This window comes from Flavobacterium ammoniigenes, assembly GCF_020886055.1.
In the GTDB taxonomy this organism is placed as follows: Bacteria; Bacteroidota; Bacteroidia; order Flavobacteriales; family Flavobacteriaceae; genus Flavobacterium; species Flavobacterium ammoniigenes.
On sequence record NZ_AP025184.1, the window covers coordinates 519044 to 576714 of the forward strand.

54 protein-coding genes (2 of these 54 running past the window's edge) are annotated in these 57671 nt (G+C 37.0%); 25 read left to right on the plus strand and 29 right to left on the minus strand.

The window, feature by feature from the left end:
• The 6 genes from pgi to uvrC form a co-directional block, all read right to left on the minus strand.
• A protein-coding gene (pgi, locus tag LPC21_RS02275; RefSeq protein ID WP_229317889.1) for a glucose-6-phosphate isomerase crosses the window boundary here: on the minus strand, positions 1-80 show its 5' end (the start). Its footprint begins 1564 nt before the window's first position; 80 of the gene's 1644 nt are visible here — the first part of the coding sequence; its start codon is at positions 78-80; its stop codon lies off the left edge, out of view.
• Positions 81-187: 107 nt separating this feature from the next.
• A complete protein-coding gene (locus tag LPC21_RS02280) occupies positions 188-1417 on the minus strand; it encodes a M23 family metallopeptidase (RefSeq protein WP_229317890.1) in 1230 nt (409 codons plus the stop codon).
• A 12-nt stretch (positions 1418-1429) separates the two neighbouring features.
• The gene (locus LPC21_RS02285) at positions 1430-2362 is read right to left on the minus strand and encodes a tryptophan 2,3-dioxygenase family protein (RefSeq protein ID WP_229317891.1); all 933 of its coding nucleotides are present in this window, start codon (positions 2360-2362) and stop codon (positions 1430-1432) included.
• The gene (locus tag LPC21_RS02290) at positions 2362-3132 is read right to left on the minus strand and encodes a DUF3108 domain-containing protein (RefSeq protein ID WP_229317892.1); all 771 of its coding nucleotides are present in this window, start codon (positions 3130-3132) and stop codon (positions 2362-2364) included. Before LPC21_RS02290 ends, LPC21_RS02285 begins: the two co-directional genes overlap by 1 nt.
• Before the next feature lie 408 nt (positions 3133-3540).
• Complete coding sequence (locus tag LPC21_RS02295) at positions 3541-5868, minus strand: patatin-like phospholipase family protein (RefSeq protein WP_229317893.1); 2328 nt, start codon at positions 5866-5868, stop codon at positions 3541-3543.
• 5 nt (positions 5869-5873) lie between these two features.
• Positions 5874-7667: an excinuclease ABC subunit UvrC gene (gene uvrC, locus LPC21_RS02300; protein ID WP_229317894.1), complete on the minus strand. Its 1794-nt coding sequence runs from the start codon at positions 7665-7667 to the stop codon at positions 5874-5876.
• Between the two features lie 118 nt (positions 7668-7785).
• Here uvrC and LPC21_RS02305 point away from each other — a divergent pair, with 118 nt between their 5' ends.
• Both LPC21_RS02305 and LPC21_RS02310 read left to right on the plus strand, forming a co-directional pair.
• Positions 7786-8349, plus strand: a complete 564-nt coding sequence (locus LPC21_RS02305) for a 5-formyltetrahydrofolate cyclo-ligase (protein WP_229317895.1) — start codon at positions 7786-7788, stop codon at positions 8347-8349.
• Positions 8350-8411: 62 nt separating this feature from the next.
• Positions 8412-10403 (plus strand): transglycosylase domain-containing protein, encoded by a 1992-nt coding sequence (locus LPC21_RS02310; RefSeq protein ID WP_229317896.1) that lies wholly within the window; start codon positions 8412-8414, stop codon positions 10401-10403.
• Positions 10404-10486: 83 nt separating this feature from the next.
• Here the strand turns inward: LPC21_RS02310 and LPC21_RS02315 are convergent, their stop codons facing one another.
• The 3 genes from LPC21_RS02315 to LPC21_RS02325 all read right to left on the minus strand — a co-directional run bounded on the left by LPC21_RS02315 (position 10487) and on the right by LPC21_RS02325 (position 13457).
• Positions 10487-11524, minus strand: coding sequence for an NADP(H)-dependent aldo-keto reductase (locus tag LPC21_RS02315; protein WP_229317897.1), 1038 nt, complete (start codon positions 11522-11524; stop codon positions 10487-10489).
• Between the two features lie 138 nt (positions 11525-11662).
• A complete protein-coding gene (locus LPC21_RS02320) occupies positions 11663-12604 on the minus strand; it encodes an OmpA/MotB family protein (RefSeq protein WP_229317898.1) in 942 nt (313 codons plus the stop codon).
• A gap of 88 nt (positions 12605-12692) precedes the next feature.
• Positions 12693-13457, minus strand: a complete 765-nt coding sequence (locus tag LPC21_RS02325; RefSeq protein ID WP_229317899.1) for an exodeoxyribonuclease III — start codon at positions 13455-13457, stop codon at positions 12693-12695.
• 140 nt (positions 13458-13597) lie between these two features.
• Between LPC21_RS02325 and LPC21_RS02330 the strand changes: the two genes are divergently transcribed.
• Positions 13598-15400, plus strand: coding sequence for a GNAT family N-acyltransferase (locus tag LPC21_RS02330; protein ID WP_229317900.1), 1803 nt, complete (start codon positions 13598-13600; stop codon positions 15398-15400).
• A 34-nt stretch (positions 15401-15434) separates the two neighbouring features.
• Here the strand turns inward: LPC21_RS02330 and LPC21_RS02335 are convergent, their stop codons facing one another.
• Both LPC21_RS02335 and LPC21_RS02340 read right to left on the minus strand, forming a co-directional pair.
• The gene (locus LPC21_RS02335; RefSeq protein WP_229317901.1) at positions 15435-15722 is read right to left on the minus strand and encodes a TM2 domain-containing protein; all 288 of its coding nucleotides are present in this window, start codon (positions 15720-15722) and stop codon (positions 15435-15437) included.
• An 11-nt stretch (positions 15723-15733) separates the two neighbouring features.
• Entirely contained in the window at positions 15734-16681 is a 948-nt protein-coding gene (locus tag LPC21_RS02340) for a 2-hydroxyacid dehydrogenase (RefSeq protein ID WP_229317902.1), read from the minus strand.
• 90 nt (positions 16682-16771) lie between these two features.
• On the opposite strand from LPC21_RS02340, the gene nhaA reads away from it, so the two are divergent.
• The gene (gene nhaA / locus LPC21_RS02345) at positions 16772-17911 is read left to right on the plus strand and encodes a Na+/H+ antiporter NhaA (RefSeq protein WP_229317903.1); all 1140 of its coding nucleotides are present in this window, start codon (positions 16772-16774) and stop codon (positions 17909-17911) included.
• A gap of 45 nt (positions 17912-17956) precedes the next feature.
• Here the strand turns inward: nhaA and proC are convergent, their stop codons facing one another.
• From proC to serS, 5 genes are all read right to left on the minus strand, one after another.
• Positions 17957-18733 (minus strand): pyrroline-5-carboxylate reductase, encoded by a 777-nt coding sequence (proC, locus tag LPC21_RS02350; RefSeq protein WP_229317904.1) that lies wholly within the window; start codon positions 18731-18733, stop codon positions 17957-17959.
• Positions 18734-18774: 41 nt separating this feature from the next.
• Positions 18775-20127, minus strand: a complete 1353-nt coding sequence (gene mgtE / locus LPC21_RS02355; RefSeq protein ID WP_229317905.1) for a magnesium transporter — start codon at positions 20125-20127, stop codon at positions 18775-18777.
• A complete protein-coding gene (rsmA, locus tag LPC21_RS02360; RefSeq protein WP_229317906.1) occupies positions 20117-20896 on the minus strand; it encodes a 16S rRNA (adenine(1518)-N(6)/adenine(1519)-N(6))-dimethyltransferase RsmA in 780 nt (259 codons plus the stop codon). The genes mgtE and rsmA overlap by 11 nt, the downstream gene beginning before the upstream one ends.
• 41 nt (positions 20897-20937) lie before the next feature.
• Positions 20938-21252, minus strand: a complete 315-nt coding sequence (locus tag LPC21_RS02365) for a DUF4286 family protein (RefSeq protein ID WP_229317907.1) — start codon at positions 21250-21252, stop codon at positions 20938-20940.
• A gap of 165 nt (positions 21253-21417) precedes the next feature.
• Positions 21418-22689 carry a serine--tRNA ligase gene (serS, locus tag LPC21_RS02370; protein ID WP_229317908.1) on the minus strand — a complete coding sequence of 424 codons (1272 nt, stop codon included), beginning with the start codon at positions 22687-22689 and terminating at the stop codon, positions 21418-21420.
• A gap of 214 nt (positions 22690-22903) precedes the next feature.
• On the opposite strand from serS, the gene metG reads away from it, so the two are divergent.
• Genes metG through LPC21_RS02385 form a run of 3 tightly spaced genes read left to right on the plus strand, consistent with a single transcriptional unit; the run spans position 22904 to position 26326 of the window.
• Entirely contained in the window at positions 22904-24994 is a 2091-nt protein-coding gene (gene metG / locus LPC21_RS02375) for a methionine--tRNA ligase (protein WP_229317909.1), read from the plus strand.
• A gap of 6 nt (positions 24995-25000) precedes the next feature.
• On the plus strand, positions 25001-25690 hold the full coding sequence (locus tag LPC21_RS02380; protein WP_229317910.1) for an HAD family hydrolase: 690 nt from the start codon (positions 25001-25003) through the stop codon (positions 25688-25690).
• Between the two features lie 12 nt (positions 25691-25702).
• Positions 25703-26326: a chloramphenicol acetyltransferase gene (locus LPC21_RS02385; protein ID WP_229317911.1), complete on the plus strand. Its 624-nt coding sequence runs from the start codon at positions 25703-25705 to the stop codon at positions 26324-26326.
• A gap of 52 nt (positions 26327-26378) precedes the next feature.
• Here the strand turns inward: LPC21_RS02385 and LPC21_RS02390 are convergent, their stop codons facing one another.
• Positions 26379-26702 (minus strand): single-stranded DNA-binding protein, encoded by a 324-nt coding sequence (locus LPC21_RS02390; RefSeq protein WP_229317912.1) that lies wholly within the window; start codon positions 26700-26702, stop codon positions 26379-26381.
• Between the two features lie 226 nt (positions 26703-26928).
• Between LPC21_RS02390 and LPC21_RS02395 the strand changes: the two genes are divergently transcribed.
• From LPC21_RS02395 to LPC21_RS02415, 5 genes are read left to right on the plus strand one after another with little or no spacing between them, the layout of a single operon-like run.
• Positions 26929-27279, plus strand: coding sequence for a hypothetical protein (locus LPC21_RS02395; protein WP_229317913.1), 351 nt, complete (start codon positions 26929-26931; stop codon positions 27277-27279).
• A gap of 26 nt (positions 27280-27305) precedes the next feature.
• A complete protein-coding gene (locus LPC21_RS02400) occupies positions 27306-29714 on the plus strand; it encodes a M20/M25/M40 family metallo-hydrolase (RefSeq protein ID WP_229317914.1) in 2409 nt (802 codons plus the stop codon).
• 9 nt (positions 29715-29723) lie between these two features.
• On the plus strand, positions 29724-30527 hold the full coding sequence (locus LPC21_RS02405) for an SDR family oxidoreductase (RefSeq protein WP_229317915.1): 804 nt from the start codon (positions 29724-29726) through the stop codon (positions 30525-30527).
• A gap of 1 nt (position 30528) precedes the next feature.
• The gene (locus tag LPC21_RS02410) at positions 30529-31452 is read left to right on the plus strand and encodes a DMT family transporter (protein WP_229317916.1); all 924 of its coding nucleotides are present in this window, start codon (positions 30529-30531) and stop codon (positions 31450-31452) included.
• Positions 31453-31457: 5 nt separating this feature from the next.
• A complete protein-coding gene (locus LPC21_RS02415) occupies positions 31458-31919 on the plus strand; it encodes an AraC family transcriptional regulator (RefSeq protein ID WP_229317917.1) in 462 nt (153 codons plus the stop codon).
• A gap of 50 nt (positions 31920-31969) precedes the next feature.
• Here the strand turns inward: LPC21_RS02415 and LPC21_RS02420 are convergent, their stop codons facing one another.
• A complete protein-coding gene (locus tag LPC21_RS02420; protein WP_229317918.1) occupies positions 31970-34033 on the minus strand; it encodes a M13 family metallopeptidase in 2064 nt (687 codons plus the stop codon).
• 131 nt (positions 34034-34164) lie between these two features.
• On the opposite strand from LPC21_RS02420, the gene LPC21_RS02425 reads away from it, so the two are divergent.
• From LPC21_RS02425 to LPC21_RS02440, 4 genes are all read left to right on the plus strand, one after another.
• Positions 34165-34830, plus strand: a complete 666-nt coding sequence (locus LPC21_RS02425; RefSeq protein WP_229317919.1) for an SCO family protein — start codon at positions 34165-34167, stop codon at positions 34828-34830.
• 100 nt (positions 34831-34930) lie between these two features.
• Positions 34931-35167, plus strand: coding sequence for a FeoA family protein (locus LPC21_RS02430; RefSeq protein WP_229317920.1), 237 nt, complete (start codon positions 34931-34933; stop codon positions 35165-35167).
• Positions 35167-37269, plus strand: coding sequence for a ferrous iron transport protein B (gene feoB, locus LPC21_RS02435; RefSeq protein WP_229317921.1), 2103 nt, complete (start codon positions 35167-35169; stop codon positions 37267-37269). The genes LPC21_RS02430 and feoB overlap by 1 nt, the downstream gene beginning before the upstream one ends.
• Positions 37270-37275: 6 nt before the next feature.
• Positions 37276-37398 carry a FeoB-associated Cys-rich membrane protein gene (locus tag LPC21_RS02440; RefSeq protein ID WP_229317922.1) on the plus strand — a complete coding sequence of 41 codons (123 nt, stop codon included), beginning with the start codon at positions 37276-37278 and terminating at the stop codon, positions 37396-37398.
• On the opposite strand, the gene LPC21_RS02445 is transcribed toward LPC21_RS02440, so the two are convergent.
• Positions 37395-38213, minus strand: coding sequence for a ZIP family metal transporter (locus LPC21_RS02445; protein WP_229317923.1), 819 nt, complete (start codon positions 38211-38213; stop codon positions 37395-37397). The genes LPC21_RS02440 and LPC21_RS02445 overlap by 4 nt on opposite strands.
• A gap of 84 nt (positions 38214-38297) precedes the next feature.
• Here LPC21_RS02445 and LPC21_RS02450 point away from each other — a divergent pair, with 84 nt between their 5' ends.
• From LPC21_RS02450 to LPC21_RS02490, 9 genes are all read left to right on the plus strand, one after another.
• The gene (locus LPC21_RS02450) at positions 38298-39443 is read left to right on the plus strand and encodes a lycopene cyclase family protein (RefSeq protein ID WP_229317924.1); all 1146 of its coding nucleotides are present in this window, start codon (positions 38298-38300) and stop codon (positions 39441-39443) included.
• Positions 39444-39568: 125 nt separating this feature from the next.
• Positions 39569-39979: a BrxA/BrxB family bacilliredoxin gene (locus tag LPC21_RS02455; RefSeq protein WP_229317925.1), complete on the plus strand. Its 411-nt coding sequence runs from the start codon at positions 39569-39571 to the stop codon at positions 39977-39979.
• A gap of 147 nt (positions 39980-40126) precedes the next feature.
• Positions 40127-41488 (plus strand): oxygen-dependent tRNA uridine(34) hydroxylase TrhO, encoded by a 1362-nt coding sequence (gene trhO / locus LPC21_RS02460; protein WP_229317926.1) that lies wholly within the window; start codon positions 40127-40129, stop codon positions 41486-41488.
• 158 nt (positions 41489-41646) lie between these two features.
• Positions 41647-42945: a PSP1 domain-containing protein gene (locus LPC21_RS02465; RefSeq protein WP_229317927.1), complete on the plus strand. Its 1299-nt coding sequence runs from the start codon at positions 41647-41649 to the stop codon at positions 42943-42945.
• Positions 42929-43408, plus strand: a complete 480-nt coding sequence (locus tag LPC21_RS02470; RefSeq protein ID WP_229317928.1) for a gliding motility lipoprotein GldH — start codon at positions 42929-42931, stop codon at positions 43406-43408. Before LPC21_RS02465 ends, LPC21_RS02470 begins: the two co-directional genes overlap by 17 nt.
• Positions 43409-43415: 7 nt before the next feature.
• Positions 43416-45734 (plus strand): penicillin-binding protein 1A, encoded by a 2319-nt coding sequence (locus LPC21_RS02475; RefSeq protein ID WP_229317929.1) that lies wholly within the window; start codon positions 43416-43418, stop codon positions 45732-45734.
• 158 nt (positions 45735-45892) lie between these two features.
• Positions 45893-46591, plus strand: a complete 699-nt coding sequence (locus LPC21_RS02480) for a CoA transferase subunit A (RefSeq protein WP_229317930.1) — start codon at positions 45893-45895, stop codon at positions 46589-46591.
• A gap of 35 nt (positions 46592-46626) precedes the next feature.
• A complete protein-coding gene (locus tag LPC21_RS02485) occupies positions 46627-47286 on the plus strand; it encodes a CoA transferase subunit B (RefSeq protein WP_229317931.1) in 660 nt (219 codons plus the stop codon).
• 7 nt (positions 47287-47293) lie between these two features.
• Entirely contained in the window at positions 47294-48448 is a 1155-nt protein-coding gene (locus LPC21_RS02490; protein ID WP_229317932.1) for an esterase, read from the plus strand.
• Positions 48449-48496: 48 nt separating this feature from the next.
• On the opposite strand, the gene LPC21_RS02495 is transcribed toward LPC21_RS02490, so the two are convergent.
• The 10 genes from LPC21_RS02495 to hemE all read right to left on the minus strand — a co-directional run.
• The gene (locus LPC21_RS02495; protein WP_229317933.1) at positions 48497-50098 is read right to left on the minus strand and encodes a fumarate hydratase; all 1602 of its coding nucleotides are present in this window, start codon (positions 50096-50098) and stop codon (positions 48497-48499) included.
• 120 nt (positions 50099-50218) lie between these two features.
• Complete coding sequence (locus tag LPC21_RS02500; RefSeq protein ID WP_229317934.1) at positions 50219-51643, minus strand: nucleoside recognition domain-containing protein; 1425 nt, start codon at positions 51641-51643, stop codon at positions 50219-50221.
• A gap of 65 nt (positions 51644-51708) precedes the next feature.
• On the minus strand, positions 51709-52179 hold the full coding sequence (locus LPC21_RS02505) for a DinB family protein (RefSeq protein ID WP_229317935.1): 471 nt from the start codon (positions 52177-52179) through the stop codon (positions 51709-51711).
• A gap of 12 nt (positions 52180-52191) precedes the next feature.
• A complete protein-coding gene (locus LPC21_RS02510) occupies positions 52192-52905 on the minus strand; it encodes a 3'-5' exonuclease (RefSeq protein WP_229317936.1) in 714 nt (237 codons plus the stop codon).
• A 95-nt stretch (positions 52906-53000) separates the two neighbouring features.
• Positions 53001-53474, minus strand: a complete 474-nt coding sequence (locus LPC21_RS02515; RefSeq protein ID WP_229317937.1) for a methylated-DNA--[protein]-cysteine S-methyltransferase — start codon at positions 53472-53474, stop codon at positions 53001-53003.
• 141 nt (positions 53475-53615) lie between these two features.
• Positions 53616-54611 carry a porphobilinogen synthase gene (gene hemB / locus LPC21_RS02520; protein ID WP_229317938.1) on the minus strand — a complete coding sequence of 332 codons (996 nt, stop codon included), beginning with the start codon at positions 54609-54611 and terminating at the stop codon, positions 53616-53618.
• Positions 54612-54616: 5 nt separating this feature from the next.
• Complete coding sequence (locus LPC21_RS02525; RefSeq protein ID WP_229317939.1) at positions 54617-55261, minus strand: DUF1801 domain-containing protein; 645 nt, start codon at positions 55259-55261, stop codon at positions 54617-54619.
• 87 nt (positions 55262-55348) lie between these two features.
• On the minus strand, positions 55349-56251 hold the full coding sequence (gene hemF, locus LPC21_RS02530) for an oxygen-dependent coproporphyrinogen oxidase (RefSeq protein ID WP_229317940.1): 903 nt from the start codon (positions 56249-56251) through the stop codon (positions 55349-55351).
• Positions 56252-56311: 60 nt separating this feature from the next.
• The gene (locus LPC21_RS02535) at positions 56312-56737 is read right to left on the minus strand and encodes a GNAT family N-acetyltransferase (RefSeq protein WP_229317941.1); all 426 of its coding nucleotides are present in this window, start codon (positions 56735-56737) and stop codon (positions 56312-56314) included.
• A gap of 77 nt (positions 56738-56814) precedes the next feature.
• A protein-coding gene (gene hemE / locus LPC21_RS02540; RefSeq protein WP_229317942.1) for a uroporphyrinogen decarboxylase crosses the window boundary here: on the minus strand, positions 56815-57671 show its 3' portion. It continues 169 nt past the right edge of the window; only the last 857 of its 1026 coding nucleotides appear in the window; its start codon lies beyond the right edge, outside the window — the gene reads right to left on this strand; it ends in the stop codon at positions 56815-56817.

Genomic DNA, 57671 nt, shown 5'->3' on the forward strand with positions numbered 1-57671 from the left:
GTCGATGCAATTGCATTATAATGTTGTTGCAATTTTGCCCAAGCAGCAGTTTGGGTAGGGTTAATTGTTTGTAAAGCCATTGTATAATTGGTTGGTTTTATTTTTATTTTCGGGGCAAAAATACTGAAATTAGTTTGAATACAAGTTGTACTCAAATCCTATCACAATTTTAGATCAAAAAGTGTTTTTATAAATTAGCAACGCTATCCAACTCTCTTTTTAAAGGTTCAATTTGTTGTAAGAATCGTTGTTTCGAGCTTCCTGTCATTGATTCTCCTGTTGGAAGTTTTAAACGGAGCGCATCCACCTGAACCCCATTTTTCCAAAAACGATAGCATACATGTGGCCCTGTAGCTAATCCTGTACTTCCTACTCTGCCAATAATTTGACCTTGGTTGACATGTTGTCCTCGTCGCACCAAAATTTTAGACATATGTAAGTACTGAGTAGAATAGGTTCCGTTGTGTTTTACTTTTACAAAATTTCCGTTGCCGGCTGTAAATCCGGTTTGTTCTACTATTCCTGCAGCAGTAGTAGTGATAGGAGTCCCATAAGGCGCTGCATAATCTGTTCCTTTGTGCGCTTTCCAGATTCCTTGTACAGGATGCAGTCTATTCGAACTGTATCGCGAAGTGATTCGGCTAAATTTAATAGGTGTTTTTAAAAAGAAGTTCTTTAATGTTTTTCCTTCATCGTCATAATATTCTATTTTCCCAGATGAAGAAGTCGCATACGGGAAAGCATATACAATCTTGCCTTTGTATTCAAAAAATGCAGCCTCCAAACTATCTACACCATCATAAATAGAATCGTTGATGTATCTTTCGGTAAAAGTCAAAGCAAAACGATCGCCTTTTTTCAATTTAAAAAAGTCAATGGACCAAGCATATATCTTGGTGATTTTGCTTGCCAGTGATCCTTCTACCTTAGCACTTTCTAATGTTTCCGAAAGAGAACTCTTTAACACGCCACCGATGGTTCTTCGTTTAATTTTGATCGGTTTGGTTTTTTTATACGCCACTACTGCGGTATCTCTAAGATCAACTACATAATAATTTACCGCGTCTGGTTGGTAAATAAAAACTTGTAGTTTGTTTTTTTTATGTTTGGATCGAAGTAACACATATGGTTTGTTGAAACGAATTGTACGAACATCAAAAGTGTCTTTGACTTTTTCTATAATATCATACACTTCCTTTTCTCCAATATTCTGTTTTTGGATGATGCTGCCAAAAGTATCTCCGCTTTTTATAGTGTCATGCACTACATTAAAATCAGAATACACAAAGCCAAACTCACTTTTTTTAGGAGTCGATTTCATTTCTAGTTCGTCAATACTTTCTTGATTTTTAGAACAAGAAAGAAAAGCGAGCAAGACAACTACGATTATGAAAAAGGGCAACGTTCTTTTTAACATCCGTTAATTCAATTATTTATTTTCACCCCAATTGGCTAGTTCCTCAGCGCTCCAAAGTTCTGGAAAAAATATACGCCTTTGGTATTTCGGATGCATGTATTTTTTCCAATTGCTACCTCCAGTGGCTTCTCCATCTCCAATTCCGCTTTGATCAATGTACTTAATGGCAACATTCAAATGTTGCATTACCCAAGTGATGTTTATGGTATAATCCAAATGACGCATAGCATCAATTAATTCTTGATTCTTTTGGTCTTCAGCAGGAAGTTGTTTGAACTTTTGCCAAATATTGATGGAATTGTATTCTTCCATGTGAGTCAAGAAGACTTTCTTATATTTTCTTTCAAATTCTTCTAAAAGGAAGGATTTTTTTCCAGTAGTATAATCTTTTCCAGCGGCTTGCCAATACAAATGTTCAAAAGCAAATTCGTAGGAAGTAGTTCTATCTATAGAAGATCTAAAACGGTAATCGATAAGGTTGATTAAATCTGTTGTACAGAATTCTATCAAACGGTATTGTGCGCTTTGAAAACCACTTGCAGGAGTTAGCGTATTTCTAAATTTCATGTATTGATCCACTTCCATTCCGTTTTCCATGATTTCAAAGGAAGTGGTTAGCATTTCAAAATAACGACTAATTCGTTGCAATCGTTCTGTAAAAAAAAGAGTCGTTATTTTTTCAGCATGCGAAACTTGTTGCATTTCCCACAAAATCATTTTGAAAATCAATTCGTTCACTTGATGGTACATGATGAATACCATTTCGTCAGGAAGTGTGGTTCGTTGCGTTTGCAAACTCAACAAACTATCCGTTTGAATATAATCCCAATACGTTATAGGCTTTGACCAAAGTAATCCTTCTAATTGAGTATCGGTTTTTTGGTGAATTGCCTCAAACTTGGAATCAATTTGATTTAATATAGTGTCTCTTGTCGTATTCGTCATTATAACTTTACTTTGAATGTGTGTTGTAATCCTTTGTAAGCCTCTAAATCTGCTTTTATCGAGCCGACGGCAAGACTAGCTTGAATGCGAATTGGTATTTTATTTTCGTCATCTGAAATCCAAACAGTTACACTTTCTTGTTCTTTAAAAACCCTTCCCGATTGTACCAATGGTCTAAAAATCATAGTCGCAATAGTACCAAATTTAGTTTTAATAATTTCCCGACCTATAAACTTTAATTTAAACTTGGTCGTTTCATCATCAAAAAATAAATCAATAGCTACGGATTCTCCCGGTTTAATTTTATCAATGTTAGAAAAATTTCGTAAATAATAAAAGGCAGATAAAATATCTTGCGTGTTTTTTGGAATAGAAAAGGTCTTTTCGGTATTGTGTTTATAATCTTTGACCAAAATTTTGTTGGTCGACCACATAAAAAATCCTTCTTGGTTTTTTGTGTATCCTCCTTCGTTAATTTTTCTGAGAAATTGATTGGGAACAAAAGTATCTTTATCGATATAACTTTCGTATCGATCGTCTACTTTAAAAAATAATCGAGACAAGCCAGTAGTATACCCTTTGCCAATTAAATGAAAAAGCTTTTCTGAGTTAATAGTAGCTTCTTTTACTTCTAATGTGGCGTAACCAGCATTGACAAAACCGTAGTGGATTCTAAATTTAAACCATTCACCCACTCCAAAAGCAGTTTGTTGTTGAGCAAATACCGAAAGGGAAAATAACAGAATGACGAATAGATGAATTTTTTTCATTGTGCTTTTTAAAGGCTATTTCAAAACAATATCCTTAATTAAGCCCAAAGGTATTAAAACAAAAAAACCCAGTCAAATAATGACTGGGTTTTTGTGCTATTAACTAACCAAAAAAACTATAAATTATGAAATTTATATCAAAATTTGAAAGGAAACCACCCCTTTCATTTTTGTACTACAAATTTAAAGCATGTTTGATGAATTATTATTGTAAAAATTCACTTTAACAAAAGATTTGTCATTTATAAATTCGAAACCACTTATTTTTTTATTATGTAAAAAAATAAGTGGTTTTTTTAATGATTATTCTAATAAATAACTTTGTTTTTCTGGTGATAATTCTAAAAAATAAGTTAAAAACACCCTTTTTTTAACAAAAAAACAATTCCAAAAAGCGTCTTTTTATATTTAAAACCAAAATCCTACACCAAACCAAGTATAGCCTTTAGTAAGTTCTGGCGACCATGAATATTTTACTTCGATTGGGCCAATTCTGGTTTCCAAACCATAACCCAAAGCATAACCTGAATAGTTGGGTAATGAAATCCAATCTTTAGATTTGAACAGATTTTGCTCCAAGTTTGCAAAATTAGCAGAGAAATTCAGGTGGTTTTTATTTAAAAAAACAAAATCAATTGTCCCTGAAGCTTTGATAAAACTATTAGCTGCAATGCTCAAAAAATCATAGCCGAAAAACGGCTTAAAATTGTTGAGACTATTGTAACCATAGCCTCCAAGAACAAAATTAAAAAATGGGATGCCATCATTACCTATTGGCAATCCCACATCTCCCTGAAACTTAAAAGTAATTGCTTTCGACAACGAAAAAGCTTTAGAAAACTCGGCCTTTACTATTGAAAAAGGCTTGAAATCATTGTGATAATCAGAAGCAAATAAATACGATTGAAAATCAGAAGTGAAAGACCATCCTTTTTTTGGAAAGTATTTATTATCAAAAGAATCGTATTTAACATACCCAAAACCACTCCAATAACTGCTTTTATCTATAATCGGATTGGCAATTGTTTTTGACGAAATGTGCAAATATTTTAATTCCACTCCCGCACCAAATAAAAACCGTTGTGCAATCCCTTTTTGCACATAAGTTCGTGTAGAAAGATCTAAATAATCTACATTAATTTGATTGACTCCTGTGTCTAAAATCGATTTGGTAATTTCTTGTGTGATGTTTCTATTGAACTGACTCAATTGGGATTTAAATCCATAACTAAAATTAAATCCGTTGTCTACATAATAATCCAAATTGTATCTGAAATTGTCTCCCAAAATGATATCTAGCGAAGCCAAATCATTTTTAAACAAGGTGTTTTTATGGGTAATATTGACTAAAATCGCACTTTTAAATAATTCGTCATAATGCAATCCTAGTTTTAAATAGGTGTAAATAGGATTTTCTGATAACTGAAGTTCTAGAGCTTCTCCTCGTTCGTTATTTTTAAAGGAATAACTTATGGAATGAAAATTTTCAGTAGCAAGCAAGGTGTTAATTCCTGATTCCAAATGGCCATAGGTGATGGGAGTATTTGGTTTAAACCCTAATTTACCAAACACATAATCAGTAGTAAATTTACTCAATTTAGTGGTGTTGATTTGTGCCAATTTTAAGCTGTCCTTCAATACAGACAATTTGGGTTTCTTAAAATAGTTGTTGTCATCCGTAAGGATTTTAATTTTTTCATATGCTGCAAAAGCAGCTTCTTCTCCTCTTTGAATTATTTCTCTGCCTCTGTCAAAGGATAATACTCCAAAATTTTTAATATCGGGGGTAATATAAATATCGGTGCCTTTGATTTTATTTTTCATTTGTTCAATGGAATGCAAATTGGTAATTTGAACCAATATTTTTGTGGCATTTTTAAGTTGAGCTTTGTCCCACAACCCATCTTGTACATCGACTCCAATAATCAAATCGGCTCCTAAATTTTTCACTTCATCAACGGGAAAATTATTGGCTACTCCACCGTCAATAAGCAATTGTCCGTCAATTTCAATTGGGGTAAATAAAGTAGGAAAGGCAGCACTTGCCAGCATAGCCTGTGCCAAATTTCCTTTGTTTAGCACTACCTGTTGACCAGTCTCAATATTAGTTCCAATACATAAAAATGGGGTAGGCAATTGGTTAAAATCATTCACCTGGCGCACATGTCGTGTCAGTCGGCTCAACAAATTAAAATTATACAAGCCCTTGGAAAGTGCTTGAGGTATTCCCACTTTGAAATTACTAAATGGAAGTGTTATTGCATAGGTTTCGTCATTTCGTTTTTCGTAAAAACTTTTCGCGGATCGCGGTATATAATCATTAAGCAATTCGTCAAAATTAACTTTATGAAAAATAGAATCTATTTGAGTGGCGTTGTAACCCGAAGCATACAAACCGCCAACAACTGCTCCCATGCTCGTTCCGCCGATATAATCAATTTTAACTCCCGCTTCTTCAATTACTTTTAAAACTCCAATATGAGCAAATCCTTTGGCGCCTCCACCACTCAACACCAATCCTATTTTAGGACGTTTTTGCTCTTGAGCAAAACTATTTTGAAAACTGAACAAGAATACTCCCACAAGAAGCAAGCCCCAGATGGAAGTGAAAAGCGCCGCTGGTGTAAATGCTATTTTTTCTTGAGGAAAAAGAGCAACAGCAGGAGCTCCTTTTTTCTCTTTAGAAAAAAAGAATTGTGACAGCGGACTTGCAACGGAAAGCTGGGATAGGCTCATACAAATTAATTGGTAGTGTAAAAGTCGGTAATTTTTTTGGCTTTTGACAGCCCAACGACTTCGGATATTTCTTTTTCGGTGGCCAATTTTAATCTTTTAACACTTTTGAAGTGCTGAATTAAAGTAGTCATGGTTTTTTCGCCAATACCTGGTATGGATTCTATAGACGAATTCAGAGCTGCTTTGCTGCGTTTGTCACGGTGATGGGTGATCCCAAAACGGTGCGCTTCATTACGCAATTGTTGTATAACTTTTAATGTTTCTGATTTTTTGTCGAGGTAAAGCGGAATCGAATCGCCAGGATAGAAGAGCTCTTCCAAGCGTTTGGCAATACCAATAATCGTAATTTTTCCACGAAGACCTAGGTCGTCAATGCTTTTTAAAGCCGAAGACAATTGCCCCTTTCCACCGTCAATAATTATTAACTGCGGCAAAGGTTGGTTTTCGTCCAAAAGGCGTTTATAGCGTCGGTACACCACTTCTTCCATGGATGCAAAATCATTCGGACCTTCTACTGTTTTGATGTTAAAATGGCGGTAGTCTTTTTTACTCGGTTTACCGTCTTTGAATACCACACAAGCCGAAACTGGATTGGTTCCTTGAATATTGGAATTATCAAAACATTCAATGTGACGAGGCTCCACAGGCAAGCGCAAGTCTTTTTGCATTTGTGCCATAATTCGGTTAACATGGCGGTCTGGGTCTACAATTTGCAATTGTTTCAACTGTTCTATTCGATAGTATTTAGCATTGCGAAGAGATAAATCTAAAATTTGTTTTTTGTCGCCCAATTGCGGCACTGTGATTTTGATGTTTTCTCCCAAATCTATTTCAAAAGGAACAATAATTTCTTTAGACAACAACTGGAAGCGCTCCCGAAGTTCAATGATGGCTAATTCCAACAGTTCTTCGTCGGTTTCTTCCAATTTCTTTTTGATTTCCATAGTATGGGAACGAATAATCGATCCGTGAGAAATTTGCAAAAAGTTGACATAGGCCGCACTTTCATCTGAAACAATCGAAAAGACATCAATGTTGGTGATTTTTGGATTGATAATCGTGGAACGCGACTGGTAATTTTCTAGAATTTCAATTTTCTCTTTGATTTTTTGAGCCTCTTCAAAACGCATTTCTTGGGCTAATTCGTTCATCAAGCGCTTGAAATCTTTCATACTTTCTTTGAAATTTCCTTTCAAAATTTCGCGAATAGCATTCACTTGTTTTTGATATTCTTCAACCGATTCATAGCCTTCACAAGGACCTTTGCAATTGCCAATACGGTATTCCAAACATACTTTGAATTTACCACTTTGAATATTAGTAGCACTCAAATCATAGTTACAGGTGCGCAATGGATACAACTCTTTGATCAAGTCCAAAATAGTAGACACCGTTTTGAAACTGGTGTAAGGCCCAAAATATTCCGAACCGTCTTTGACCATTCTACGTGTTGAAAATATGCGCGAAAAAGGTTCTTTCTTAATACACAACCAAGGGTAGCTTTTGTCGTCTCGCAATAAGACATTGTAACGCGGTTGCAGGGTTTTGATCAGATTGTTTTCCAACAAAAGCGCATCGGTTTCCGTTGGCACTACAATGTGTTTGATGGTTACAATTTTTTTAACCAGAACATTCGTTTTAGCCGTATCGTGAATTTTATTGAAATAAGACGAAACCCTTTTTTTTAGGTTTTTGGCTTTGCCCACATACAAAATTTTCCCGTCCTTATCGTAGTATTGATAAACACCAGGGTTGTCCGGTAAAGTTTGAATTTGCAATGCAATGCTGGGTGGCGTCATTATGTGTTGGCTCGAAATGTTTTCAAATTTACAAATAACATCTTTGCAAATCAAAATCAGTGGTTTTCTTTTTCGGCGCAAAAATTAATAGTACTTTTAACTACTATTTTTACTTAAAATGACAAAAACTGAATTACGCATTCTTTACAAAAAGTTACGAAAACAACTTTCCAATGCTGATATTGAGGAAAAAAGTTTGGCTATTGCCAATGGCGTTTTGGCTTTAGACCTTTGGGACAAAACTTACTTTCATATTTTCTTACCTATTGAGGAGCAAAAAGAAGTCAACACCGAATTCCTACTACACTTGCTCTCTGGAAAAGACAAAGAAATTGTGGTGTCCAAATCTGATTTTTCAACACGGAAAATGACCCATTTTTTATTGACAGACAATACCAAAATCAAAAAAAACGAATACAATATTCCAGAACCAATAGACGGAATTGAAGTGCCTTCGCCCAAAATTCAAGTCGTGTTTGTGCCACTTTTGGCCTTTGATTTAAATGGAAATCGGGTAGGTTACGGCAAAGGATTTTACGATCAATTTTTGGCAGAATGCCATCCAGATACCATTAAAATTGGACTTTCGTTTTTTGAAGCTGAAAAATCAATTGCAGACGTTTTTGAAAACGATGTTCGTTTGGATTATTGCATTACCCCAGAAAAGTGTTACCCCTTTTAATTTCTGCTGAAAAAATTGGCTTTTTTTTACTTTCTTTACACCTTCAATAATTTGGCGTTTTTATGAGAATTAACAAGAAGAAAATAGGAATTACACTGGGAATTCTTTTCGTTTTATTTGTGGCTGCATTAAGCACTTTTTATTATTTCAGAGATGAAATTTTAAAAGTAACTTTAGAAAAAGTAGCGGTAAAAATGGAACGGGATTTCGATAGTAAATTCACCATAAAAACAGCTTCTTTTGACGGAATTTCTGCAGTTCGATTTACGGATGTGGTTTTGGCTCCCAAACATGCCGATACTTTATTCCGAATTCAAAAAATGAAAACTAGCATTAGCTTTTGGCATTTACTCATTGGCGATCTACAATTGGGTACCTTAGAAATACAAAATGGATTGGTACAATTAACCAAAAAAGGGAAGGTGCGCAACTTTGATGCTTTTTTGAAGAAAAATAAAAATCAAGAAGTTAGTTCGGATAAAAGAGATTACGCGGCCTTAGCCAAACGCATTATTTTTCGCTTGTTGAATTTGGTTCCATCAGACATGGATATCAAAAATTTAGTTTTCAAATTAGACGATAATGGAAAGAAAGCGACCATTGATGTCAAGAAATTAGCCTTAGATGGCGGTGATTTAGAAAGTATCATTCACGTCAAAACCAATACTTTTGCGCAACGCTGGCGAATTGCTGGCGAAGCTGATCCTAGAGACCGTACTGCCGATATTCAGTTTTTCAATATGGATGGCGGACCAATAAAAGTACCCTATTTTGACGAACGATTTAATTTGATTTCTAGTTTTGATTCCATTCACCTAAACGTTGAAAACATTGAAAGTGATGGCGATGAATTCCATATTGACGGCTATACTTCTATTGCCAATTTAAAAGTCAATCATCCTAAAATTGCAAGTAAAGATGTCATCATTCGCAATGCGCGTTTTGACTACCGTTTGTTACTTGGCGAAGATTTTATTTCGGTAGATAGTTCTTCTTCGATCCAATTGAACAAAATAAAAATTCAACCTTATTTGGCCTACGAAACGGAAGAGGATACCGTTTATAAAATGAATATTCGCATTCCAAAAATGCAAGCGCAAGACTTTATTAGTTCGCTTCCTGATGGATTGTTCACCAATGTACAAGGGATGCTGGCTAGTGGAAGTTTCGATTACAAACTGGACTTTATGTTCAACAAAAACAAGCCCGAAACAATCATTTTTGACAGTAAATTAAACAAAGAAAATTTACGTATTTACCGTTTTGGCCAAGCCAATTTGGGCAAAATGAACGGCGATTTTGAATACCGTGCCATAATTAATAATGTGAGGCAACGACCTGTTTTTGTAGGTAGTTCTAATCCCGATTATACGCCACTCAATCAAATTTCGCCTTATTTAAAAAAATGTGTATTGACTACCGAAGACCCTTCCTTCTTCAGACATCGCGGCTTTATAACAGAGGCGTTCAAGCAATCGATTATCAAAAACATCAAAACGCGAAAATTCTCTCGTGGGGGTAGTACCATCAGCATGCAATTGATTAAAAATGTATTCTTAACCCGCGAGAAAACTTTATCTCGAAAATTAGAAGAAATTTTATTGGTTTATATATTAGAAAACAACCGAATTGTAAGCAAAGAACGCATGTTGGAAGTGTATTTCAATATTATTGAATGGGGACCAAACGTCTACGGAATTGGCGAAGCAAGCCGATTTTATTTCCAAAAAAATCCTGCCGATTTGACTTTTAATGAATGTTTGTACTTGGCCACTATTATACCGAGTCCGAAGAAATTCATGTATCAATTTGACGACCAAGGAAACCTAAAAGGCTTTGCCTTAAAAAACCAACGCTATTTGAGTAATCTGATGTTGCGTCGTGGTATAGTAACTAGCAGTGATAGTATTAATCCTTATGGCGTATCGCTTTCAGGAAATGCGCGTTCGTTCTTAACAATTCGTAAAGCGCAAGATACTACTGGTGTTGCAGTAGATTCTATTCCGCCAAAAGAAGACTTTGATTTTGAATTTCTAAAAACGGATGAAGACTAAGTAAATAGACGATTTAGGATTTACTAAGTTTAAAATAAATTAATTAAAGCTCCCAACTTTTATAAGGCTGGGAGCTTTTTAATTTAGGGTGCTGGATCAGGAATAATAGCTTGAACAGCATCAATGGCTTTCAGGACTTCCTCAGAAAGGGTAACCTGTATAGTGTCTATATTTTCTTTCAACTGTTCCATTGTGGTGGCGCCGATAATCGTACTCGTTAGAAAAGGCTGTTGCTCAATAAAAGCCAAAGCCAATTGGGTTAACGTCAAACCGTGTTGCTGAGCAATTTCGTTATACAAACGAGTGGCTTCTGCCGATTGTGGACTGCTATAACGAGCCATTTGAGGAAATAGGGCCAATCGAGAAGTTGGATGTTGTTTCCCATTCAAGAATTTTCCAGACAAAAGTCCGAAAGCCATCGGCGAATAGGCCAACAAACCGATATTTTCACGCAAACAGACCTCAGCATTTCCTACTTCAAATGAGCGATTCAATAACGAATAGGGATTTTGTACCGTTTTAATTTTAGGCAAATTATGGTATTTATGTTCCTCGATGAATCGCATCAACCCCCAAGGCGTTTCGTTTGATAATCCAATGTGTTTGATTTTACCTTGTTGGACAAAACCCTCCAAGGTAGTCAACACCTCGTGAATATTATCTTCCCAAGCATCGTCTTGTTTTTTATACCCGCGTTGCCCAAAAAAATTGGCTTTGCGTTCTGGCCAATGCAATTGGTAAATATCTACATAATCGGTTTGTAACCGTTGTAAACTTTGGTCTAAGGCATATTGAATACTGGCTGGTGAGAAATCCACTTTGTCACGCATATAGGCAAAAGCTGGATTCGGCCCCGCAATTTTAGTAGCCAAAACTACTTGATCGCGATTTCCTGTTTTATTAAACCAAGTCCCAATAATTCGTTCGGTACTTCCATAGGTTTCTTGACGTCCTGGTACCGAATACATCTCGGCCGTGTCAAAAAAATTGACTCCGTTTGCTAAGGCATAATCCATTTGGGCATGACCCTCTGCTTCGGTGTTTTGTTCACCAAAAGTCATGGTGCCTAAACAAATTTTACTGACTTTAATATCGGTATTGGGTAGAGTAGTGTATTTCATTTACTGGATAATTATTAAAAAACAAATATACAAAGGAAAGAGAATTACTATCCTAAAATTCAATTTCAATTTGAGTAATAATAAAGAAGCCCAACTTTGTGTTGGGCTTCTTTATCTTATTAATTAGGTGAATGAAAACTAGTTAATTTCATTCAACATTTCTGCGATGGCATCTAATCTTGGTGTTAAAATAATTTCAATACGACGATTTTTAGCTTTACCATCTGCCGTTTCATTACTAGCCAAAGGAGAAAATTCTCCTCTACCCGCAGCGGTCAGGTTTTGTTTATTAATTTTTTTGTTTTCGCTTAAAATCCCAACAATTGAAGTAGCTCTTTTAGTAGATAAATCCCAGTTGTCTGTAATTGGCCCTGAAGCTGTAAAAGCATCATCATCAGTATGTCCTTCAATCAAAACAGCGATTTCTGGATTATCTCCCAATACTTTACCAAGTTCTACAACGGCTTTTTTACCTTCGGTACTTACCGCCCAACTTCCAGAACTGAATAACAATTTGTTTTCCATAGAAACGTATACTTTTCCGTTTTTTTGTTCTACAGTCAAACCTTTACCTTCAAAACTATTTAAAGCTTTAGACAATGTCTCTTTAAGTTTTTTCATGCTCGCTTCTTTCGCTGCAATCATGTCTTCTAACTCTTTCAAACGTTGACTACTTTTTGTTAACTGCTCTTGCTCTAAAGCTAAGGCTTTGGCTTTTTCGTCCAATTCATCAAGCAATTCACGATTCTTTTTCATATTTTTTTCCAAAGACTCATTGCTGTTTTTTTCTAACGCCGCATACGAATCTTGAAGTGCATTGTATTTATCCAAATTCGTTTCGTGTTCCGCTTTCAATTTGGTGTAATCTGCTTTTAGTTTGTCTAAATCCGTTTTCAGAGCCGCACCATCTAATTCCAATTGGTTTTTGGCTTTGGCTAAAGCCGCATTTTCGTCAGCCAACGTTCTGTTTTCTTTTTTTAAGTCCGTGTATTTGCTTTCTAAATCGGTATAGATTTTTTTAGACACACAAGAGGTGCTTAAAGCCAATACTAACAATCCAAGGGAAACTTTTTTTATCATGATGAAAGGGTTTGATTTTTATTTGTAACTACAACTTTATTTGTTCTTTTTTATTGTACAAGCAGGTGCTTTTCGCAACTGAACAAAGCTACTCAATTTCTACCAAAATTGGACAATGGTCCGAATGTTTGGCTTCGGGCAAAATCAAAGCGCGTTTGATTCGGTTTTTCAAAGGTTCACTTACTAAACAATAATCGATTCGCCAACCTTTATTATTTAATCTCGCCGATGGAAAACGCATCGTCCACCAAGTATAATTGTCCGGTTCTTTGTTCAAAAAACGGAAGCTATCAATGAAACCGCTTTTTAAGAAATTGTCTAACCAAGTTCGCTCGGCTGGCAGGAATCCAGATACATTTTTATTGCGAACGGGGTCGTGAATGTCTATGGCTTCGTGGCAAATATTATAATCTCCACAGATTACCAAATTAGGTACTTCTTTTTTCAAATTGTCAATATACTTTTGAAAATCATCCATATACATGAACTTGTGATCCAAACGCTCCGCATTAGTTCCAGAAGGGAGGTACAAACTCATCACCGAAACATCATCAAAATCCACGCGGATGTTACGTCCTTCAAAATCCATGTGTTCAATTCCGGTACCAAAAACGATATTGTTTGGTTTGGTTTTGGATAAAATAGCTACGCCACTGTACCCTTTTTTTGTTGCTGGAAACCAATAATGGTAAGGATATCCTGCTAGTTCAATATCTAAAGTGGGCACCTGATCTGCTTGAGCTTTAATCTCTTGGAAACAGATAACGTCTGGATTAGCTTGTTGCAACCATTCGAGCAATCCTTTAGAAATGGCAGCACGAATTCCATTGACATTGTAGGAAATAATTTTCATTGAAAATTGGTATTTTAGGGATGCTGAATTAGGCATTTTACTGTCTTCAAATGTAATAAAAAAGTAGAAGTTTGCCATTGAAAATTCAGAAAATGGAGTTTTTTGTTATCTTTGTTGCTTGCCTCAAATATAAAAATGATATGGGTTTAGTAACTGCTAAAGAAGTTGCGAAAGCAATAAATACGGATAAATACGGATTCTTAGGCACTTTTTCGGGCTGGTTGCTGATGAAAGTACTTAAAATTTCGGAACTAAATAACGTATATGACCGAAACAAACATTTAAGCGAAGTGGCTTTTTTGAATGGGGTTCTTGACGACTTACAAATTAAATTTGAAATACCTGAAGCAGATCTAAAAAGACTGCCAAAAGAAGGCCCTTATATTACAATTTCTAATCATCCACTAGGTGGTATTGACGGGGTGTTGTTGTTGAAATTAATGCTGGAAAGAGAACCTAATTTCAAAATCATTGCCAACTTCCTTTTGCACCGTATCGAACCTTTAAAAAAGTACATCATGCCGGTGAATCCTTTTGAAAATCATAAGGATGCCAAATCGAGCGTAGTGGGAATCAAAGAAACATTACGTCATTTAAGTGATGGAAAACCATTGGGGATGTTTCCTGCAGGTGAAGTTTCGACCTATAAAGACGGAAAATTAATGGTCGACAAACCATGGGAAGAAGGCGCTATCAAAGTCATTCGCAAAGCGCAAGTTCCTGTAGTTCCTATCTATTTTCATGCAAAAAATAGCCGATTATTTTATTTACTATCTAAAATCAGCGGGACTTTTCGAACTGCAAAATTACCATCGGAAGTATTCAGCCAAAAAAAGCGTGTGATTAAAGTGCGTATTGGCAAACCTATCTCAGTAGCAGAACAAAACGAATACGAATCATTAGAAGACTATTCTGAATTCTTACGAAAGAAAACCTATATGTTGGCCAATCCGTTTGAAAAAGAAAGCAAACTACTGCCGACGCCTACTTTAAAATTACCTAAAAGTCCAAAAGAAATTGTCACTCCGGCTAATCAAGATAAAATTGTTGCTGAAGTAGATGCGCTTCGTGATTCAGACTGTCGTTTATTACAAAGTAAAAATTACGAGGTCTTTTTTACTAAAGCCTCTAGAATTCCAAATGTTTTACATGAATTGGGTCGCCTTCGAGAAATTACCTTTAGAGAAGTAGGGGAAGGAACTAATGAATCTATTGATTTGGATAAATTTGATCAATATTACCATCATATGTTTTTGTGGGATGATGATGCTAAAAAAGTGGCAGGAGCCTATCGAATGGGATTAGGTTCTGAAATATATCCTAAATACGGCATGAATGGTTTTTATCTGAATGACTTGTTTCGTTTTGAACCTGAATTGCATGATATGATGAGTAAGTCCATTGAAATGGGGCGTGCTTTTATCATCAAAGAATACCAACAAAAACCAATGCCATTATTCCTACTTTGGAAAGGAATTATTCATACTACTTTACGTTATCCGGAACATAAATTCTTACTTGGTGGCGTAAGTATTAGTAATCAATTCTCCGATTTTTCGAAATCGTTGATGATTGAGTTTATGAAATCAAACTATTACGATCCGTATATTGCACAATACATTCACCCTAAAAAAGCGTTTAAAGTCAAATTAAAAGACGCCGATAAAGATTTTATTTTCAATGAAACGGAAGCCGATTTGAATAAGTTTGATAAAATCATTGACGAGTTGGAACCAGGTAGTTTACGTTTGCCTGTTTTGATTAAAAAATACATTAAGCAAAACGCACGCGTTGTTGCTTTTAACGTCGATCCCTTATTCAATAACGCAGTTGACGGATTAATGTACATTCGCGTAGAAGACATCCCAGACAGTACTATGAAACCGGTAATGGAAGAATTTCAGGCCGAGTTGGAACGAAAATTAAGTGAAAAAGAAGAGTAATTAAATCCCGATAGCAATCGGGATTTTTGTTATATTAAAACCAATGTTTTTGTCCCACTTGATAGGTGTTATAAAACTCTTCGTCAGATTTGGTTAAATAAATTATTCCTTCAATCAATCCAAACAAACCGGTCAATGTAGCACAACTGCAGATACTTAAGATTAGCCAAAGTATTCCTGTTCCAGTGTATCCCAAATAAAATTTATGGATTCCCAATGGGCCCAACAAAATGGCGAAAATACCGCAGGCTACTTTTTTATTATTTTGAAATTGTGGTGTCGGAGTATTCCACGCTTCTTGTTTAATAGTTTCAGTTTCCATATAAATAGTTTTTAATAGTAATAGAGTGTTTTTATTTTATCGACAATGACTTGCGCCAAACGCTCATGGCTTTCAATAGTCCAGCCTGCGATATGGGGAGTCAATATAACATTTTTGGCATTCAATAAATACTGAAAAGCCTCAGGAGTAGTTGCTTCTTGGAACAAAGTTTCAAAAGATAATTTTTCATATTCCAAAACGTCCAAACCAGCGCCTAACACTTTTCCTGATTGTAATGCTGCAACCAAATCAGCCGTAACAATATTTTTTCCGCGTGACGTATTGATGATCCAGATGGACTTTGCAAATCCATTAATAAATTTCGTATTGACCATTTTATCCGTTTCGGGAGTCCAAGGCAAGTGCAAACTCAAGACGTCTACTTTTTGTTGTAATTCAGCAAAACTGACTTGTTTGGCATTTTCATCACCTACATTTTCTTGAATATCATAACACAAGACCTCCACTTCAAAACCACCTAGTTTTTTGGCAAAAGCCTTACCCATATTTCCGTAGCCAATAATCCCGACTGTTTTACCGTCCAATTCCTGTCCGCGATTGCTTTCACGATTCCAATGTCCTGCCCGAATCTCCGCATCGGCTTGGTTTAAATTGTTAAACAACGATAAAATCATCCCTAGACTGTGTTCGGCAACCGCGTTTCGATTTCCTTCTGGAGCGGCAATCAAGGCGATATTTTTTGATTCAGCATATTCGCAATCAATACTTTCCAATCCCGCGCCAACTCGCGCAATGAACTGCAAATTAGTAGCTTTATCTAAAAACGTTTGGTCAATTTTGAATCGGCTACGAATAACAATCCCTTGATAATCTTGAATTTTAGCTTCGATTTCTTCTTTGGAAGAGGTAAAATCTTCGTGATTCACAAAACCTGCTTGTTCCAATTGGTCCCAAAGCAAAGGATGATTACTATCGATATGAAGAATGTGTACCGCCATAAAAGGATTGTATTTGCAAACCCAAATTAACAAAAAAAATAGGTGTAAAAGGTGTAAATTGCGAGCATTCTAATTTAAATGTAAAAAAATATGGCCGCCAGTCGATTGTTTCGAGATTTTTTTGAAAGCGAAAAAGCGGGCGGATTGTTATTACTTTTAGTAACGGTACTTTCTTTGGCTTTAGCCAATTCCCCTATTCAAGCAAGCTATGTCGGATTTTGGGAAACTGAAATTGGTCATCATTCCATTACCCATTGGATCAATGATGGATTAATGACTATTTTCTTCTTGTTGATTGGATTGGAATTAGAACGCGAATTGTATGGCGGCGAATTGTCAAATTTCAAAAATGCTGCTTTACCTATTTTTGGTGCTCTTGGTGGAATGCTAATTCCAGCCGGAGTATTTTTAGTATTCAATTGGGGTACCCAAACGCAGAACGGTGCTGGAATTCCTATGGCTACGGATATTGCTTTTGCTATTGGCATCTTATCGCTTTTAGGCAAAAGAGTGCCAACTTCATTGAAAATATTCTTAACGGCTTTGGCAGTTATTGATGACTTGGGTGCCATTCTAATTATTGCGATTTTTTATACAAAAACTATTACCTTTCTGTATTTAGGAGGTGCATTTGCAATTATGGGAATACTATTTATTCTAAATAGAAAAAAGGTTCATCACCTACTTCCGTATTTAATTGGCGGTAGTTTAATGTGGTATTGCATGCTCAATTCAGGCGTTCACGCTACTATTACTGGCGTACTTCTGGCCTTTGTCATTCCGTATGGCAATGGAGGAAAAACCACTTCATCATACCGATTACAACACTTTCTACACAAACCTGTTGCCTTTTTCATTCTGCCTTTATTTGCTATCGCGAATACTGGAATTGCCATAGATTCCAACTGGCAGGAGGGACTTGCTCATGCTAACCCAATCGGGATTATGGCAGGTTTGATTGTTGGAAAACCAATAGGGATTACTCTTTTTGCTTTTCTCTCTGTAAAATTAGGCATTGGATCACTTCCAAAAGAGTTGCAATGGAAACAGATTCTCGGCGCCGGAATGTTAGGCGGAATTGGGTTTACTATGTCGATTTTCATTACGCTCTTGGCTTTCAAAAACGATGGTGAAGCCGTAATTACTTATTCTAAAATGGCCATTTTAGTTGCTTCGTTTGTCTCAGGAACTTTAGGTTTTTTGTGGTTGAAAATGAGTTTGAAGAAATAAAAAAGGCCGCTAATTATAGCGACCTTTCATTAATTGAAAAGGAAATTATCCCTTAATCTGTTTTAAAGACGTTTTAATTCCTCTAATTAATGACGAACTAAATCCGTGCATTTCCATTTCATTCAAACCAGCAATCGTACACCCTTGAGGCGTTGTTACTCGGTCAATCAATTGTTCTGGATGTGTTTTTTCTTCCAATAGCATTTCGGCAGCACCTTTTACCGTTTGAGCTGAAATCGCCAACGCCGTTTGCCAGTCGAATCCAATTTCGATTCCTGCTTGCATCGAAGCGCGAATGTATCGCAAGGCAAATGCCGTTCCGCTAGCCGCTAATACAGTTGCCGCATCCATTAATTTTTCGTCAATAATGGGTGCCGTTCCTAAACCTTCAAACAAACGTACTACGTTTTGAGCTGCTTCTTTATTGCTTTCTTGAAAGGCAATACAAGTTGCCGAAGCGCCAAATTGTGCCGCAATATTCGGCATAATGCGGACCGCTTGGTGGTTTGCTCCTATTTTGTTTTGTAAATTTTCAATGGACAATCCACTCACAGCAGAAGCAATAGTTTTGTTGGTAATTGCAGGCAATATTTCGGCCAAAACAGTATCTACTTGATAGGGTTTGATGGTCAAAATAATAATGTCTGCGTCTTGAATGTTATGCTTGTTATCAGAAGAAATGGTAACCCCTAATTGTTCTAGATGTAAAATATTCGTGGTGTTTCTTCGAGTTACGGTGACTTGGTTGCCTTCTGTAAATTTAGCAATCCCAATGGCAATTGAAGCACCCAGGTTGCCTCCGCCAATAATGTGTACTTTCATGTTGTGTAGTTATAGTTGTGTAGTTGTTTGTAGAGTAAGAGTTAAAACCCTAAAATCATTTTGGCAATTGAAAAATAAATTAAAATTCCGCAAATATCATTGCTTGTAGTTATAAAGGGGCCTGTTGCCAAGGCGGGGTCAATCCCAAATTTATCTAATAATAACGGAATAAATGTACCAATTAAGGAAGCAATGATTATTACTGAAATAAGTGCTACCGTCACGATAACGCCAATTATAATTTCTACATTCAATAAATAATGAGACCCTACAAATAAAATAGTGGCCAATATTACTCCGTTCAATAAGCTCAGTGCTACTTCTTTAATCAAACGATTAAATACAGAGCCGCTCAAGGTATTGTTTGCCAAACCTTGAACTATAATAGCCGAAGATTGTACTCCAACATTTCCTGCCATTGCAGCAATAAGTGGGGTAAAGAAAAATAATTTTCCGTGCTCTATCATAGCACCTTCAAAAAGTCCTAATACTTTTACCGAAATGAAACCCCCTAATAAAGCCAATACCAACCATGGCAAACGGGCTTTGGTATGTTCTATAATACTGTCATCTGCCTCTACGTCTTGTGATATACCCGCTGCTAATTGGTAATCTTCATCGGCTTCCTCTTTAATTACGTCTACGATATCGTCAATGGTAATGCGACCAACTAAACGACCCAATTCATCGACTACTGGAATTGCTTCTAAATCGTATTTTTGCATGATACGCGCCACCTCAACGTCTTCGGTATCGATGTTAACATAATTTAATTTTCGGATATAGACATCATTAATGGGTGTTCTGGAAGAAGTAGTCAATAAATCTTTAAGAGACAAACGTCCTTTCAAACGGTCTTCATCATCGACTACATAAATAGAGTGCACCCTTGAAATATTTTCAGCTTGAATGCGCATTTCCTTAATACAGGTTAGCACATTCCAGTTTTCGTTTACTTTTACCAATTCTTTGTGCATGATTCCCCCAGCAGTATCTTCTGCATAACGAAGCAAATCCACAATGTCTTTGGCGTGTTCAACATCTTGTAATTCCGATATTACCTCCGCCTTAAGGTCTTGCGACAACTCGGCAATAATATCTGCAGCATCGTTCGTTTCTAATTCGTCAAGCTCTTCTGCAATTTCTTTTGGAGAAAGTCTTTTTAGAATATTTTCACGTAAATCGTCCTCTAATTCAAGCAGAATTTCGGCCGTTTTATCACTGTCTAAAACTTTAAAAATATAAGTTGCCTCATCAAAATCAAGTTCGTCTAAAACTTCGGCAATATCAGCATGGTGCATGTCATTCAACAAAACTTCCAATTGCTGGTCGTTTTTAGTTTGAATGAGTAGCTCTAATTCTTGAATTAATTCTTTGCTGATTTTAAATTCCATCGGCTTCGATTTTTTGAGTGAGTGCTATAAAGTCCTCAACACTAAGTTGTTCTGGACGAAGATCTAATACCTTGTCTTCTCTTAAATTATCCGACAAATTTAAGGTTTTTAAACTGTTACGCAAGGTTTTTCTACGTTGTTGAAAGGCGGTTTTTACTACCGTGAAGAATAATTTTTCGCCACAAGGCAAACTAAAGTCTTCTTTTCGTCGCAAACGCATCACCCCTGATTTTACTTTAGGCGGCGGATCAAAAACATGTTCGTCTACCGTAAACAAGTATTCGGCATGATAAAAAGCTTGCGCTAAAACCGATAAAATACCATAGGCTTTACTCCCTTTTTTCTCGCAAATACGCTGTGCTACTTCTTTTTGGAACATTCCCGAAAACTCCGGGATTTGATGACGGAATTCCAAGGTTCTAAATACAATTTGTGTCGAAATATTGTAAGGAAAATTTCCAATAATTGCATATTGCTTCCCTTCAAAAATTTCATTACAATCGTAACGGAGAAAGTCTTTTGAAATGATTTTATCTTTTAACTTGGGATAATTGGCGTCCAAATACGCCACCGACTCCGTGTCAATCTCAATCACATAGGTAGTGGTAGGTTTGTCCAATAAATATTTAGTCAAAACACCCATTCCAGGACCAATTTCTAACACATCATTGTAACCTTCTAAACTCAAGGTGTCGGCAATCGCTTTTGCAATGCTTTCGTCTTTTAGGAAATGTTGCCCGAGGTGTTTTTTTGCTTTTACTTTTTCCATTAGGTGTTTTGCCAAAAGGCGCTAAGACACTAAGTTCCTATTTAATTATGTTCAGAAATCAATTCCAATTCGGTTCTAAAAGCCAGCATTTTTTCGCCAAATAATTGGTAACTTTCTTGACGGAATTGTGGAGCATTTTCTTCGTAATATTTTTCCAAAGTCGCTTTACTATCCGTCGTAAATTGAATCGAATAGGTCGTTCCTCCCATTTCTTCTTCTATCAAAACCTTTACAATTTTAGCCGAAGAAAATTTTCCCGTAGACAAAATAGCTGGAATTCGGGTTTGCTGCATCCATTGTAACCATTGGTCTTGAACGCTTTCGTGTATATTTACTGTTACGTTGTAAAGTATCATATTGATTGGTGCGTTTGTTATTGATTTGTTTATACGGTCATTTTTTAACCGAATAAATTGAGTTTTGATTTGCTGTTTTTGGATTATATATTTCCAATTGATTTCATTACTACACAAATGGGATTGGTTACGTAAAGTAAAAATCTCTGGATGTGTGTAAAGTAATTAGTTAATAATATCAAACCCGCAATACGGACGCAATACCTCTGGAATTACGATCCCTTCTGGTGTTTGGTAATTTTCTATAATGCCCGCCAAAACTCTTGGCAAGGCCAATGAACTCCCGTTTAAGGTATGTGCCAATTGGTTTTTACCATCTTTATCTTTGAAACGCAATTTCAAACGATTTGCTTGAAATGTTTCAAAATTAGAGACAGAAGAAATCTCTAACCAGCGATCTTGTGCCGTAGAAAATACTTCAAAATCATAGGTCAATGCCGAAGTGAATCCCATATCGCCACCACACAAACGCAAAATTCGATACGGTAATTTGAGTTCTTGTAAAATGTTTTTTATATGTTCCACCATGCCGTCCAAAGCTTCATACGATTTATCTGGATGCTCCACGCGAACAATTTCTACTTTGTCAAACTGGTGCAAACGATTCAAACCACGCACGTGTGCTCCATACGAACCTGCCTCACGACGGAAACAAGGCGTGTAAGCCGTACACAAAACAGGCAATTCACTTTCGTTCAAAATCACATCGCGGAACAAATTGGTCACCGGCACCTCAGCTGTAGGAATCAAATACAAATCGTCAATAGTTGAGTGGTACATTTGTCCTTCTTTGTCTGGCAATTGTCCGGTTCCGTAACCTGATGCTTCGTTTACTAAGTGCGGCACTTGCATTTCTTTGTAACCCGCAGCCGTATTTTTGTCTAAAAAATAATTGATTAGTGCGCGTTGCAATCTTGCTCCTTTTCCTTTGTACACTGGGAAACCTGCGCCAGTAATTTTCACCCCCAACTCAAAGTCGATGATGTCGTATTTTTTTACTAATTCCCAATGCGGTTGCGCGCCTTCGTGCAAAACAGGAATCGTACCTTCTTCAAATACGGTAAGATTTTCTTCGGGTGTTTTCCCTTCCGGAACTATGTCGGCTGGTAAATTAGGTAATGTGTATAATTTTTGCGTCAATTCTTCGGCTAAAGCTTCCGCTTTTTCTCCCAAATCTTTGCTTTTTTCTTTTAAAGCAACGGTCTTTTCTTTTAAAATGGTGGCTTTTGCTTTTTCGCCGCTTTTCATCAATTCGCCAATGTCTTTGGACAATTTATTAGATTCGGATAAAGTGTTGTCTAATTCCACTTGTGTAGCACGACGTTGTTCGTCTAATTGAACGACCTCGTCTACAATTCCTTTGGCATCGATGTTTCTTTTTGCCAAAGCTTTGATTACTTTTTCCTGATTCTCTCTAATAAATGCAATTTGTAACATAGCTTGATTTTTATAACTCTCTGTAAATTTTTGCGCCTTGCGCACGCAAATTTAAGGAAATGTTTGCTAAGAACGAGACAAAGTTGGTAGTTTTCCAAAGCTTCGTTTGTGTCTTTCGCACTTTTGTAGGCTAGAAACCGTAGTTGTACCTATGATAAAAAAAGTTATTTTTGCAGTCATTCTGAATTGATTTCAGGAGTATTAAACTGTTATTATGTTAGAAAATCCAACCCGAGGCAACGCCGAACTGAGCGGAGCTAAAAGATATACCATTACGGCGGCCTTGCCTTACACGAACGGACCCATTCACATTGGCCATTTGGCGGGAGTTTATGTGCCTTCGGACATTTATTCTCGTTATTTACGACTGCAAGGAAGAGACGTGTTGTTTGTTTGCGGAAGCGACGAACACGGTGTTGCCATTTCGATGAAAGCCAAAAAAGAAGGTATTACGCCTCAAGAAGTAATCGACAAATACGATGGTATTATCCGCAAATCGTTTGTAGATTTTGGAATTTCTTTTGACAACTATTCAAGAACTTCGGCTCAAATTCACCACGAAACAGCTTCGGAATTTTTTAAAACCTTGTATGACAAAGGCGATTTTATTGAAGAAGTAACTGAGCAATTGTATGATGCTAAAGCAGATCAATTTTTGGCTGACCGATTTGTAACTGGAACTTGTCCCAAATGCAGCAACGAAGAAGCCTACGGCGATCAATGCGAAAAATGTGGCTCTACTTTAAATGCAACTGATTTAATCAACCCGAAATCGACCATTACGGGAGAAACTCCGGTTTTGAAATCGACCAAACACTGGTTTTTGCCTTTGGATCGTTACGAAGCCTTTTTGAAAGAATGGATTTTAGTTGGGCATAAAAACGACTGGAAACCCAACGTATATGGTCAAGTAAAATCGTGGATTGATGGCGGTTTAGAACCGCGTGCGGTGACTCGCGATTTGGATTGGGGAATTGACGTTCCGGTTGAAGGTGCAGAAGGAAAAAAATTATACGTTTGGTTTGATGCGCCTATTGGCTATATTTCTTCTTCGAAAGAATGGGCAGCTCGTGAAGGAAAAAATTGGGAACCCTATTGGAAAGACCAAGATACCAAATTAGTTCACTTCATTGGAAAAGATAATATTGTGTTTCATTGCATCATTTTCCCTGCGATGTTAAAGGCAGAAGGAAGTTATATTTTACCTGATAATGTGCCTGCGAATGAGTTCTTGAACTTGGAAGGCAACAAATTATCGACCTCCAAAAACTGGGCGGTTTGGTTGCATGAGTATTTGGAAGAATTTCCCAATCAGCAAGACGTTTTGCGCTACGCTTTGACATCGAATGCGCCAGAAACTAAAGACAATGACTTTACTTGGAAAGATTTTCAAGCTAGAAATAACAACGAACTCGTAGCGATTTTTGGTAATTTTATCAATCGTGTCGTGGTGTTGACGAATAAATATTATAACGGCATCGTGCCCCAACCGAATCAACTTTCGGAAGTAGACGAACAAACTTTAGCCGAATTAAAAGCCTATCCAGCGGTGATTTCGAGTTCTATTGAACGCTACCGTTTTAGAGAAGCCTTGGGCGAAATGATGAACGCGGCTCGTTTAGGGAATAAATATTTAGCCGACGAAGAGCCGTGGAAAGTGATTAAAGACAATCCAGAGCGCGTACAAACCCAGATGTATGTTGCCTTGCAAATTGCCGCAGCTTTAAGTACGCTTTGCGAACCCTTCTTGCCTTTTACAGCTAAAAAATTAAGTCGCATTTTAAAAATCGATCAGCCATTAAACTGGAATGCAATTGCAGAACATAGCGATTTACTAGTTGCGGGTCACCAAATTGGCGAAGCCGAATTGCTTTTTGCTAAAATAGAAGACGAAGAAATCCAAAAACAAATCAACAAATTGGAAGCAACAAAAACCGCCAACCTGGCGGAGAACAAAAAAGCCGAACCACAAAAAGAAGCCATTCAATTTGAGGATTTTGCCAAAATGGACTTGCGTGTAGGAACCATTTTAGAAGCGGAAAAAATGCCAAAAGCCAACAAACTTTTAATCTTAAAAGTAGATACTGGAATTGATGTTCGTACCATTGTTTCGGGAATAGCTGAAAGTTTTGCGCCTGAGGATATCATTGGAAAAAAAGTGACTGTTTTAGTGAATTTGGCACCAAGAAACCTTCGCGGCGTGGAAAGCCAAGGTATGATTTTAATGACTACTAATGCCGAAGGGAAGTTAGTATTTGTCAATCCAGATGCCGAAGGTGTTGGAAACGGAGAAACAATAAATTAAACAGTTATGCAACCAAAAATAATTGCTTTTGATGCTGACGACACCCTTTGGGTAAACGAAACCTATTTTGACGAAACCGAAACGAAGTTTTGCGAATTGATGCAAGATTACCTTTCGCATCAAGGAATTTCTCAAGAATTATTCAAAATCGAAATCGCCAATTTGAAGTTGTATGGTTACGGAATCAAAGGATATATTCTTTCCATGATTGAAGCGGCAATGGCCATTTCCAACAACACCATTCCTATTGAGGTGATTGAAAAAATTATTCAATATGGCAAAGAATTACTTGATAAACCGATTGTTTTACTGGATGGTGTTGAAGAAACCTTAGAAGCTTTAAAAGGAAAATACAAATTAGTCGTTGCCACCAAAGGAGATTTATTAGACCAAAGACGAAAATTACATAATTCTGGATTAGGGCATTATTTTCATCATATCGAAGTCATGGCCGACAAGCAAGAGATCGATTATTCCGATTTAATCAAACGACTTGATATTGCACCTTCGGAGTTTATAATGATTGGAAACTCTTTAAAATCAGATGTGTTACCCGTATTAAATATTGGTGGACATGGTGTGCATATTCCGTTTCATACCACTTGGGCACATGAACGAATTGATCATACTATCGAACACGAAAATTTCCGTGCTTTTGAAAAAATAACCGAAATACTTCCTCTTTTCGGTTACTAAAAACGGATTCAAATGAAACAAAAACTTGACCTCAACAGTTGGAATCGAAAAGAACATTTTTTGTTTTTCAAACAAATGGAGGAGCCTTTTTACGGCATAACCACCACTATAGATTGTACTCAAGCCTATGCTAATGCGAAAGCGCTTGGCGTTTCATTTTTTAGCTACTACCTACATAAAACCTTGAGCGCAGTCAATGCAATTGAGAATTTTAGATACCGCATAATTGAAGACGAAGTATATATTTTTGACCAAATTGATGCTTCGGCAACCGTAATGCGAGAAGATAAAACGTTTGGATTTTCTTATATGGCTTATGCTGAAAATCCAATTGATTTTGCCCAAATTGTTCAAACTGAAATCGAACGCATACAAACGACAACTGGAATTTTTACTAGAGAATATCCCGAGAATTTAATTCATTTTTCGGCTTTGCCATGGATTAATTTTACTTCTTTATCCCACGCACGAAGTTTTTCTTGGCCTGACAGTTGCCCTAAAATTTCTTATGGAAAACTGTTAGATGAAAACGGCAAAAAAACAATGCCCATATCTATTCATGTGCATCACGGTTTGGTGGATGGCTACCATGTGGGTTTATTTTTAGACGCATTACAACAATTGATGAACGAATAAAAAAAGCACAAAGTCTTTTGAACTTTGTGCCTTTTAATTATTGGGGGACTATTTATTTTCCTAACAAAAGGACCTCATTAGCGACTATATCGGTTACATATCTTTTTTCACCGTTTTTATCGTCATAACTACGATGGGTTAATTTACCTTCAATAGCAATTTCTTTCCCTTTGGTCAAATATTTTTCTATTATATCAGCGGTTTTGCCCCAAGCGGTAACTCGGTGCCATTCGGTTTGTTCTACTTTGTCTCCATTGTCTTTGTAATAGGCATCGTTTGTAGCAATAGTAATAGTAGCTACTTTTTTACCTCCTTCTAGATTTTTTACTTCAGGATCTTGACCTACTCTTCCGATTAATTGTACTCTGTTTTTCATGGCGTATAAATTTAAATGGTTAAAATTAAATGGGTTAACTGATTCGTTTCAATCAACGGTGCAAAGATGGAATAGGTGCCAATAATTATTCGGTAACTAACTATTTACTTTCGGTTGTAACTATTTGTAAACGTTTGAAAACGGAAAATAATGTATATATTTGATAGAATTTAAATATATTTATTGCGAATTAAGCCCTATTTTAAGTTAAAAACCCCCAAATCTTATGAATAAAAGCTGTTTAGAATGCGGTGATAAAATTATTGGCCGTGAAGACAAAAAATTTTGCAGCGATGGCTGTCGCAATGCATATAATAACAAGATTAACAAAGACAGCAATAATTTTATGCGCAATATCAACAACAAATTGCGTAAAAATTACCGCATTTTATGTGAATTGAATACCGAAGGCAAGTCCAAAACTACCCGAACTAAATTAGTCAGCAAAGGATTTGACTTTGAGTATTTTACCAATATTTTGCAAACAAAAACCGGGAATACCTATTATTTTTTATACGACCAAGGGTATATGGTTCTTGAAAATGATTATTACATGCTTGTCAAAAAAGATATATAACTCAAAACCCAAATCGGCCCTAACTCATGAAGAAAAATTACGCCTCACTTTACAGTATGCTGTTCTTGCTAGTGGTTCTTGCCATAGCTTTTTTCACGATGATGCCACAATGGACCTCTGATGAAGACGGACCATTAACCGAATTCTCTACCCAAAGAGCCTACAAACAGGTACGAGCTATTTCGCGTCAACCACATTACGTGGGATCTAAAAACCACGAAGAAGTAGCCAATTATTTGTTGAAGGAATTGCAAAAAATGGGGTTGGAAACTTCGATTCAAGAGGGGTATACATTGAGCGATTGGGGCAACTTGGTCAAATCTAAAAATCTATTAGCACGAATTAAAGGAACCAACAGCTCAAAAGCCTTATTGCTTTTATCACATTACGATAGCGCTCCACACTCCTACTCTTTGGGCGCGAGCGATGCGGGGTCGGGAGTGGCCACCATTTTAGAAAGTGTTCGTGCCTTTTTACACAATAAAAAAGCCCACAAAAACGATATTATCATTCTTTTTACAGATGCCGAAGAATTAGGTTTGAATGGCGCCGCACTTTTTGTTACCCAACATGCATGGGCTAAAGAAGTGGGGGTAGTGTTGAACTTTGAAGCGCGTGGTTCTTCTGGACCCAGTTATATGTTGATGGAAACCAATGGTGGAAATGCAGGTTTAGTGCATGAATTTACAAACGCCAATGTGCCGCTTCCTGCGTCCAACTCTTTGATGTACAGCATCTATAAAATGTTGCCAAACGACACCGACTTAACCGTATTTAGAGAACAAGGTAATATTCAAGGGTATAATTTTGCCTTTATAGACGATCACTATAATTACCATACGGCTCAAGACGACAGCAAGCACCTCAATAAAAACACCTTAGAACATCAAGGAACTTATTTAATGCCGTTGTTGCAGTATTTTGCTAACGCTAATTTTGACAATACGGTTTCCAAAGAAGACTTTGCCTATTTTACGCTTCCATTTACATTTATCAGTTATCCGTTTAGTTGGATTTTTCCAATGGTATTGATTGCTATAGGTCTTTTTGTCCTCTTAGTTTTTGTTGGTATCGGAAAACGAATTTTATCGTTCAAGGAAATTGGAAAAGGATTTATTCCTTTTTTAGGAGCAACTATTACAAGCGGATTATTGACTTATTTTGGATGGAAGTTCCTGCTGAATTGCTATCCTCAGTACAACGACTTACTTAACGGATTTACCTATAACGGTCATTCCTATATCGCTGGATTTGTAAGTCTAACTATTGCCATTTGTTTTATTTTTTACCATTTTTTCTCCGAGAAAAAAACAACCATGAATTATTTTGTGGCGCCTCTTTTTGTTTGGATAGTAATTAATTGTGGATTGGCCATTGGTTTAAAAGGAGCTGGGTTTTTAATTGTTCCTGTATTCTTTGGATTGATTGCTTTTGGCTTTTATATTCTAACTCAAAAATCAAACGCAATACTCAATCTTATTTGCGGTATTCCTGCGCTCTTAATTATTGCCCCTTTTATTCAAATGTTTCCAATTGGTCTAGGACTTAAAGTGCTTTTTGGAAGTGCAATTTTAACTGTTTTGACTTTTGGATTGTTGTTGCCTGTTTTTGGAGCTTACACTAAAAAAGGAGCTTGGGGATTTTTGTTTGTGGCGCTTGCTGGTATCTTTTTTGCAAAAGCGCATGTACAATCCGGTTATGAATTAGGCAAAGCCAAATCCAACAGCTTGCTGTACATTTATAATGCCGATACCCAAAAAGCCAATTGGGTCACCTATGATACCAATTTAGATGCTTGGACCAAAAGCTATTTGGGCAACCAACCCAAATCGGCTGATTTTATGAAAGACATTCCGTTGTTTAGCAAATACAATTCTGGATTTACATATGCTGCCGAAGCTCCAATAAAAGAGTTGGAAGAGCCAACTATTGAATTTTTAAAAGATCAAATCAATGGCGATAAACGCGAATTAAAAATTAGAATCACTCCTAATCGAAATGTAAATCGCTATGATATTTTTGCTTCTGAGGAGATAATTCTGTATAATTTTAAAGCAAATGAAGTCCAAGCAATTGGTCAAAAAGGAGATAAATACGATCGCAAAAGAGGCAAGAAAATTTTGAGTTATTATGTTGTGGACAACTTACCTCTCGAAATGGAATTTAGCATTGATAAACTAGTGCCTTTTGATATGGAACTATTGGAAAGTTCTTTTGACCTAATGCGAAATGAATTATTCCCAATGATCAAAAGACAAAATTGGATGATGCCAACGCCTTTCGTTTTGAATGATGCGGTGGTGATTCAGAAAAAAATTATTCCGAAACCCGTAGTAAAACAAGTAGTGAAAAAAGTAGTGGAAAGTACTCCTGTTCAAGATAGTATTATAGAACAAAAACCTGAAATAGTAACAGAAACACCAAAAGTTCCCTAAATTACATCCATGACACAAATTAGTATTTTAGGTTGTGGTTGGCTGGGGTTGCCATTGGCAAAATCCTTACTTCAAAATGGATTTTCGATCAAAGGTTCGACTACCTCTTTGGAAAAAATGTCACCATTACAATCGGAAGGTATCACCCCATTTTTAGTGCGATTGGAGGAACATCAGATCAGTGAATCTATTGCAGATTTTTTGGCCAATAGCCAAATCTTAATCATCAACATCCCGCCCAAATTAAGAGGGGGTTCTACCGAAAATTTTGTGGCCAAAATAACTACTTTGCTTCCTTTCATTGAAAATTCAACTATTGAGAAAGTCCTTTTCGTGAGTTCTACTTCGGTATATGGTGATGATAATGATTTGGTAACCGAGGACAGCCCTTTGAATCCCGATACAGAGGGCGGGCGTCAACTGGCCATTGTAGAAAATGTATTGCAGAAAAATAGACATTTTCAAACCACTATTCTTCGTTTTGGAGGTTTGATTGGGGAAGATCGAAATCCGGTTCGGTTTTTATCAGGCAAAGAAAATATTGAAAATCCCAACGCACCCATCAACTTGATTCATCAAGACGATTGTATTGGCATCATTGAAAAAATTATTGCACTAAATTCTTGGGACGAAACTTACAACGCAGTCGCTCCATTCCATCCAACTAGACAAGAATATTATACTCAAAAAGCGACCGAATTGAATTTGGCTTTGCCTAAATTTGCGGCTTCGAACACCGTGACAGGAAAAACTATTTTGAGTGATTATCTCATTAAGTCCCTCCAGTACCGTTTTATAAAACCAAGATTATAACGTGAGAACCCGAATCATAAATGCTTTTTCAGCCAAAATAAACACCATTGGTTTGCCCATTTTAGCCCTATGTTGGGTTAGTTTTTTTTGGGGAACTACTTGGATAGCTTCCAAAGAAGGGGTGAAACACATGCCGGCTTTGCAACTCGCTGCCATCCGACAATTTATTGGGGGGTTTCTTTATATCGCCTACTTTTTATGGAAAAAAACACCATGGCCGAAAGGAAAACAATGGAAATTCATTTTGATTTTGAGTGTGCTGAATTTCGTTTTGAGTAATGGACTGAGCACCTGGGGAGTAAAATTCATCAGTAGCGGTTTAGGAGCAATCATAGGAGCTTTGGTTCCTTTATGGGTGGTAATAATTAGTTTTTTCAGAGGAGAACGTGTGGCTAAAGTGGCCATTTTAGGATTAATAATTGGGTTTTCGGGAATATGCGTCGTTTTCTACGATCATTTAAGCGATTTTTTTATTGCCGATTTTCGTTTTGGCATCTTCCTTTCAATTGTCGCAACACTAACTTGGGCTTTTGGAACTTTGTATACCAAGAAAAAAGCGGCAAGTTTTAATCCGTATTTTGGATTGGGCTTGCAAATGTTTATTTCGAGTATTTTTCTTTTTGCAGTTACAGGTGCCACAGGAACCTCGGTGAGTTTGTCTGAAATTCCAGCTATATCGTGGTGGGCCATTGGCTATTTGGTTTTGTTTGGTTCAGTATTTACCTTTATTGCTTTCATTTATGCCTTGCAACGCTTGCCATCCGAAATCAGTAGTATTTATGCCTATGTCAATCCTATAATAGCGGTATTATTAGGTACTGTGATTTTTAATGAGCCACTTACCCTTCCTATTGTCATTGGCGGAAGCATCACTTTAGTTGGATTGTACTTAGTCAATAAATCTATGCAAAAAAGTAAAATATAGAACCCATGTACACAAGCATTGAAATTATAGAATTGCCTCAAACTAATTGGGCATTTGTCACTCATATTGGGGTAGAAGGATTAGATAGCGCTTATGGAAAATTGCTGCAATGGGCAATTCCTAAAGGGTTGGTTAACCACAATCTAAAATTAGGTCGTATCTATCACGATAGTTTTAAATTTACTGAGCCTGACAAAGTAAGAATGAGTGTTTGTCTTTTGTTATCTGAGCCGGTTGAAACCCAAGGCGAAATTGGTTTGGTTTCGATTCCAAATGGAAAACATATAGTCGGACATTTTGAAATAGCTCCTCATGATTTTGGGAAGTCTTGGCAATCGCTTTTTGTTTGGATGAATGAAAAGGGTTATAAAAAAGCAGACCAAAATCCATTTGAAATAATGCACAATGATTTCAATGAGCATCCGGAAAAAAAATGCATTGTCGATTTCTGTATTCCTATTGAATAAAAATAAAAAAACCGTTTATTACTAAACGGTTTTTTTATTTTCGGGCTTTATTACCAAATCTTAACTCGCTTTTCAGGCGCAATATACATTCCGTCCGTAGGCTGAATGTTGAAGGCTTCATAAAACGTGTCTACGTTTTGCAAGGGTACATATGCACGATACATCCCTGGAGTATGAGGATCTGTCTTTACTTGACTTTTCAGGGCTTCGTCTCTCATTTTAGAACGCCAGATGGTAGACCAAGAAATAAAGAAACGTTGTTCCGGAGTATAACCGTCGATTAATCCTGGATTTCCATTGGCTTTCAAATACAATTGTAATCCATCATAAGCGGCATTAACTCCTCCAAGATCTCCAATATTTTCTCCTAATGTAAATTTACCGTCAACAAAAGTTCCAGGTAAAGGTTGTAAGGCGCTGTATTGAGCGGCTAAAGCTCCTGTTAATGAGGTGAATTGTTTCAAATCATCTGCTGTCCACCAATCTACTAAATTACCTTCGGCATTGTATCTTGATCCTGAATCGTCAAATCCGTGAGAAATTTCGTGACCAATTACGGCTCCAATTCCACCATAATTAACGGCTTCATCTGCTTGATAATTGTAAAATGGCGGTTGTAAAATCGCTGCAGGGAATACAATTTCGTTGTACGAAGGATTGTAATACGCATTCACTGTTTGAGGTGACATACCCCATTTTTCTTTGTTAACAGGTTGTTTTAACTCTGCAATATTTTCATTGTAAGACCATTTAGATAGGTTTTTTACATTTTCAAAATAGCTTCCTCCTTCTGCAGGAGATTGAATGGTTAAAGCAGAATAATCTTTCCATTTGTCTGGATATCCTATTTTAACTCTTGATTTGTTTAATTTGGCAATCGCACTCTTTTTTGTCTCTTGCGACATCCAAGCCAAATTATTGATTCTGTTTTCAAAAGCTAAGAATACGTTTTTGATCATTTTTTCAGCTTTTGCTTTTGCTTCTGCAGGAAACATTTTTTCTACATATAATTTACCTAAAGCTTCGCCAATTGAACCGTTAATCACTTGAAGTGCGCGCTCTTCGAGTGGACGTTGTTTTACAGCCCCAGTCAAGGTTTTACCATAAAATTCCCAATTAGCCTTTTCCAATTGAGTAGACAGTTGACTGGCAGATTTATTCAATAGTGTCCAGCGCATATAGGCTTTCCAGTCGTCTATTTTGTTTTCTTTCAAAATGGTTTCTAAAGCAATCAAGTATTTTGGTTGTGAAACAATTAGTGAATCGGTTTTTGGCAACCCAATTTGAGACAAATAACTATCCCAATTTATAGAAGGGGTTAATTTTTGCAAATCATTAACCGTCATTGGATTGTACGATTTTCTTCTGTCTCTACGTTCCACTCTATCAAATCGCGGTTTAGACATGGTAGTTTCAAATGCTAAAATTTTATCCGCATTGGCCTGTGCTTCTGCAGGTTTTTCGCCAATCAATTGTAGCATTTTAGTTAGATGAAGTACGTATTTCGCACGTTTCTCCTTAGAATCAGCATCTTCTGAAACATAGTAATCTCTATCAGGCAATCCAACACTTCCAGGACCAACATTTATTACGTTTCTATTGCTGTTTTTAGCGTCAACTCCAATGCCTACTCCAAAAAAACCTAAACCGCCTTGAGGTGCCATTTGAATTAATAAAGCCTGTAAATCTGCTACATTTTTAACTGCATTAATTTTAGCTAAATAGGGTTTAAGTGGAGCAATTCCTTGCTTGTTTCTGGCCACAGTATCCATGATGGATTTGTACAAATTAATAGCTTTCCCTTGGTCTGTATTGGATTTATAGATTGGATTTTTTGCCGCCTCTTTCAAGATGGTCAAAGCATCAGTATCTGTTTTTTGACGCAATTCGTCAAAACTTCCCCAACGCGTTTTATCGTTTGGGATTTGAGTATTGTCTAACCAAGTTCCGTTAACGTATCTAAAGAAATCGTCGGTTGGCTTCACTTTTTTGTCCATGAAATTGACATTGATTCCCGGCTCTTTTTTTGCCGTAGTATCTTGGGCTTGAACAGCCGAAGTAGCAATTAACGCTGGAAGCACGAAAAGAACAGCATTCGAAATTATTTTTTTCATTGTTTTTAATTTTTAGTGACAAACAAATCTATTGAATAATTTTTAAAGATTTGAAATACAATACCCTTTTTAAACCATTCGTTGTGGCAAATTCCTTTTTGATTTTCGTATTTTTGCTTCAAATTTTGAAAATGAAAGCTTTTCTACACCACTATCGTTTCTTTTTTGGAGGATTAATTGTCTTTTCAATCATTACGATTTCTTTGTTTTATTCGGCATTGAAACCCGCCAAAACTTTACCTATATACAATCCTGCGGATGTAAATCCAGAATTAGTAGATAGCACAATTCAATACAAAAGTAAATACCACACCATTGCTGATTTTTCTTTTGTGAACCAAAATGGGAAAACCATTACCCAAAAAGATTATGATGGTAAAATTTATGTAGCTGATTTCTTTTTTACGACCTGCGGCTCGATTTGCCCAAAAATGACTACCAATTTAGAAGAAGTACAAAAAGCCATTCGGAATAATCCAAATGTAATGTTGCTTTCGCATACTGTTTTCCCCGAAACAGATAGTGTGCCTGTTTTAAAACAATATGCCATCAAACACCATGTGAATGATAGCAAATGGAATTTAGTTACAGGCGATAAAAAAGCCATTTATGCCATGGCGCGTAAATCGTATTTAGCCGTAAAATTGGGTAAACCTGAAGAGTTGTATGATATGGTTCACACTGAAAATTTTGTTTTGGTGGACCAAAAAAGACGCGTTCGCGGTTTCTATGACGGAACCAATAAAGAAGACGTGCAACGACTCATAGAAGACATTGCTTTTTTATCCGAACAATAAAACTACTTTCCATTGATTTTTTAGTATAAAAATGATAATTATCATTTGGTTTACTATTAAAATCTGTACTTTTGCAATCTTAATTCAATCTAAATAAGGTTTGCATACCACTCTAAACATACTTAAAAAAGGCGAAAAAGCCATCATCAAGGACTTTGATGTTGATGCTGTTCCTTTGAAATTATTGGAGATGGGTTGTTTACCGGGTAATGTCGTTGAATTACTACAAATAGCGCCTTTTGGCGATCCGCTCTATTTAAATATTAATGGTTCACACGTTGCTATTCGAATAGAAACAGCCAAGGAAATTGAAGTTGATTTAATCGAAAACAACTAATGCTAAGCAGTCACAACATCAACGTAGCGCTAATTGGTAATCCTAATGTGGGGAAAACTTCGGTTTTTAACCAACTCACTGGATTGAACCAGCAAGTAGGGAATTATCCCGGCATTACGGTCGAGAAAAAGATTGGCTTTTGCAAATTACCCAATAATTACAAAGCTAACATTCTTGATTTACCCGGAACCTACAGTTTGAATGCAAGTTCTATTGATGAAAATGTGGTGATTGAATTGCTGTTGAACAAAAATGACAAACTCTATCCTGATGTGGCTTTGGTAGTTACTGATGTAGAGAATTTAAAACGCAACTTGCTGCTTTTTACCCAAATCAAAGACTTAGAAATTCCTACCATATTAGTTATTAATATGGCTGATCGCATGAAACACAATGGAATTTCTTTGGATATTCCTTTTTTAGAAGAAAAACTCAAAACAAAAATTGCATTGGTGAGTTCCAGAAAAGGAACTGGAATTGACGAGCTTAAGCAACTGATTGTAAACTATAAATCGATTCCGAAAGAACCCTGTTTGAACGCTTCGATCATCGACGAGGAATACTTTGAAACCTTACGCAAAACCTTCCCTAATCAATTGCTGTACAAATTATGGCTAGTGATTACACAAGACGTTAACTTCTTGAATTTGGATCGAAACGAAATTCGTAATTCGTATACCAAATCCCATTCTGACTTAAAACGATTACAACAAAAAGAAACCATAAAACGCTATCAATTCATCAATGATGTTTTGAAAGAAGGATTGAAAATTGATACCAGTATTGCCAAAGATTTTCGTTCTATTTTAGATCGTGTATTGACTCACAAAGTTTGGGGCTATGCTATTTTCTTTTTTATCCTTTTCGGAATTTTTCAATCCATTTTTGAATGGTCTAAAATTCCAATGGATTTTATCGATAGTGCTTTTGCTTCCTTGAGCGCTTTGGCAAGTGAAAAATTACCTGCTGGCGTATTGACTAATTTAATTGCGCAAGGGATCATTCCTGGTATTGGAGGCATCCTTATTTTTATTCCGCAAATCGCATTTCTATTTATGTTTATTTCCATCTTGGAAGAAAGTGGCTATATGAGCCGCGTCGTCTTTTTGATGGATAAAATCATGCGGAAATTTGGATTGTCAGGCAAAAGTATTGTACCCTTAATTTCGGGTACGGCTTGCGCTATTCCAGCTATTATGGCCACACGAAATATCGAAAACTGGAAAGAACGATTGATTACAATTTTAGTAACCCCGTTTACCACTTGTTCGGCAAGACTACCTGTTTATGCAATTATAATTGCTTTGGTAATTCCTGATGAACGCGTTTTTGGAATCATCAATATGCAAGGATTAACCTTGATGTTATTGTACCTTTTGGGTTTTGGAATGGCGATATTCTCTGCCTATATTTTAAACACCATTTTGAAAATCAAAGGTAAAACCTACTTTGTGGTTGAAATGCCAAATTACAAATTGCCTATGTTTAAAAATGTAGCGATCAATGTAATTGAGAAAACTAAAGCCTTCATTTTTGGCGCAGGAAAAATCATTTTAGCAATTTCTATCGTATTGTGGTTTTTGGCATCTTATGGTCCCGGCGATAAATTCAGAAATGCTGAAAAAATTGTTTTGGAGAAAAACCTTGAGAAACCTTTAAATAATGCTGAATTACAAAATGCGATCGCTTCACAAAAATTAGAAAATTCCTATATCGGATTAATGGGTAAAACCATTGAACCTGTGATTTCTCCTTTGGGTTACGATTGGAAAATTGGCGTAGCGATTATCAGTTCATTTGCGGCTCGAGAAGTTTTTGTAGGAACACTTGCCACGATTTATAGCGTGGGAGATAGTGACAACGACAATACAATCAAAAACAAAATGCAAGCCGAAATCAATCCTGAAACCGGTCAAAAAATATTCAATTTTGCCTCAGGAATTTCGTTATTATTATTCTACGCTTTTGCGATGCAATGTGCGAGTACCATTGCCATTACAAAAAAAGAAACCAACTCTTGGAAATGGCCTTTAGGACAATTAATCTTTATGAGTGGATTGGCCTATGTTGTTGCTTTAATCGCTTTTCAAATCCTAAAATAACGGATTATGATTCAAGAAATTCTAGCTTTTGGAATACTAATTCTAGCCCTTTCTTTTTTGATTCGAAAGTATTTTTGGAAGAAAAAATCAGCTAAAAATTGTGGCAACGGAGATTGTGGTTGCGCTTAACCTAAAGCCACGTCCAACATCATCATTACAATAAAACCTCCAATAAATCCGAGTGTGGCAATATCGGTGTTGTTATCTTGTTGCGTTTCTGGAATCACTTCTTCTACTACTACAAATATCATCGCGCCAGCAGCAAATGCTAAAGCGTAAGGCAGCAACGGCGTGAAAAAAGTAACTGCTACAGCCCCTAAAACTCCCGCAATGGGTTCTACTAATGCCGAAGCTTGTCCGTACATAAAACTTTTTCTTCTGCTCATTCCCATTCGGCGTAACGGCATTGAAACGGCAATTCCTTCTGGAAAATTTTGAATTCCAATTCCGATAGCTAAGGTCAAAGCACCAGCAATTGAGGCTTCCGGAATTCCGGCAGCTACACCGCCAAACAAAACACCTACTGCCAATCCTTCGGGAATATTGTGTAAAGTAATGGCTAAAACCAACAATGTAGTTCGTTGCCAAGGTGATTTCACCCCTTCTGATTCTTGAAAATTAATATGTAAATGGGGCAATACTTTATCTAATCCAAAAATAAACAAAGCACCTAGAAAAAATCCAACCGAAGCCGGAATTACTTTAATAAATCCCTCACCGGCAGTCATTTCAATGGCAGGTGCCAACAAACTCCAAAAACTAGCCGCCACCATCACGCCTCCCGTGAAACCTAGCATTCCGTCTAAAACCACTCGATTCATGTTTTTAAAAAAGAAAACAAAAGAAGCGCCTAAGGCAGTTAAAAACCAAGTAAATAGTGTCGCATACAAAGCCGCTAAAACTGGATCTATACTTTCGAAATAATCAATTACAGTTTGAAACATAATTATTTTTTTTGCAAATCTACTACAATTATCATTTTTTCAATTGGAATACTCTTATTTTTGGTGTTTATAGAATTTTTAATCATGAAGCAATACGACTACATTTTTGCAGGCACAGGCTTATCCGCTTTGATGACGGTGTATAAAATGGTATTGTCTAAAAAATTTCAAACCAAACGCATTTTACTTTTAGATGTAAATGCCAAACAGACTAATGACCGAACTTGGTGTTTTTGGGACCAAAAAGAATCTCTATGGGAACCCTCTGTTTCAAAAAAATGGAATTCGGTGGTGTTTGCCAATAGTGATTTTACTAAAAATTTAGACCTACATCCCTATCATTACAACAAAATTCAAGGATTGGATTTTTACAATCAAGTATTGAATTTGATTGCAAAGCAAAAAAATATTGATTTTGTCCAAGAAAAAATACTTGAACTTGAAGAATCAGACAGTATTGTTTTGGTAAAAACCGAAAGTCAAAGTTTTTCGTGTACTACACTTTTCAATTCGATTTACAATCCTTCATTGGCAACTAATCAAACCAAATATCCGTTGCTGCAACAGCATTTTCTGGGTTGGTTTATCCAAACCGAAACTCCTATTTTCAATTCGGAACAAGCCACTTTTATGGATTTTTCGGTAGAACAAAAAGGGAACACTCGCTTTATGTATATTTTGCCAACATCGCCAACCGAAGCATTGTTGGAATACACATTGTTTTCAAAGGAGTTGCTTTCAAAAGAAGAATACGAAGCTGAAATTGAAAAGTACCTTCAACAATTAGGAATCGCTCAGTACAATATTATCGAAAAAGAAGTGGGTACCATCCCCATGACTTGTTATCCTTTTTGGAAACACAATACAAAAAATGTGATCAATATTGGTACTGCAGGCGGATGGACCAAAGCCAGTACAGGATTTACTTTTAAAAATGCCAACAAAAAATCGAGCGAATTGGTTTCGTTTATGGAAACACATACCGATGGCAGAACGTTTCATTCCAAGACCAAATTCTGGTGGTACGATCTCTTGCTTTTGGATATTTTAGATCAAAAAAACGAAACGGGATCGGCTATTTTCTCAGCCCTTTTCGAAAAGGGAAATGCCCCACTGATCCTAAAATTTTTAGATGAAGAAACGTCGTTTTGGGAGGACTTACAAGTCATTTGGAAATGTCCAAAAGGACTATTTATCAATGCTTTATTGAAACGACTATTCCGATTTTAATTGGGCTATGTAACGATAACAAATCTTTATGATTTGATTCCTTCTTTAGACCAGATTTCTATTTATCTTTGCCAAAGATTTTATTAAATCAAATACCGTACATCATCAATTAAATATAAATAATTATGTATCCAGAAGAAATGGTAAGACCAATGAAAGCCGAATTAGTTGACGCTGGTTTTCAAGATTTACATACTGCTGAGGCTGTTGAAAATGCTATCAAAGGAGCAGGAACTACTTTAGTAGTGGTGAATTCTGTTTGTGGTTGTGCTGCAAGAAACGCACGTCCAGGAGCAAAAATGAGTTTAGAAGGTGCTAAAAAACCAGATCATTTGATTACGGTTTTTGCAGGAGTGGACAAAGAAGCAGTTGATGCAGCGCGTCAACACATGTTCCCTTTTCCTCCTTCTTCGCCAAGTATGGCTTTGTTCAAAAACGGTGAATTAGTTCATATGTTAGAGCGCCACCATATTGAAGGTCGCCCAGCCGAATTAATTGCTGAAAACTTACAAGACGCTTACGCTGAGTTTTGTTAAACTAAACCAGTATTTTAAAAAACCTTTTAGAGAGTAATTTCTAAAAGGTTTTTTCTTTATTGTCATTTTCGAAATTTCAAATTACCTTTGTACCTGAGTTCTTCCATTTAGAACCCATACATAATTTCTCACTTAAACGTTTATAGCATGCAACTGTACAACACCTTAAGCGCAGAAGAAAGAGCCGAACTGATTGATCAAGCCGGCAAACAAAGACTTACTTTGTCTTTCTATGCGTATGCCAAAATTGAAGACCCTAAAAAATTTAGAGACGATTTATTCGTTGCTTGGAATGCCCTTGATGCCCTTGGCCGAACTTATGTAGCCAAAGAAGGTATCAATGCACAAATGAGTGTTCCAGCCGAAAATTTTGAAGCCTTTCGCGATACCTTAGAAGAGTATCCTTTTATGCGCGGCATTCGTTTGAATGTAGCGGTAGAACATGATGATCACTCATTTTTAAAATTGACGGTAAAAGTTCGCGACAAAATTGTAGCCGACGGTTTGAACGACGAAACCTTTGATGTAACCAACATTGGAGTCCATTTAAAAGCAAAGGAATTTAACCAAATTTTAGACGATCCCAACACGATTGTAGTCGATTTTAGAAATCATTACGAAAGTGAAATTGGGCATTTTAAAGGGGCCATCACACCAGATGTAGAAACTTTTAGAGAAAGTTTGCCTATCATCAATGAGCAATTGCAAGATTATAAAGAAGATAAAAATTTGGTGATGTATTGCACCGGCGGAATTCGTTGCGAAAAAGCATCAGCATACTTCAAGCACCAAGGTTTTAAAAAGGTGTTCCAATTGGAAGGCGGTATTATCAACTATGCCAAACAAATCCAGGAAGAAAACTTAGAAAGTAAATTCATCGGGAAAAACTTTGTGTTTGACCATCGCTTGGGCGAAAGAATTACAGACGACATCGTTTCGCAATGCCACCAATGTGGTAAACCATGTGATAATCATACTAATTGTTCCAATGACGGCTGCCATTTATTATTCATTCAATGTGACGAATGTAAAGCCGCTATGGAAAATTGTTGTTCGTCAGAATGTCAAGAAACCATTCACCTTCCGGTAGACGAACAAATAAAATTACGTCGCGGAAAACAGGTGGGCAATAAAGTATTCCGTAAAGGAAAATCAGAGAATTTAAAGTTCAAACACTCCGGCGAATTGTCCGATACAGCATTGGCGACAGCCTCAAAATCAAATGATATTCGTCAAAAGATTAAAGTGAAAAAAATGCTTTTAGGCAAAGTAGAACATTACTTTGTCAAAGCACAAGTAGGACTTTTCGCAATAGAAAATAATGAGTTTACAACTGGAGATACTTTAATTGTTTCTGGACCAACAACCGGAAATCAAGAAATCGTTCTTGATAAAATGTTAGTCAATGGAACCGAAAATTCAACTGCTAAAAAAGGTGATAAAGTAACTTTTGAAGTGCCTTTTAGAGTGCGATTGTCTGATAAATTGTATCTCAAATTGCAAAATTAACAGCTGTAAAACAGCAAAAATTGAATCCCATTTCGTAACCGAAATGGGATTTTTTCTTTCACAAAAACCCTATAAACTTAAAACTAAAAAATACTATCTTTACACCTTATTCGTTTTAAGAACTTAAGTTGCATTCATTGCAACACTACATATAAATTATGGCATGTACAAGTTGTTCAACTTCAGATGGTGGTGCACCAAAGGGTTGTAAAAATAATGGGACTTGCGGCACTGATAGCTGCAACAAATTAACGGTTTTTGACTGGCTTTCGAATATGAGTGCGCCTAACGGCGAAGCTCCTTTTGACTGTGTGGAAGTCCGTTTTAAAAATGGAAGAAAAGAATTTTATCGCAATACGGAGAAACTCACCTTAAGCATTGGAGACATTGTTGCTACCCTAGCTTCTCCAGGACATGATATCGGAATTGTTACTTTAACTGGCGAATTAGTTAAAGTCCAAATGAAGAAAAAAGGAGTGAATCCTGAAAGTCCCGAAATTCTGAAAATATACCGAAAAGCATCTCAAAAAGACATTGATATTTGGTCAGCTGCTAGAGATCGAGAAGAGCCGATGAAAGTGCGTGCGCGCGAACTAGCAATTCAACAAAAATTAGAAATGAAAATTTCGGATATTGAATTTCAAGGAGACGGATCTAAAGCTACTTTTTATTACACTGCCAATGATAGAGTCGATTTTCGATTGTTAATTAAAGATTTTGCTAAAGAATTCAATACCAGAATCGAGATGAAACAAGTGGGTTTCCGTCAAGAAGCCTCTCGTTTAGGTGGAATTGGATCTTGTGGAAGAGAGTTGTGCTGTTCTACTTGGTTGACTGATTTTAGAAGTGTTAACACTTCCGCAGCTCGTTACCAACAGCTGTCTTTGAATCCGCAAAAATTAGCAGGTCAATGCGGTAAATTGAAATGTTGCTTGAACTATGAGTTAGACACCTACATGGATGCCTTGAAAGATTTTCCTGATTTTGACACCAAATTAGTAACTGAAAAAGGAGATGCAATTTGTCAAAAACAAGACATTTTCAAAGGCTTAATGTGGTTTGCTTATACCAATAATTTTGCCAATTGGCATGTGTTAAATATAGAACAGGTTAAAGAAATTGTTGCCGAAAACAAATTGAAAAACAAAGTTTCTTCATTAGAGGATTTTGCCATTGAAACCGTTGACGAACAAGAAAAGAACTTCAACAATGCGATGGGACAAGAGAGTTTAACTCGTTTTGACCAACCTAAGAAAAAGAAAAGACCAAACAAAAAACCGAGACAAGGTGTTGAAGGAAATCCAGGAAACAATAGGCCTGCCAATCCAAACAACAATAACAAACCTTCGGGAAATAATAACAATAGACCAAATAATAACAAGCGCCCGAATCCAAATCAAAAAAGTGGAGAGCCGAGAAAACCGATAATTATTACTAAAAATGAGGATAAAAAATAGTCTTGTTTTTCTTTTAATGGGAATTCTCTTTTTTTCATGTGATAAAAAAAGAGTATTTGACGAATACCATTCGGTGGGTAGTGCTTGGCACAAGGACAGCACGGTTACTTTTGAGTTACCCGAATTGGATTCGACTAAACGCTATGATTTGTTTGTCAATTTGAGAAGTAATGACAACTATCCGTTCAATAATTTGTTCTTAATTGTTGCCTTAGAATTGCCCAACGGTTTTACCAAAGTAGATACTTTAGAATACCAAATGGCCAATCCAGACGGAACCTTATTAGGAGAAGGATTTACGGATATCAAAGAGAGTAAATTATTCTACAAAGAAAAAGTAAAATTTAGAGGAAAATACAAAGTATACATCAAACAAGCCGTTCGCGAAACAGGGAAAGTGCCTGGTGTGGAGGAACTTGAAGGAATTACAGACGTAGGTTTTAGAATTGAAAATAAAGAATAAAAACAGTATGGCGATTATCAATAGAAAAAAAAATCAGGTACCAGATTCTGAAAAAGACATTCAATATTATTCCAAATTATTCTGGAAATATTTCTTTTATGGTTTAGGAGGCATTGCCTTATTTTTCCTATTTGCTTCTTGGGGGCTTTTGGGTTCTATGCCATCGTTTGAAGACTTAGAAAATCCAGATTCTAATTTAGCTACCGAAATCATTTCTGCTGACGGAGTCGTAATTGGAAAATATTTTGAAAAAAACCGTTCCCAATTAAAATATTCTGACCTTCCTAAAAACTTGGTTCAGGCTTTAGTTGCTACAGAAGATGCCCGTTTCTATGAACATTCTGGAATTGATGGTAGAGGAACCTTAAGAGCGATATTGAGTTTTGGAACTTCGGGAGGAGCCAGTACACTAACCCAACAATTAGCCAAACAATTATTTCACGGAGAAGGTTCAAAGTTTTTACCGTTCCGTATTATCCAAAAAGCAAAAGAATGGATTATTGCCATTCGCCTTGAAAGACAATACACCAAAAACGAAATCATTGCCATGTACTGTAATGTATATGATTTTGGAAACAACTCCGTAGGGGTAAACTCGGCAGCCAAAACTTATTTCTCGAAAGAACCTAAAGACCTAACCATAACCGAATCGGCTGTTTTAGTTGGAATGTTTAAAAACTCCGGTTTGTACAACCCGGTAAAAAATATCGAAGGGGTAACCAATAGACGTAACGTAGTATTGAAGCAAATGGAAAAAGCGGAGATTATTACCGAAGCTCAAAAACTACAATTACAACGTTTACCAATCAAATTAAACTTCAAATTAGAAAGTCACAAAGACGGAACTGCTACCTATTTCAGAGAATATTTGAGAGAATACATGAAAAAATGGGTAGAAGAAAATAAAAAACCAGACGGTTCCGATTACAATATTTACAAAGACGGTTTGCGTATTTACACAACTATTGATTCGCGCATGCAATTGTATGCTGAAGAAGCGGTAGAAGCTCATATGGCCAACCTTCAAGAAGAATTCTTCGAACAAGCCAAAGAAAATAAAAACGCCCCATTTGTCAATATTTCACAAGCTGAGACGGATCGTATTCTAAAAAAGGCCATGAAAGCTTCCGCCCGTTGGAACATCATGGAATCCAATGACAAAAGCGAAGAAGAAATCATTGCTTCATTCAAGCAAAAAACCAAGATGAAAGTATTCACTTGGAAAGGAGAAAGAGATACGATTATGACTCCTTTGGATTCGATTCGTTATTACAAACACTTCTTACAATCCGGTTTAATGGCCATGGAACCACAAACCGGAAATATTAAAGCTTGGGTAGGTGGTATCAATTACAAATACTTCCAATACGACCACGTAGGACAAGGTGCACGACAAGTTGGATCTACATTCAAACCTTTTGTGTATGCTACAGCTATCGAGCAATTAGGCATGTCACCTTGTGATTCTATTTTAGATGGGCCGTTTATGATTCGCAAAGGAGAACACAACGTCACCGAAGATTGGGAGCCTCGTAACTCAGATAATAAGTACAGAGGTATGGTCACTTTAAAAAGAGCTTTGGCCAATTCCATCAATACCGTTTCAGCCAAATTAATTGACAAAACAGGTCCTGAAGCTGTAGTCGAATTGACTCACAAATTAGGGGTAACCTCTGAAATTCCGGCACAACCCTCAATTGCCTTGGGCGCTGTAGAAATTACCGTACAAGACATGGTAGCCGCTTACAGTACTTTTGCTAATCAAGGGGTGTATGTGAAACCTCAATTTTTAAGAAAAATTGAAGATAAAAGTGGGGTCGTTCTTTACGAACCTGTTCCTGAGTCACACGATGTATTGAACAAAGACATTGCATTTGCCGTGATCAAATTATTAGAAGGAGTAACCGAAGGTGGATCTGGAGAACGTTTGCGCACCGAAGGGGGTGGAAACGGAGACAACCGTTGGACTGGCTATCCGTATATGTTTAAAAACCCAATTGCCGGTAAAACCGGAACCACTCAAAACCAATCCGATGGATGGTTTATGGGAATGGTGCCCAATTTAGTAACCGGAGTTTGGGTAGGTTGCGAAGACCGTTCGGCTCGTTTTAGAAGTCTTACTTACGGTCAAGGAGCCACTGCTGCCTTGCCTGTTTGGGGCTATTTCATGAAAAAATGTTACGAAGACGAAACGCTCAATGTGTCTAAAGAAGATTTCGACAGACCCGCTAATCTTGGTATCAAAGTAGATTGTTATTCTCGCCCTGCAGCGGTAGTTAAAGATTCTACTGACACCGAACAAAGCACCGAAGAGTTCGAATTATAGTCCTTGTTTAAGGAGCTATTTCCCGCCATTCACTGTGTCTTTATGGCTAAACCCTAGCCATAAAGGATGCCGTTGCTGTCGGGGCTAAGGGTTTTGGTTTCAATTGGGCTAGATCCATCAAAATACTATTTTTCATTTCATGACCTAATACCAATACCATGATTAATAAAAAAGTATCCTCCGTTCAAGAAGCGCTTCAAGGCATTGAAGATGGCATGACACTCCTTTTGGGTGGCTTCGGTTTGTGCGGCATTCCCGAAAATGCTATTGCTGAACTCGTTCAAAAACAAACCAAAAACTTGACCTGTATTTCCAACAACGCAGGTGTTGATGACTTTGGGTTAGGCCTATTGTTACAACACAAACAAATCAAAAAAATGATTTCTTCCTATGTGGGAGAAAACGCCGAATTTGAACGCCAAATGCTTTCTGGCGAACTCGAAGTGGAGCTCATTCCACAAGGCACTTTGGCCGAACGTTGCCGCGCAGCCCAAAACGGAATTCCAGCTTTTTTCACTCCGGCAGGTTATGGGACGGAAGTAGCAAACGGCAAAGAAACTCGAGAATTCAATGGAAAAATGCATGTTTTAGAGCATGCTTTCCAAGCCGATTTTTCCATTGTAAAAGCATGGAAAGGTGATACAGCAGGTAATTTAATTTTTAAAGGAACTGCACGTAATTTTAATCCGTGTATGGCAGGTGCCGCAAAAATCACCATTGCCGAAGTCGAAGAATTAGTCAAAGCCGGCACTTTAGATCCGAACCAAATTCACACACCAGGCATATTTGTGCAACGCATTTTTCAAGGAGAAAAATTTGAAAAAAGAATTGAACAACGAACCGTTCGAAAAAAATAATTTGAAAATTATTCAATTTGAAAATTTGAAAATAAATGGCACTAGATAAAAATCAAATCGCAAAACGAATCGCGCAAGAAGTTAAAGACGGCTACTATGTAAACCTAGGAATTGGTATTCCAACCTTGGTGGCTAATTATGTGCGCAATGATATTTCAGTTGAATTTCAGTCAGAAAATGGCGTGTTGGGTATGGGCCCTTTCCCTTTTGAGGGTGAAGAAGATGCCGACTTAATCAACGCAGGAAAACAAACCATAACCACACTTGCTGGGGCCAGTTTTTTTGATTCGGCTCTAAGTTTTGGAATGATTAGAAGTCAAAAGGTCGATCTAACTATTTTAGGCGCTATGGAAGTGGATGAAAATGGCGATATTGCCAACTGGAAAATTCCAGGTAAAATGGTCAAAGGAATGGGAGGCGCGATGGACTTAGTCGCCTCTGCCGAAAATATCATCGTAGCCATGATGCACGTCAACAAAGCCGGCGAAAGTAAAATTCTTAAAAAATGTACGTTGCCGCTAACAGGTGTAGGTTGTGTCAAAAAAATCGTAACCGAATTAGCCGTTATGGAAGTAACTCCAAAAGGATTCAAATTATTGGAACGCGCGCCAGGTGTTAGTGTTGAACATATAATTGCAAACACAGAAGCAAACCTCATTATTGAAGGAGAAATTCCTGAAATGCTAATTAACTAAACCAAAAATGAAAAAAAACCTACTAATTCTAGTTTTACTATTTTCTTTCATTGGCATACAAGCCCAAGAAAACGTTGACTTTTCTAAAAAGAAAGAAATCATTTCGCCAGAAATAAACGCAGATAATACGGTTACTTTTCGATTGGATGCCAAAAATGCCAAAGAAGTAAAAGTACAAGGAGACTGTATTCCTGAAGGTGGTTTTTTAACCAAAGGAGAAGACGAAATTTGGACCTTAACTACCAAAAAGCTCAATCCAGAATTGTACAGTTATTCATTTTATGTGGATGGCGTTAAAGCTTTCGACCCCAATAATGCCTTTTTAATTCGTGATGTGTCCACAGTGGTCAACGTATTTTTAGTAGGTGGTGGAAAAGCCGACTTATACAAGGTAACCGATGTGCCTCACGGAACGGTGGCCAAACGTTGGTACCACTCCCCAAAACTAGAAAGTACGCGTCGATTGACTGTTTATACTCCTGCAGGTTATGAGAATGGGAAACAAAAATACCCCGTTTTGTATTTAATGCACGGTGCTGGTGGCGATGAAAACGCATGGATGGAATTGGGTCGTACGGCACAAATCATGGACAACTTAATTGCTCAAGGCAAAGCAAAGCCGATGATCGTGGTAATGACGAATGGTAATGCTGATCAAACCGCCACTCCAGGTGAATCTAGTGAAGGATTTGTGAAACCCATTTTTATGCGTCCTGCAACTTTTGCAGGTAAAACAGAGGCGGCTTTTGGAGACATCATCCAATTTATTGAAGGCAATTATCGTGTAAAGAAAGAAAAAGCAGCTCGTGCCATTGCAGGACTTTCTATGGGTGGTATGCACAGTTTAGTCATCTCGGCAAATTATCCTAACACCTTCGATTATGTTGGTGTATTTTCTTCGGCCCTATTACAACCTAAAGATTCGCAAGCAGCAGTGTATGCTGATTTTACTGCCAAACTAAAAGCACAAAGAGACAATGGATATAAATTGTATTGGATCGGCATTGGCAACTCAGACTTCCTTTTTGAAAAATCTAACGAATACCGTAAACTACTAGACAGCTTACAATTCAAATACGAGTATCACGAAACTTCTGGAGGCCATACTTGGTCGAATTGGCGTGATTACTTATCAGAGTTTGCTCCCTTGTTATTTCAATAAAACAAAAAACCCGCTAAATATAGCGGGTTTTTTGTTTTATAAAGTAGGTTATAAATTCTCAAAGAAGTCATTCCCTTTATCATCGGTAATAATGAATGCTGGGAAATCTTTTACGGTAATTTTACGCACCGCTTCCATACCCAATTCTTCAAAGTCTACTACTTCTACCTTCAAGATGTTGTCTTGAGCCAAAATAGCGGCTGGGCCTCCAATAGAACCTAAATAGAATCCGCCATACGTTTTACAGGCATCCATTACCTGTTTGGTACGGTTTCCTTTGGCTAACATAATCATGCTACCACCTGCTTTTTGGAACTCTTCTACATACACATCCATACGGCCAGCAGTTGTAGGTCCAAAACTTCCAGATGGCATTCCGTCTGGTGTTTTAGCAGGTCCTGCATAATAAATTGGATGGTTTTTAAAGTAGTCCGGCATTGGTTTACCGGCATCCAATAATTCTTTGATTTTAGCATGCGCAATATCGCGCGCTACGATCAAAGTCCCGTTCAATTTCAAACGGGTTTTGATTGGGTATTGTGACAAATCTTTTAAAATATCTGCCATTGGTCGGTTCAAATCGACCTCAACTGGTGCTTCTAAATGCGGCGGCGTTGCCGGTAAAAATTGTTGCGGATTGGTTTCCAATTGCTCTAAGAAAATCCCCTCTTTAGTGATTTTCCCTTTGATGTTTCTATCGGCAGAACACGAAACGCCTAATCCAACTGGACAAGAAGCAGCGTGACGTGGCAAACGAATCACTCGTACATCATGAGCAAAATATTTTCCACCAAATTGAGCTCCAATGGAACTCTCTTGGCAAAATTCCAATACTTTTTTCTCCCATTCTAAGTCGCGAAAAGCCTGACCTGCCATGTTTCCTGAAGTAGGCAAATGATCGAAATACCCTGCTGAAGCTTTTTTGACAGCGGCCAAATTCGCTTCGGCAGAAGTGCCTCCAATGACCAACGCTAAATGATAAGGAGGACAAGCTGAAGTTCCTAAATCTTTGATTTTTTGGCGAACGAAAGTCTCCATCGATTTTTCGTTCAACAAGGATTTAGTTTGTTGGTACAAAAAGGTTTTGTTAGCAGAACCTCCTCCTTTTGCTAAAAACAAAAACTCATACGAGGCTCCTTTTTTAGCATAAATATCGATTTGTGCCGGCAAATTGGATCCTGAGTTTTTTTCTTCAAACATCGAAATTGGAACAATTTGAGAGTATCGCAAATTTTTGTTTTGGTAGGTGTTGAATATTCCTTTCGACAACCATTCGGCATCATCGGCTCCTGTGTATACATTTTCACCTTTTTTAGCCATCACAATCGCCGTTCCGGTATCTTGACATGAAGGCAGTTGCCCTTCTACGGCTACCACGGCATTTTGCAATAAGTTGTACGCCACAAAACGATCGTTATCTGTCGCTTCGGGATCGTTCAAAATGTTATTCAGTTTTTGTAAATGCGCGGTACGCAACATAAACGACACATCGTTCATGGCTTCTTGCGCTAATAATTCCAATCCTTTTGGATCAACCGTTAGAATTTCTCTATTTCCTAATTGTTCTACTATTACAAAGTCAGTAGTCAATTTTTTGTAGTTTGTATCGTCTTTTAAAATAGGATACGGGTCTTGATATATAAAGTCCATTATTGAATTTTTAGAGGAGTAAAGTTACGTAATGTTTGACATTTACCCTTGTATTAATTTGCTAAATTACTATACTTTGTGTGAGTATTTTGAGCTTCTGATCTTTGCAGGATTAGAGGTCTAAAAGAACCAACTTGCCACAAAAATGGCAGTGATCACACAAATTACATCCACCAAAAGCATGGTGCCTAATGCATAGCGTGTGTTTTTAATATTGACCGAGCCAAAATACACTGCAATCACATAAAAAGTACTTTCGGCACTGCATTGAAAAATACTACTCAAACGTCCTGTTAACGAATCGGCTCCAAAAGTATTCATAGAATCGATTAAAAAACCACGGGATCCAGCCGAACTAAATGGGCGTAACATGGCTACAGGAAGTGCATCGGTAATTTCTTTATTGACACCCATATTAGAAAAAATAAAGGCAATCCAATTGCTAATGATTTCAAACAAACCGCTATTTCTAAATAAAGAAATCGCTACCAACATCGCTAAAACATAAGGAAAAATAACGACTCCTGTTTTGATTCCGTTGTTAGCTCCAACCACGAATGATTCAAAAACGGTGGTGTTGGCTTCGGTGAATTTTTTCTCTTTGACAAAAGAAAAGACCAAGGTAAAAGCAATGATTGCAATCAAAATTAAGGCAGAAAGATTGCTGGTGAAATAGTTTTTGCCAATCAAATCCAATTGGTTCACATAGAATAACAAACCAATAATAGCTGCAATTAATACCATTAATGAGACTACTAAAGAAGCGCTTTTGAAATTGATTTTTTGTTTAATCCCTACGATTAAAAAAGCGGTAATAGTTCCAATAAATGACGTAATAATACAGGGTAGCATGACATCGGCTGGGTTGCTCGCATTCGCTGCCGCACGATAGCCAATAATAGACGTAGCAATTAAAGTAAGACCAGAGGCATGCAAACACATGAACATGATTTGCGCATCGCTCGCCTTGTCTTTTTCCGGATTGAGTTCTTGTAAACTTTCCATTGCTTTCAAACCAAAGGGAGTAGCTGCCGAATCCAATCCAAGGAAATTAGCGGCAAAATTTAAGGTCATGTACGAAATGGAAGGATGATTTTCTGGAACAGAAGGAAATACTTTGACAAATACCGGACTCAATATTTGGGCTAATTTTCCAGAAGCGCCTGATATAATTAGCAATTCCATCAAGCCACAAAAGAAGGCTAAATAAGCAATAAGAGGCAAAATCAAATCGACTAAAGTGCTTTTACAAGTGGCCAATAAACCGTCTGATTTTTGAACGCCACTGTAGATTTTTACGGTTTTATTTTGGTACACATAAGTAGTGTCGGAATTGATAACCATCGTTTGATCTGGTGCTTTAGTAATGCTGTCTTTTATTACGGCTGGAACTTGTTCCAAATACTTTTCAGCCACTAAAATAGGATCGTCTTTTTTTCCGTTTAATAAATGATCAATTGTATAATTGTCACCCGAAAACAAACTAAAAACGATAAAGGCAATAGAGGAAATAAAAATGACCAACCAAAATCTACTTAATACCATAATTTATATTTTTTGTAAATGTAATAAATCAATTGCAATGTCAAATTGCAACCAAGAGTTTGTCATTAGTCTTTATGTCGTATCATTTTTTTAATCAACGCAATTTGTCCCAAATGATAATGCGTGTGTTCAATTATTCCTAACAAATTTCTGAAGTAATTCCCGTATTTTTCATCTGAGAATACTTCAAATAATTTCGATTCCTCCAATTTTTCAATTTCATTTGCAAATTGTTCTGCTTCGTCTAACGCTTTTTGAACTAAATGCTCCCATTCTTCCTGAGAAGTAATTGTTGGACAATCAAAACTGAATTTATCGCTTGCGTTCAAAGGCTCGCCTTGTAACACTCTTGCTACTGGATTTATATAATAATTAATGTGAAAAAGCAAGGTGGCAATCGTGTTGCTGTCTTGGTATTGGGTAGTGGCTTCTTGCCAAGTAATATCGGCCAATGTGTCTTTCAAGTTGACAAAAGTCCAATTGCCTCCAAAATGAACATCTCTACAATGTTTGGCTAGTTGTTGGGTTGTATTCATAAGATTACTAAATTAAACATGACTAATTTCGTCTTCAATCAATAAGTCTTCGCGGCGCAAGCGAAGGAAAATCTGTGCAACGGCAATCGTATCTTTTTCGCAATAGGTCACAATGCGGTCGATGTCTTTTTCTACATAATACACATGTCCTACCTGACTGCCGTCGATATCGCCTTTTGAGGAGGGAATTCCCAACACCTTACACATTAATTTCAAGGAAGTGAAATGCTTGTAATCGCCAAATTTCCACAATTCCAAAGTATCTAAATGCGGAATTTCCCAAGGTTTTTTGCCAAATAAATTCAGCTTGTTTGGAATGGGAATTTGGTTAATGATCATGCGGCGCGCCAAAAACGGAATATCAAATTCTTTGGCGTTATGCCCGCACAAAATATGTTGGGCTTGATTGAAATGATTGTTCAACAGATTATTAAAATCGCGCAAGATTTTCTTTTCGTCTCCAAAAAAAGAAGTCACTCTAAAATTACGGATGTCTCCTTTCACTACAAAATAGCCTACAGAAACGCAAACAATTTTGCCAAACTCAGCCCAAATTCCAGCGCGATCGTAAAACTCTTCGGGGCTAAAATCGTCTTTGCGTTGGTATTGGGTTTTCTGTTCCCAAAGCGTTTTCATTTCGTCGTCAAGCGAATGGAAATGTGCTTCTTCTGGAACGGTCTCGATGTCTAAAAAGAGAATGTGATTGAGGTTAATTTTTTCGATCATGGGATATAGGGGTTTGAGGGTTATGGTGTTTGTATTTTAAATAACTAAATTAATGAAATGTCTTTATTTTAGGAAAAAACCTTTCTAATTTGTTCTTAGTCAAAAAGGCTTTGTTGTGTACTTGGATTTTCGTGTTCGAGCAACCACTTTTTTCGCCATAAGCCTCCGGCATAACCCGTCAGCGAACCATCAGTTCCAATGACGCGATGGCAAGGCACTACAATCCACAAAGGATTTTTACCATTGGCCGAAGCAACCGCGCGAATCGCTTTGACATCGCCGAGTTGTTTGGCCAATTCCAAATAACTCATGGTTTTGCCAAAAGGGATTTCGCACAATCCTTTCCATACTTTTTGTTGAAACTCGGTTCCGGCGGGATTGATTGGAAAATCAAAATGGTTGCGATGTCCTTCAAAATAGGCTTGCAATTGTGTTACCGCTTCTTGTAGCACTAACGGAATGACTTCGGAAACCAACCCTTCTTCAGCAATTGCGATTTTTGCAATTCCCTTTTCGTCTCCTGTGATAGTGGCAATCCCTAAAGGGGTTTTGATGCTAGCTGTTTCCATTGGATAAAGATAAATGATTTTGGTACAAAATAAAAAACCACTCGAGTCATCGAATGGTTTGATATTTAGCCCTGATAGTAGCGGCATCCTTTGCTGCCGGTTTTGGGCAGGAAAGATAGAGCGAATAGCAGGATAAGCTTCTTATTTATTTAATAATATTGCGGCTTCTTTGGCAAAATAGGTCGAAATCAAACTAGCTCCGGCACGCTTGATGCACATCAATTGTTCCATCATGATTTTGTCGTTGTCGAGCCAACCTCTTTCGGCGGCAGCTTTGATCATTGCATATTCGCCAGAGACATGAAATACGGTTACGGGAACATTCACGGCATTTTTTACTTCGCGAACGATATCTAAGTAGGCAATTCCGGGTTTTACCATCACCATATCGGCACCTTCTTCAACATCCCAAAGGACTTCTTTGATGGCTTCGATGCGGTTGGCATAATCCATTTGGTAGGTTTTTTTGTCTTTAGGAACCACAACATCTGATTCTCTTGGCGCACTGTCTAAGGCGTCGCGGAACGGACCATAAAATGCCGACGCATACTTGGCCGAATAGCTCATGATCCCCACATTTTCGAATCCTGCCGCGTCCAAACCTTGTCGCAAACGCAAAACGCGTCCGTCCATCATATCGCTTGGCGCTACAAAGTCGGCTCCCGCTTGTGCATGAGAAACCGCCATTTTTACCAACGCCTCGTTAGTTGCATCATTGGCTACATCGCCCTTTTCAATGATTCCGTCGTGACCGTAAATCGAATACGGATCCAAGGCCACATCTGGCATTACAATCATTTCTGGACAAGCCACTTTGATGGCACGAATGGCTTGTTGCATCAATCCGTTGGGATTCCAAGCTTCTTTGCCTGTATTGTCTTTTAGATCTTCGCTTACTTTCACGTAGATATTTACGGCACGAATGCCTAAAGCAAATAATTCTAGGACCTCATTTACGGTTAAATCAATCGAACGACGATAAATTCCTGGCATCGATGGGATTTCGACTTGGTTATTTTCTCCTTCGGCGATAAACATGGGAAACATAAAATCGGCTGGACTTAATGTCGTTTCACGAACTAAAGAACGAATGCTTTCGTTCAAGCGTAATCTTCTACCTCTTTGTAATGGGAACATATCTTTTAGTTTGTTTTTAGTATTTTGTGCGAACCGTCACATTGCGGCATTTTTTTCGAAAGCCCGCAAGTACAATCCGTCATTCCTTTTCCGTCTATAATTTGATCTGTAAATTTATTAATTCTTGAAAATCTTGTCTCAGCATGTTTTGCTGCAGCAAAAAACAAATGATAGGCTCTTTGTCTTCCCGGTGTTAAAGACTCAAAAGCAACTTTAAGTTTAGGGTTTTTAGTAAAAGCAATTTCAAGTTCTTCAATACATTCAAATTTTGCCTCAGTCGTTTTTACAATTTTAACCCCTATTTTTTCAAGCTCAATTGCTTGATGAATGTAATTACTGATCGCATTTTCCTTCTTATCTAACTCTTTAATTTCAGATAATTTTATCATTCTAACATTTTGGGTGTTATCCCCTGGCTTTTCTAATATTTCATACGAATCATGAATGAACGATCCTTTGAAAAACGAAATTCCGAACGAATTCTTAAAATTGAAAATCATACAAACATTCTTATTTTGAAAGGTGTAACAAGGAGCATTCCATTTAAGTTCTTCCTTTAAATCAGCTTGAAGCACGATAGATCGTAAACGATTTAACTCTTCTTTTCTAATTTTCTGTTCTTCAAAATAGTGGTCTAAATCGGCATTCATAACTACAATTTGTCTATAAAAAATTAAAATGCTAATAGTATTAATTTCAAAGTAGCGTTATTAATCAATCCGCATTTTCTGATCTATTTAAATCCAATTTTTAGGATTTTCTAATACTTTTATTACTTTTTCTTCTTCACTTCCGGCCACTGGATGATGGTCGTAATGCCATTGCACATGGGGAGGTAAAGACATTAAAATACTTTCTATTCGGCCATTGGTTTTTAAGCCAAATAAAGTGCCTTTGTCGTGTACCAAGTTAAATTCGACATAACGTCCACGGCGAATTTCTTGCCAAGTTCGTTGTTCAGCGGTATACGGCAAGTCTTTTCTTTTGGCTACGATAGGCAAATAGGCATCAAGGAAGGAATCCCCCACTTCAGTAACAAAGTGGTACCAATCTTCCATCGATTGTTCTTCGGTTGCCTTCAAATAATCGAAGAATAATCCGCCTACTCCTCGCGCTTCATTGCGATGCGCGTTCCAAAAATAGGCATCGCATTGTTTTTTATATTTCGGATAAAACTCCCAATTATGTTTGTCACAAGCCGTTTTACAGGTTTGGTGAAAATGTGTTGCATCTTCTTCAAACAAATAATACGGAGTTAAATCTTGGCCTCCGCCAAACCAACTATTAATTACCTTTCCATTGTCGTCATACATTTCAAAATAACGCCAATTCGCATGAACCGTGGGCACCATGGGATTTTTGGGATGAATGACCAAACTCAATCCGCAGGCAAAAAAATCGGCTTCACCCACATTGAATAATTTTTGCATAGAGTCGGGTAATTTACCGTGAACTGCTGAAATGTTGACGCCGCCTTTTTCAAAAACGTTCCCGTTTTCAATGATACGCGTTCTTCCACCACCGCCTTCGGGTCTGTCCCAAAGATCTTCACGAAATTTAGCCACGCCATCTAGTTCCTCTAATCCTTTACAGATTTGATCTTGTAAGTTTTGTATGTATTGGTAAAATTGGTCTTTCATTTTTTTAACCTTAAAGCTAATTGTGTTCTGCCGATTCACAACAGTTGTGCGTAGTTCTTCTTATTTTTTCTTACAATATATTTTACTTTCTTTAAGTTTAAATCCAACTTTCGAATATAAATTTATTGCAGCCAATCTATGGTCTTCGGTAAATAGAAGTATTTCAGAAAGTTCTTTTTTTTCACCTACTTCAACTAATAAATTTATTAGTTTTCTTCCTATCCCTTTTCCACGTGAAGCTGAGTCTACAACTACATCCTCTATCCAACCCTTATTTCCAGATATAACTTTGTAAGTACACATTAATGCAATTCCTATTATTTTATTATTATCCTCACAATATGCAACTGTAATTTGGTTTTTATCATCCAATATTTCTTCAAGATCTAACTGAATTTTGTTTGGACTTAATTGACGGAATAATTCAGAAACTTGCTCTTTAATGTCTATGTTTAAATCGTTTTTGTTTAAAATAGCTGCTTTCATTTCTTTTAAAGTGTTTTAAACAATACAGTTTTATTAAGATAAATATTTAGAATTAAGTACAATTATCTGCTTTTAGCTTATTTATTGTACTCTTTAACTGCTTCCACAAACGCCTTTGCGTGATCCACCGGGATATTAGGTAAAATTCCGTGTCCTAAGTTGACGATGTAATTGTCCTTGCCAAATTCATCAATCATTTCGTGTACCATTTTTTTGATGGTTGGAATTGGTGATAACAAACGACTTGGGTCAAAATTTCCTTGTAACGTAATATTTCCTCCTGTTAAATAACGAGCGTTTCTTGGTGAACAGGTCCAGTCAACTCCTAAAGCTGACGCTTTCGATTTGGCCATATCACTTAAAGCAAACCAACAGCCTTTTCCAAAAACAATCACTTTGGTTTCGTCTGCCAAAGCTTCTACAATTTGATTGATGTATTGCCAAGAAAATTCTTGATAATCTACCGGAGACAACATGCCGCCCCAAGAATCAAAAATCTGAATGGCATTACAACCCGCTTTTACTTTTTCTTTCAAATATAAAATCGTGGTGTCGGTAATTTTTTGCAACAAAGTATGCGCCGCTACTGGATTGGAAAAACAAAATCCTTTAGCCGTATCAAAACTTTTAGAACCTTTTCCTTCTACAGCATAACAAAAAATGGTCCATGGTGAACCTGCGAAACCAATCAAAGGCACCTCATCGTTCAACATTTCTTTGGTCAATTTGATAGCATCAAAAACATAGCCTAAGGTTTCATTGACATCTGGAACAAATACTTGATTCACTTGTTCCATGGTGCGAATTGGATTCGGAATTATCGGACCTAAATTGTCTTTTAATTCCACGTGAATTCCCATAGCTCTTGGTACTACCAAAATATCAGAAAACAAAATCGCTGCGTCGGGTTTCACAATCCGAATGGGTTGTACCG

Bases quoted from the DNA above. Each gene is read 5' to 3' on its own strand.
- LPC21_RS02385 (WP_229317911.1), top strand. From the start codon at position 25,703: ATGAAACAAAAACTTGACCTCAACAGTTGGAATCGAAAAGAACATTTT.
- LPC21_RS02490 (WP_229317932.1), top strand. From the start codon at position 47,294: ATGAAAAAAAACCTACTAATTCTAGTTTTACTATTTTCTTTCATTGGC.
- LPC21_RS02480 (WP_229317930.1), top strand. From the start codon at position 45,893: ATGATTAATAAAAAAGTATCCTCCGTTCAAGAAGCGCTTCAAGGCATT.
- rsmA (WP_229317906.1), bottom strand. From the start codon at position 20,896: ATGGAAAAAGTAAAAGCAAAAAAACACCTCGGGCAACATTTCCTAAAA.
- LPC21_RS02450 (WP_229317924.1), top strand. From the start codon at position 38,298: ATGAAGCAATACGACTACATTTTTGCAGGCACAGGCTTATCCGCTTTG.
- LPC21_RS02335 (WP_229317901.1), bottom strand. From the start codon at position 15,722: ATGGAAACTGAAACTATTAAACAAGAAGCGTGGAATACTCCGACACCA.
- hemF (WP_229317940.1), bottom strand. From the start codon at position 56,251: ATGAAAGACCAATTTTACCAATACATACAAAACTTACAAGATCAAATC.
- metG (WP_229317909.1), top strand. From the start codon at position 22,904: ATGTTAGAAAATCCAACCCGAGGCAACGCCGAACTGAGCGGAGCTAAA.
- LPC21_RS02315 (WP_229317897.1), bottom strand. From the start codon at position 11,524: ATGAAATACACTACTCTACCCAATACCGATATTAAAGTCAGTAAAATT.
- LPC21_RS02420 (WP_229317918.1), bottom strand. From the start codon at position 34,033: ATGAAAAAAATAATTTCGAATGCTGTTCTTTTCGTGCTTCCAGCGTTA.
- LPC21_RS02535 (WP_229317941.1), bottom strand. From the start codon at position 56,737: ATGAAAGCAGCTATTTTAAACAAAAACGATTTAAACATAGACATTAAA.
- LPC21_RS02515 (WP_229317937.1), bottom strand. From the start codon at position 53,474: ATGGAAACAGCTAGCATCAAAACCCCTTTAGGGATTGCCACTATCACA.
- LPC21_RS02500 (WP_229317934.1), bottom strand. From the start codon at position 51,643: ATGGTATTAAGTAGATTTTGGTTGGTCATTTTTATTTCCTCTATTGCC.
- LPC21_RS02510 (WP_229317936.1), bottom strand. From the start codon at position 52,905: ATGATCGAAAAAATTAACCTCAATCACATTCTCTTTTTAGACATCGAG.
- LPC21_RS02390 (WP_229317912.1), bottom strand. From the start codon at position 26,702: ATGAAAAACAGAGTACAATTAATCGGAAGAGTAGGTCAAGATCCTGAA.
- LPC21_RS02280 (WP_229317890.1), bottom strand. From the start codon at position 1,417: ATGTTAAAAAGAACGTTGCCCTTTTTCATAATCGTAGTTGTCTTGCTC.
- LPC21_RS02310 (WP_229317896.1), top strand. From the start codon at position 8,412: ATGAGAATTAACAAGAAGAAAATAGGAATTACACTGGGAATTCTTTTC.
- hemB (WP_229317938.1), bottom strand. From the start codon at position 54,611: ATGTTCCCATTACAAAGAGGTAGAAGATTACGCTTGAACGAAAGCATT.
- LPC21_RS02290 (WP_229317892.1), bottom strand. From the start codon at position 3,132: ATGAAAAAAATTCATCTATTCGTCATTCTGTTATTTTCCCTTTCGGTA.
- LPC21_RS02495 (WP_229317933.1), bottom strand. From the start codon at position 50,098: ATGGACTTTATATATCAAGACCCGTATCCTATTTTAAAAGACGATACA.
- LPC21_RS02365 (WP_229317907.1), bottom strand. From the start codon at position 21,252: ATGATACTTTACAACGTAACAGTAAATATACACGAAAGCGTTCAAGAC.
- LPC21_RS02325 (WP_229317899.1), bottom strand. From the start codon at position 13,457: ATGAAAATTATTTCCTACAATGTCAATGGAATTCGTGCTGCCATTTCT.
- feoB (WP_229317921.1), top strand. From the start codon at position 35,167: ATGCTAAGCAGTCACAACATCAACGTAGCGCTAATTGGTAATCCTAAT.
- mgtE (WP_229317905.1), bottom strand. From the start codon at position 20,127: ATGGAATTTAAAATCAGCAAAGAATTAATTCAAGAATTAGAGCTACTC.
- LPC21_RS02525 (WP_229317939.1), bottom strand. From the start codon at position 55,261: ATGAATGCCGATTTAGACCACTATTTTGAAGAACAGAAAATTAGAAAA.
- LPC21_RS02415 (WP_229317917.1), top strand. From the start codon at position 31,458: ATGTACACAAGCATTGAAATTATAGAATTGCCTCAAACTAATTGGGCA.
- LPC21_RS02285 (WP_229317891.1), bottom strand. From the start codon at position 2,362: ATGACGAATACGACAAGAGACACTATATTAAATCAAATTGATTCCAAG.
- uvrC (WP_229317894.1), bottom strand. From the start codon at position 7,667: ATGACGCCACCCAGCATTGCATTGCAAATTCAAACTTTACCGGACAAC.
- LPC21_RS02445 (WP_229317923.1), bottom strand. From the start codon at position 38,213: ATGTTTCAAACTGTAATTGATTATTTCGAAAGTATAGATCCAGTTTTA.
- LPC21_RS02330 (WP_229317900.1), top strand. From the start codon at position 13,598: ATGGGTTTAGTAACTGCTAAAGAAGTTGCGAAAGCAATAAATACGGAT.
- LPC21_RS02475 (WP_229317929.1), top strand. From the start codon at position 43,416: ATGGCGATTATCAATAGAAAAAAAAATCAGGTACCAGATTCTGAAAAA.
- LPC21_RS02305 (WP_229317895.1), top strand. From the start codon at position 7,786: ATGACAAAAACTGAATTACGCATTCTTTACAAAAAGTTACGAAAACAA.
- serS (WP_229317908.1), bottom strand. From the start codon at position 22,689: ATGTTACAAATTGCATTTATTAGAGAGAATCAGGAAAAAGTAATCAAA.
- LPC21_RS02485 (WP_229317931.1), top strand. From the start codon at position 46,627: ATGGCACTAGATAAAAATCAAATCGCAAAACGAATCGCGCAAGAAGTT.
- LPC21_RS02425 (WP_229317919.1), top strand. From the start codon at position 34,165: ATGAAAGCTTTTCTACACCACTATCGTTTCTTTTTTGGAGGATTAATT.
- LPC21_RS02405 (WP_229317915.1), top strand. From the start codon at position 29,724: ATGACACAAATTAGTATTTTAGGTTGTGGTTGGCTGGGGTTGCCATTG.
- LPC21_RS02295 (WP_229317893.1), bottom strand. From the start codon at position 5,868: ATGAGCCTATCCCAGCTTTCCGTTGCAAGTCCGCTGTCACAATTCTTT.
- LPC21_RS02400 (WP_229317914.1), top strand. From the start codon at position 27,306: ATGAAGAAAAATTACGCCTCACTTTACAGTATGCTGTTCTTGCTAGTG.
- LPC21_RS02320 (WP_229317898.1), bottom strand. From the start codon at position 12,604: ATGATAAAAAAAGTTTCCCTTGGATTGTTAGTATTGGCTTTAAGCACC.
- nhaA (WP_229317903.1), top strand. From the start codon at position 16,772: ATGGCCGCCAGTCGATTGTTTCGAGATTTTTTTGAAAGCGAAAAAGCG.
- trhO (WP_229317926.1), top strand. From the start codon at position 40,127: ATGCAACTGTACAACACCTTAAGCGCAGAAGAAAGAGCCGAACTGATT.
- LPC21_RS02465 (WP_229317927.1), top strand. From the start codon at position 41,647: ATGGCATGTACAAGTTGTTCAACTTCAGATGGTGGTGCACCAAAGGGT.
- LPC21_RS02380 (WP_229317910.1), top strand. From the start codon at position 25,001: ATGCAACCAAAAATAATTGCTTTTGATGCTGACGACACCCTTTGGGTA.
- LPC21_RS02455 (WP_229317925.1), top strand. From the start codon at position 39,569: ATGTATCCAGAAGAAATGGTAAGACCAATGAAAGCCGAATTAGTTGAC.
- LPC21_RS02340 (WP_229317902.1), bottom strand. From the start codon at position 16,681: ATGGCGGTACACATTCTTCATATCGATAGTAATCATCCTTTGCTTTGG.
- proC (WP_229317904.1), bottom strand. From the start codon at position 18,733: ATGAAAGTACACATTATTGGCGGAGGCAACCTGGGTGCTTCAATTGCC.
- LPC21_RS02470 (WP_229317928.1), top strand. From the start codon at position 42,929: ATGAGGATAAAAAATAGTCTTGTTTTTCTTTTAATGGGAATTCTCTTT.
- LPC21_RS02440 (WP_229317922.1), top strand. From the start codon at position 37,276: ATGATTCAAGAAATTCTAGCTTTTGGAATACTAATTCTAGCCCTTTCT.
- LPC21_RS02395 (WP_229317913.1), top strand. From the start codon at position 26,929: ATGAATAAAAGCTGTTTAGAATGCGGTGATAAAATTATTGGCCGTGAA.
- LPC21_RS02505 (WP_229317935.1), bottom strand. From the start codon at position 52,179: ATGAATACAACCCAACAACTAGCCAAACATTGTAGAGATGTTCATTTT.